This is a genomic window from Nonomuraea sp. B1E8 (genome assembly GCF_039871515.1).
Lineage (GTDB): Bacteria > Actinomycetota > Actinomycetes > Streptosporangiales > Streptosporangiaceae > Nonomuraea.
The window spans coordinates 53,528-109,656 of record NZ_JBDPLS010000017.1 but is presented as its reverse complement, the minus strand read 5'-3'; the positions used below and the strand labels follow the sequence as shown (position 1 = coordinate 109,656).

General features: G+C 70.7%; 53 protein-coding genes and 2 pseudogenes (2 of these 55 running past the window's edge). 21 read left to right on the top strand and 34 right to left on the bottom strand.

All coding sequences use genetic code 11. The annotated features are described in order from the left end of the window. The 3 genes from ABGA98_RS39595 to ABGA98_RS39585 form a co-directional block, all read right to left on the bottom strand. Positions 1–862: the 5' portion of an AI-2E family transporter gene (locus ABGA98_RS39595; protein WP_347623602.1), read on the bottom strand. Its footprint begins 302 nt before the window's first position; 862 of the gene's 1,164 nt are visible here — the first part of the coding sequence; the start codon lies at positions 860–862; the stop codon falls past the left edge of the window. A 196-nt stretch (positions 863–1,058) separates the two neighbouring features. Continuing rightward, positions 1,059–1,544 carry a general stress protein gene (locus ABGA98_RS39590; protein WP_347623601.1) on the bottom strand — a complete coding sequence of 162 codons (486 nt, stop codon included), beginning with the start codon at positions 1,542–1,544 and terminating at the stop codon, positions 1,059–1,061. Positions 1,545–1,595: 51 nt separating this feature from the next. After that, positions 1,596–2,030, bottom strand: a complete 435-nt coding sequence (locus ABGA98_RS39585; RefSeq protein WP_347623600.1) for an Hsp20/alpha crystallin family protein — start codon at positions 2,028–2,030, stop codon at positions 1,596–1,598. 174 nt (positions 2,031–2,204) lie between these two features. Here ABGA98_RS39585 and ABGA98_RS39580 point away from each other — a divergent pair, with 174 nt between their 5' ends. After that, on the top strand, positions 2,205–4,094 hold the full coding sequence (locus ABGA98_RS39580) for an ABC transporter ATP-binding protein (RefSeq protein ID WP_347623599.1): 1,890 nt from the start codon (positions 2,205–2,207) through the stop codon (positions 4,092–4,094). Continuing rightward, the gene (locus ABGA98_RS39575; RefSeq protein WP_347623598.1) at positions 4,094–5,917 is read left to right on the top strand and encodes an ABC transporter ATP-binding protein; all 1,824 of its coding nucleotides are present in this window, start codon (positions 4,094–4,096) and stop codon (positions 5,915–5,917) included. The genes ABGA98_RS39580 and ABGA98_RS39575 overlap by 1 nt, the downstream gene beginning before the upstream one ends. An 84-nt stretch (positions 5,918–6,001) precedes the next feature. Here the strand turns inward: ABGA98_RS39575 and ABGA98_RS39570 are convergent, their stop codons facing one another. The 6 genes from ABGA98_RS39570 to ABGA98_RS39545 form a co-directional block, all read right to left on the bottom strand. Beyond that, positions 6,002–7,225, bottom strand: a complete 1,224-nt coding sequence (locus tag ABGA98_RS39570; protein WP_347623597.1) for a PP2C family protein-serine/threonine phosphatase — start codon at positions 7,223–7,225, stop codon at positions 6,002–6,004. Positions 7,226–7,366: 141 nt separating this feature from the next. Then, on the bottom strand, positions 7,367–7,573 hold the full coding sequence (locus ABGA98_RS39565) for a cold-shock protein (RefSeq protein ID WP_055509312.1): 207 nt from the start codon (positions 7,571–7,573) through the stop codon (positions 7,367–7,369). Positions 7,574–7,768: 195 nt separating this feature from the next. Beyond that, positions 7,769–8,158 carry a hypothetical protein gene (locus tag ABGA98_RS39560; RefSeq protein WP_347623596.1) on the bottom strand — a complete coding sequence of 130 codons (390 nt, stop codon included), beginning with the start codon at positions 8,156–8,158 and terminating at the stop codon, positions 7,769–7,771. Between the two features lie 134 nt (positions 8,159–8,292). Further along, on the bottom strand, positions 8,293–8,799 hold the full coding sequence (locus ABGA98_RS39555) for a hypothetical protein (protein WP_347623595.1): 507 nt from the start codon (positions 8,797–8,799) through the stop codon (positions 8,293–8,295). Positions 8,800–8,816: 17 nt separating this feature from the next. Further along, a complete protein-coding gene (locus tag ABGA98_RS39550) occupies positions 8,817–9,974 on the bottom strand; it encodes a DUF418 domain-containing protein (protein ID WP_347623657.1) in 1,158 nt (385 codons plus the stop codon). A gap of 121 nt (positions 9,975–10,095) precedes the next feature. Further along, complete coding sequence (locus ABGA98_RS39545) at positions 10,096–11,109, bottom strand: hypothetical protein (RefSeq protein WP_347623594.1); 1,014 nt, start codon at positions 11,107–11,109, stop codon at positions 10,096–10,098. A 160-nt stretch (positions 11,110–11,269) separates the two neighbouring features. Between ABGA98_RS39545 and ABGA98_RS39540 the strand changes: the two genes are divergently transcribed. The 3 genes from ABGA98_RS39540 to ABGA98_RS39530 all read left to right on the top strand — a co-directional run bounded on the left by ABGA98_RS39540 (position 11,270) and on the right by ABGA98_RS39530 (position 13,867). Beyond that, positions 11,270–11,923: a 4a-hydroxytetrahydrobiopterin dehydratase gene (locus ABGA98_RS39540; protein WP_347623593.1), complete on the top strand. Its 654-nt coding sequence runs from the start codon at positions 11,270–11,272 to the stop codon at positions 11,921–11,923. 48 nt (positions 11,924–11,971) lie between these two features. Beyond that, complete coding sequence (locus ABGA98_RS39535) at positions 11,972–12,403, top strand: hypothetical protein (protein WP_347623592.1); 432 nt, start codon at positions 11,972–11,974, stop codon at positions 12,401–12,403. Between the two features lie 213 nt (positions 12,404–12,616). Then, the gene (locus ABGA98_RS39530; RefSeq protein ID WP_347623656.1) at positions 12,617–13,867 is read left to right on the top strand and encodes a serine hydrolase domain-containing protein; all 1,251 of its coding nucleotides are present in this window, start codon (positions 12,617–12,619) and stop codon (positions 13,865–13,867) included. On the opposite strand, the gene ABGA98_RS39525 is transcribed toward ABGA98_RS39530, so the two are convergent. Beyond that, positions 13,848–14,999, bottom strand: a complete 1,152-nt coding sequence (locus tag ABGA98_RS39525) for a DUF418 domain-containing protein (protein ID WP_347623591.1) — start codon at positions 14,997–14,999, stop codon at positions 13,848–13,850. The genes ABGA98_RS39530 and ABGA98_RS39525 overlap by 20 nt on opposite strands. A 173-nt stretch (positions 15,000–15,172) precedes the next feature. On the opposite strand from ABGA98_RS39525, the gene ABGA98_RS39520 reads away from it, so the two are divergent. Beyond that, positions 15,173–15,607 carry a CBS domain-containing protein gene (locus ABGA98_RS39520; protein ID WP_347623590.1) on the top strand — a complete coding sequence of 145 codons (435 nt, stop codon included), beginning with the start codon at positions 15,173–15,175 and terminating at the stop codon, positions 15,605–15,607. Between the two features lie 81 nt (positions 15,608–15,688). On the opposite strand, the gene ABGA98_RS39515 is transcribed toward ABGA98_RS39520, so the two are convergent. The 4 genes from ABGA98_RS39515 to ABGA98_RS39500 all read right to left on the bottom strand — a co-directional run bounded on the left by ABGA98_RS39515 (position 15,689) and on the right by ABGA98_RS39500 (position 20,060). Next, the gene (locus tag ABGA98_RS39515; RefSeq protein WP_347623589.1) at positions 15,689–16,183 is read right to left on the bottom strand and encodes a DoxX family protein; all 495 of its coding nucleotides are present in this window, start codon (positions 16,181–16,183) and stop codon (positions 15,689–15,691) included. Between the two features lie 327 nt (positions 16,184–16,510). After that, positions 16,511–17,842, bottom strand: a complete 1,332-nt coding sequence (locus ABGA98_RS39510) for a protein kinase (RefSeq protein WP_347623588.1) — start codon at positions 17,840–17,842, stop codon at positions 16,511–16,513. A 100-nt stretch (positions 17,843–17,942) separates the two neighbouring features. Then, positions 17,943–18,806 (bottom strand): alpha/beta hydrolase, encoded by an 864-nt coding sequence (locus ABGA98_RS39505; RefSeq protein WP_347623587.1) that lies wholly within the window; start codon positions 18,804–18,806, stop codon positions 17,943–17,945. A gap of 87 nt (positions 18,807–18,893) precedes the next feature. Then, a complete protein-coding gene (locus tag ABGA98_RS39500; protein WP_347623586.1) occupies positions 18,894–20,060 on the bottom strand; it encodes an acyl-CoA dehydrogenase family protein in 1,167 nt (388 codons plus the stop codon). 140 nt (positions 20,061–20,200) lie between these two features. Here ABGA98_RS39500 and ABGA98_RS39495 point away from each other — a divergent pair, with 140 nt between their 5' ends. Continuing rightward, entirely contained in the window at positions 20,201–20,758 is a 558-nt protein-coding gene (locus ABGA98_RS39495) for a YceI family protein (RefSeq protein ID WP_347623585.1), read from the top strand. Between the two features lie 12 nt (positions 20,759–20,770). Here the strand turns inward: ABGA98_RS39495 and ABGA98_RS39490 are convergent, their stop codons facing one another. Further along, positions 20,771–21,313, bottom strand: a complete 543-nt coding sequence (locus ABGA98_RS39490) for an MOSC domain-containing protein (RefSeq protein WP_347623584.1) — start codon at positions 21,311–21,313, stop codon at positions 20,771–20,773. Positions 21,314–21,493: 180 nt separating this feature from the next. Here ABGA98_RS39490 and ABGA98_RS39485 point away from each other — a divergent pair, with 180 nt between their 5' ends. The 4 genes from ABGA98_RS39485 (at position 21,494) to ABGA98_RS39470 (ending at position 26,033) form a co-directional block, all read left to right on the top strand. After that, complete coding sequence (locus tag ABGA98_RS39485; RefSeq protein ID WP_347623583.1) at positions 21,494–23,065, top strand: alpha/beta fold hydrolase; 1,572 nt, start codon at positions 21,494–21,496, stop codon at positions 23,063–23,065. Between the two features lie 118 nt (positions 23,066–23,183). Next, positions 23,184–23,606, top strand: coding sequence for a hypothetical protein (locus ABGA98_RS39480; protein WP_347623582.1), 423 nt, complete (start codon positions 23,184–23,186; stop codon positions 23,604–23,606). Next, entirely contained in the window at positions 23,593–24,084 is a 492-nt protein-coding gene (locus tag ABGA98_RS39475; RefSeq protein ID WP_347623581.1) for a GNAT family N-acetyltransferase, read from the top strand. The genes ABGA98_RS39480 and ABGA98_RS39475 overlap by 14 nt, the downstream gene beginning before the upstream one ends. A gap of 314 nt (positions 24,085–24,398) precedes the next feature. Next, entirely contained in the window at positions 24,399–26,033 is a 1,635-nt protein-coding gene (locus ABGA98_RS39470; protein WP_347623580.1) for a BCCT family transporter, read from the top strand. A 73-nt stretch (positions 26,034–26,106) separates the two neighbouring features. On the opposite strand, the gene ABGA98_RS39465 is transcribed toward ABGA98_RS39470, so the two are convergent. The 4 genes from ABGA98_RS39465 to ABGA98_RS39450 form a co-directional block, all read right to left on the bottom strand. Beyond that, entirely contained in the window at positions 26,107–28,611 is a 2,505-nt protein-coding gene (locus ABGA98_RS39465; RefSeq protein ID WP_347623579.1) for a polysaccharide lyase family 8 super-sandwich domain-containing protein, read from the bottom strand. Between the two features lie 95 nt (positions 28,612–28,706). Continuing rightward, a complete protein-coding gene (locus ABGA98_RS39460; RefSeq protein WP_347623578.1) occupies positions 28,707–29,360 on the bottom strand; it encodes a hypothetical protein in 654 nt (217 codons plus the stop codon). Then, complete coding sequence (locus tag ABGA98_RS39455; protein ID WP_347623577.1) at positions 29,357–30,895, bottom strand: hypothetical protein; 1,539 nt, start codon at positions 30,893–30,895, stop codon at positions 29,357–29,359. The genes ABGA98_RS39460 and ABGA98_RS39455 overlap by 4 nt, the downstream gene beginning before the upstream one ends. Next, entirely contained in the window at positions 30,892–31,209 is a 318-nt protein-coding gene (locus ABGA98_RS39450) for a hypothetical protein (RefSeq protein ID WP_347623576.1), read from the bottom strand. The genes ABGA98_RS39455 and ABGA98_RS39450 overlap by 4 nt, the downstream gene beginning before the upstream one ends. A gap of 240 nt (positions 31,210–31,449) precedes the next feature. Here ABGA98_RS39450 and ABGA98_RS39445 point away from each other — a divergent pair. Continuing rightward, positions 31,450–31,566: pseudogene (locus ABGA98_RS39445) on the top strand (LacI family DNA-binding transcriptional regulator); the annotation flags it as partial. Positions 31,567–31,746: 180 nt separating this feature from the next. Here the strand turns inward: ABGA98_RS39445 and tnpA are convergent. Further along, positions 31,747–32,101, bottom strand: a pseudogene (gene tnpA / locus ABGA98_RS39440) (IS200/IS605 family transposase). Positions 32,102–32,141: 40 nt separating this feature from the next. Here tnpA and ABGA98_RS39435 point away from each other — a divergent pair. Both ABGA98_RS39435 and ABGA98_RS39430 read left to right on the top strand, forming a co-directional pair. Continuing rightward, positions 32,142–33,338 (top strand): transposase, encoded by a 1,197-nt coding sequence (locus ABGA98_RS39435; protein ID WP_347623575.1) that lies wholly within the window; start codon positions 32,142–32,144, stop codon positions 33,336–33,338. Between the two features lie 514 nt (positions 33,339–33,852). Continuing rightward, positions 33,853–35,649: a sugar-binding domain-containing protein gene (locus tag ABGA98_RS39430; protein WP_347623574.1), complete on the top strand. Its 1,797-nt coding sequence runs from the start codon at positions 33,853–33,855 to the stop codon at positions 35,647–35,649. Between the two features lie 77 nt (positions 35,650–35,726). Here the strand turns inward: ABGA98_RS39430 and ABGA98_RS39425 are convergent, their stop codons facing one another. The 4 genes from ABGA98_RS39425 to ABGA98_RS39410 are packed head-to-tail and all read right to left on the bottom strand — an operon-like array spanning position 35,727 to position 38,961. Then, complete coding sequence (locus tag ABGA98_RS39425) at positions 35,727–36,413, bottom strand: helix-turn-helix domain-containing protein (RefSeq protein WP_347623573.1); 687 nt, start codon at positions 36,411–36,413, stop codon at positions 35,727–35,729. Beyond that, positions 36,410–37,675 carry a cytochrome P450 gene (locus ABGA98_RS39420; protein WP_347623572.1) on the bottom strand — a complete coding sequence of 422 codons (1,266 nt, stop codon included), beginning with the start codon at positions 37,673–37,675 and terminating at the stop codon, positions 36,410–36,412. Before ABGA98_RS39420 ends, ABGA98_RS39425 begins: the two co-directional genes overlap by 4 nt. Before the next feature lie 22 nt (positions 37,676–37,697). Beyond that, positions 37,698–38,462, bottom strand: coding sequence for an alpha/beta hydrolase (locus ABGA98_RS39415; protein ID WP_347623571.1), 765 nt, complete (start codon positions 38,460–38,462; stop codon positions 37,698–37,700). Between the two features lie 10 nt (positions 38,463–38,472). Then, entirely contained in the window at positions 38,473–38,961 is a 489-nt protein-coding gene (locus tag ABGA98_RS39410) for an ATP-binding protein (protein ID WP_347623570.1), read from the bottom strand. Positions 38,962–39,633: 672 nt separating this feature from the next. Here ABGA98_RS39410 and ABGA98_RS39405 point away from each other — a divergent pair. Then, a complete protein-coding gene (locus ABGA98_RS39405; protein WP_347623569.1) occupies positions 39,634–40,053 on the top strand; it encodes a DoxX family protein in 420 nt (139 codons plus the stop codon). Between the two features lie 130 nt (positions 40,054–40,183). Here the strand turns inward: ABGA98_RS39405 and sigJ are convergent, their stop codons facing one another. From sigJ to ABGA98_RS39380, 5 genes are all read right to left on the bottom strand, one after another. Beyond that, the gene (sigJ, locus tag ABGA98_RS39400) at positions 40,184–41,119 is read right to left on the bottom strand and encodes an RNA polymerase sigma factor SigJ (RefSeq protein ID WP_347623568.1); all 936 of its coding nucleotides are present in this window, start codon (positions 41,117–41,119) and stop codon (positions 40,184–40,186) included. 200 nt (positions 41,120–41,319) lie between these two features. After that, positions 41,320–41,931 (bottom strand): lytic polysaccharide monooxygenase auxiliary activity family 9 protein, encoded by a 612-nt coding sequence (locus ABGA98_RS39395; protein ID WP_347623567.1) that lies wholly within the window; start codon positions 41,929–41,931, stop codon positions 41,320–41,322. Between the two features lie 324 nt (positions 41,932–42,255). Further along, positions 42,256–43,761 carry a tripartite tricarboxylate transporter permease gene (locus ABGA98_RS39390; RefSeq protein WP_347623566.1) on the bottom strand — a complete coding sequence of 502 codons (1,506 nt, stop codon included), beginning with the start codon at positions 43,759–43,761 and terminating at the stop codon, positions 42,256–42,258. A 20-nt stretch (positions 43,762–43,781) separates the two neighbouring features. Next, a complete protein-coding gene (locus tag ABGA98_RS39385) occupies positions 43,782–44,243 on the bottom strand; it encodes a tripartite tricarboxylate transporter TctB family protein (protein WP_347623565.1) in 462 nt (153 codons plus the stop codon). 1 nt (position 44,244) lies between these two features. Further along, positions 44,245–45,267, bottom strand: a complete 1,023-nt coding sequence (locus ABGA98_RS39380; RefSeq protein ID WP_347623564.1) for a tripartite tricarboxylate transporter substrate-binding protein — start codon at positions 45,265–45,267, stop codon at positions 44,245–44,247. Positions 45,268–45,435: 168 nt separating this feature from the next. On the opposite strand from ABGA98_RS39380, the gene ABGA98_RS39375 reads away from it, so the two are divergent. Together ABGA98_RS39375 and ABGA98_RS39370 are read left to right on the top strand one after the other, a co-directional pair. Beyond that, positions 45,436–46,119 (top strand): response regulator transcription factor, encoded by a 684-nt coding sequence (locus tag ABGA98_RS39375; protein WP_347623563.1) that lies wholly within the window; start codon positions 45,436–45,438, stop codon positions 46,117–46,119. Positions 46,120–46,125: 6 nt separating this feature from the next. After that, positions 46,126–47,649, top strand: a complete 1,524-nt coding sequence (locus ABGA98_RS39370) for an ATP-binding protein (protein ID WP_347623562.1) — start codon at positions 46,126–46,128, stop codon at positions 47,647–47,649. Between the two features lie 56 nt (positions 47,650–47,705). Here the strand turns inward: ABGA98_RS39370 and ABGA98_RS39365 are convergent, their stop codons facing one another. The 5 genes from ABGA98_RS39365 to ABGA98_RS39345 form a co-directional block, all read right to left on the bottom strand. Then, positions 47,706–48,680, bottom strand: coding sequence for a TAXI family TRAP transporter solute-binding subunit (locus tag ABGA98_RS39365; protein WP_347623561.1), 975 nt, complete (start codon positions 48,678–48,680; stop codon positions 47,706–47,708). A 153-nt stretch (positions 48,681–48,833) separates the two neighbouring features. Beyond that, positions 48,834–49,652, bottom strand: coding sequence for a sugar nucleotide-binding protein (locus ABGA98_RS39360; protein WP_347623560.1), 819 nt, complete (start codon positions 49,650–49,652; stop codon positions 48,834–48,836). A gap of 63 nt (positions 49,653–49,715) precedes the next feature. Beyond that, entirely contained in the window at positions 49,716–50,669 is a 954-nt protein-coding gene (locus ABGA98_RS39355; protein ID WP_347623559.1) for a DUF3500 domain-containing protein, read from the bottom strand. A 112-nt stretch (positions 50,670–50,781) separates the two neighbouring features. Then, positions 50,782–51,603: an alpha/beta fold hydrolase gene (locus ABGA98_RS39350; protein WP_347623558.1), complete on the bottom strand. Its 822-nt coding sequence runs from the start codon at positions 51,601–51,603 to the stop codon at positions 50,782–50,784. Between the two features lie 23 nt (positions 51,604–51,626). Further along, complete coding sequence (locus tag ABGA98_RS39345) at positions 51,627–52,127, bottom strand: Lrp/AsnC family transcriptional regulator (RefSeq protein ID WP_347623557.1); 501 nt, start codon at positions 52,125–52,127, stop codon at positions 51,627–51,629. A gap of 106 nt (positions 52,128–52,233) precedes the next feature. On the opposite strand from ABGA98_RS39345, the gene ABGA98_RS39340 reads away from it, so the two are divergent. The 4 genes from ABGA98_RS39340 to ABGA98_RS39325 all read left to right on the top strand — a co-directional run. After that, positions 52,234–53,445, top strand: coding sequence for an MFS transporter (locus ABGA98_RS39340; protein ID WP_347623556.1), 1,212 nt, complete (start codon positions 52,234–52,236; stop codon positions 53,443–53,445). 95 nt (positions 53,446–53,540) lie between these two features. Continuing rightward, positions 53,541–54,350, top strand: a complete 810-nt coding sequence (locus ABGA98_RS39335; protein WP_347623555.1) for a trypsin-like peptidase domain-containing protein — start codon at positions 53,541–53,543, stop codon at positions 54,348–54,350. Positions 54,351–54,375: 25 nt separating this feature from the next. Then, the gene (locus ABGA98_RS39330) at positions 54,376–55,365 is read left to right on the top strand and encodes a MoxR family ATPase (RefSeq protein WP_347623554.1); all 990 of its coding nucleotides are present in this window, start codon (positions 54,376–54,378) and stop codon (positions 55,363–55,365) included. Between the two features lie 3 nt (positions 55,366–55,368). After that, positions 55,369–56,129, top strand: the 5' portion of a protein-coding gene (locus ABGA98_RS39325; protein ID WP_347623553.1) for a DUF58 domain-containing protein. The gene runs 124 nt beyond the window's last position; only the first 761 of its 885 coding nucleotides appear in the window; the start codon lies at positions 55,369–55,371; its stop codon lies off the right edge, out of view.

Here is a 56,129-nt window from a genome sequence, read left to right as displayed (position 1 = left end):
CGAAGATCAGTGCGTAGACGGGGCCCCGGGCGCCGAGCGTGACCAGCGTCGCGACCGCCCCGGCGAAGAAGATGCCGACGATGGGGACGAAGCTCGCCAGGAAGATCAGCAGGGCGAGCGCCGGCCAGAGCGGGACCTGCATGACCGCCAGCACGATGCCGATGACGATGCCGTGCACCGCCGCCACGGCCACCGTGCCGTGCACGTAATGCGAGAGCGTGGCCCAGGCCGTCCGCCCCGCCCTGTCGACCCGCGGCGCCGCCGTACCGAACCCCTTGAGGAACCAGGCCCAGATCCGGTCGCCGTCCTTCAGCAGGAAGAACGTCACGAACAGCAGCAGCACGATGGAGGCCAGCACCTCCAGCACCACCATGGTGCCCTGGAGCACCGTGGTGGTGATCTGCTGCTGCTGCGCCCTGATCAGGGCCGCGACGTCCTCGACCCACTGGCTGAGCTGGTTGGGCTCCAGGCGCAGCGGGCCGCTGTAGAGCCAGCCCTCCACGGTCTTCGCCGTCTCCTGGACCTGCCTGACCAGGCCGGGGAACTCCTCGTTGCCGCGTACGCCGATGATCCAGCCCGTTCCTGCCAGCACCGCGAGCGCCACGAGCATCGTCACCCACGTGGCGTAGATCGGCCGCATGCCCGCCTCGCCCAGGCGCTTGGTCAGCGGGAAGAGCAGCGCGGTGAGCAGCAGGGCCACCGCCACGGGCAGCGCGATGAGGCGCATCGCCGCCACCACGCCGATCAGGTAGTTGGCCACCACGCCGATGAGGATCAGGCACGCGCTCCACGCGGCCATCCTGGCCAGCAGCGGCGGCACCAGCCCCCACAGGGGCTCCCGACCGGGCTTGAGGTTCTTCACACCATCATCTCTGCCCCGAATGGGCGGGACTCCACGGCGAACGGTGATCTGAACCGGGCGGTCAGCAGCCCTCGCGGGTCGGCGTGACGTCGCGCCGGACGTCGGCTGGCCGGACGTCGAGGGCACGACCTGCGCGACCTTCAAGCACAACCTGTGTTGATATGTGCTCAAAACTCACTGTCTGCCGAGATTCCGGCTACGTGCGCCAGTTGTGTTTGATCAGCAGGTTGCGGGCGTCGTCGGCGACCGCCGCATCGGCCACGACGTCGTAGCGGTCGGCGATGACGGCCTGCTGGGAGACGAACCCGGGGCCCTTGCTGACCAGGTAGGAGACCAGTCCGAAGACGCCGCCGAAGAGCGCGCCGTACGCGATGCCGCCGAGCACGAGCGCCCCCGTCGAGCCCGCCGAGTTGGTGAAGAGGGGCATGAGCAGGCCGATCATCAGGCCGAACCAGAGGCCGGTGGCAGCGCCCGCGGCCGCGGCGCGTCCGGCGGTGGCGCGGCCCATGACGGTTTCGACCAGGCGTAGATCGTGGCCGACGATCGCGGATCGTTCCACGGGGAAGCCGTTCGCGGCCAGGAAGCCGACGGCCTTCTTGGCCTGCTCGGCGGTGGTGTAGGTGCCGATCACCGGGCGGTCTTCCGCTGCCGGCAGGATGACCGTCGGTGCCGTCTTGAACATCGTGGTCCCCTTCCTTCGTGATGGGCGTGGCGAGGCCGCCACGCCCATGGGTCACTTCGAGAGCGCCCTGGCGGCGTCGCCTGTGGCGATCTCGACCTTGCGCGGCTGGGCCGTCTCCAGCACCGGCACGCGCACGGTGAGCACCCCGTCGTCGTAGGCGGCCTGGACGCCGTCGGCGTCGAGGTGTTCGGGCAGGTAGACCTGCCGGGTGAAGGTGCCGGTCGAACGCTCGTGGACGAACAGGCCCTGGTCCTCGGTGTAGGTCTCCTCGCGTCGTGCGCTCACCGACAGGACGCCGCGGTCGACCGTGACCTCGATCGAGTCGGGGTCGACGCCGGGAAGGTCGAAGCGGAGCAGCATCTCGTCCTGGCGGCGGACGGCGTCCATCGGCATCGACGCCAACGCGCCACCGAACGCGGGCTGCGTCAGCCGGTCCAGCTGCCGCTCCAGCTCGCGGAAGGCCGAGTCGATCGACGTGAGTCGCATCGTCTGCCACCTCCGTACGTGTGGCTCGATTCTTCTATGTGTGGCTTCATAAAACATATAACTACAGTTGCAGGTTTATGTCAAGCGGCACGAAAAGCGATGGGATTCTGTCAGCCCCGGATGGTAGGAACAGTGCGGCGCCGCCACCGCGGCCCAAGGGGGAAGGACCTGCAGGTGACCACCAACAGCTCGGAGTTCTCCGTCTCCGGTCCGCGCTACGACCGGCGCGGTCCCGTGCGCTGGCTCTGGTCCCATCTGCGCCGGCATCCACAACACCTGGCCGGGTTCCTCGGAGGCTCGCTCGTCATGGTGGTGCTCAACGCCGCCGTGCCCCAGTTCACGGGCGACGCCTTCGACGCCGTCCTGGGCGAGCGGGGCGAGCCGGCCTCCGCCCTGTGGTCGATCACGCTGGCGATGCTGGCGCTGGTGACGGCCCGCGGCCTGTCCGACCTGGTCGCCAGGATGGGGAGCGAGGTGCTGGCCAAACGGCTGGAACGCGACGCCCGCGACGAGCTCTACGTCGCCCTGCTCGGCAAGAGCCAGACCTTCCACAACCGGCAGCGGGTCGGCGACCTCATGGCCAGGGCGGCCAACGACATCCGGCAGTTGTCCATCATGATCAGTCCCGGCGTCGATCTGATCGTCGACTCCTGGCTGACCGGCCTCGTGCCGTTCTTCTTCATCGCCACCATCGACCCCCGGTTGCTGCTCGTGCCGGGCGTCTACGCGGGCGTCTTCGTGTTCGCGCTCCGCCACTACATGCGCAGGCTCAACCCGGTGTCGACCCGCATGCGCGACCAGTTCGGCGAGCTCAACGCCGGGCTCAACCAGGCCGTGCGCGGCATCGAGGTGATCAAGGTGACCGCGCAGGAGGGCCAGGAGCGGGGGCGCTTCCGCGCCAACGCGCGCCTCTACCGCGACTCCTTCGTACGCAACGGCCTCGTCCAGGCACGCTACCTGCCCACCCTTCTCTACGCCTTCGCCGTGGCCGGCGCCCTGTGGCACGGCCTCCAGCTCCAGGGCGCGGGGGCGATCACGGTCGGCGACCTCGTGGCCTACATGGGCCTGGTCGTCATGCTGGGCTTCCCGACGCAGATCTCGATCTTCACCTTCTCGCTGGTGCAGATCGGCATCGCCTCCTCCCGCCGGATCCTGAGCATCATCAGCGCCGAGGCCGAGCTGGAGCAGCGGGCCGACGGCCGCGCCGCGCCCATCGCGGGAGAAATCGTCTTCGAGGACGTCACGTTCGGCTACGACGAGGGCGACCCGGTGCTGCGCGGCGTGACGTTCAGCGTGCGGCCCGGCGAGACGGTGGCGATCGTCGGCGAGACCGGATCGGGCAAGAGCACGCTCACCAAGCTCGTGCCACGCATCTACGACGTCACCTCGGGCCGCATCCTGGTCGACGGCGTCGACATCCGCGACTGGGACCTCGACTCGCTGCGCTCCCAGATCTCCACCATCGAGCAGGACATCGTGCTCTTCTCCCGCTCCGTGGCCGAGAACATCGCCTTCAGCCTGGGCCAGCGGGCCGACCGCGAGGCCGTGGTGCGGGCGGCGGAAGACGCCCAGGCCGCCGAGTTCATCGCCGAGCTCGACGACGGCTACGACACCGTCATCGGCGAGCGCGGCGTCACGCTGTCCGGCGGCCAGCGCCAGCGCCTGGCCATCGCGCGGGCCCTGCTGACCGACCCGGCGATCCTCGTGCTCGACGACTCGACGAGCGCCATCGACTCCGCCACGGAAGACAAGATCCAGCAGGCGATCGGCCGCGTCCTCGACGGGCGCACGACGCTGCTGATCACCCACCGGCTCTCCCAGATCCGCTGGGCCGACAAGGTCCTGCTGCTCAGGCGGGGCGAGCTGGTCGACTGCGGCACCCACGACGAGCTCATCCGGCGCAGCCGCCTCTACCGCCGGATCTTCGCCCACTACGACGAGGTCGACGTGGCCCCGCAGGGCGACACACCGGAAGGGGCAGGAGACCCGGCGACCGGGCCGGACGGCCTGGATCCCGCGCCTGACGCCCCGGTCCTGGAGAGCGAGCAGGGGAGGGCCCGCTGATGGGCTTCATCATGGACGGCCTCGACGCCGAAGACTACGACCGCACCTACAACGACCGCGACCTGCTCCGCCGGATCCTGTCCTACTTCAGGCCCAGGATGGGCGCGATGTTCGTGGTGGCCGCGATGATCGTGCTGGGCTCGGTCAGCCAGGCGGCCATCCCGCTGCTGGCCAGCCTGGCCGTCGACGCGCTCGCCGACGGCACGATCGCCGAGGTGGGCTGGCAGCTGGTCGCCGGCACCCTGCTGGCCGGGGTGCTCGGGTGGGGGTTCAACTTCGTCCGGCAGTGGCAGAGCGCGCGGGTCACCGGCGACGTCGTCCTGCGGCTGCGCGAAGACGCGTTCGACGCCGTGCTGGAGCGCGACCTGTCGTTCTACGACGAGACGCCGTCCGGCCGGATCGTCAGCCGGGTGACGTCCGACACCGACGACTTCGCCACGGTCTCCACCCTGACGATGGACCTGATCAGCCAGGTGCTGATGGTCGGCTTCGTGACGGTCCTGCTGTTCCTGCGCAGCGTCGAGCTCGCCCTGCTGACGATGCTGGTCGTGCCGATCGTGGTGGGCCTCGCGCTGGTCTTCCGCCGCCTCGCGCGGGCCAGCACGCGTCACGCGCAACGCTCGCTGAGCCGGGTCAACGCCAACCTGCAGGAGACCATGGGCGGCATCGCGGTGGCGAAGAACTTCCGCCAGGAGCAGCAGGTCTACGACGAGTTCCGGCCCATCAACCGGCAGAGCTACCGCGTGACGCTGCGGCAGGGGTTCGTCTTCTCCGCCATCTTCCCCGTGCTCTTCCTGGTGGCCGGGCTCGCCACGGTCGTCCTCGTCCAGCTGGGCGGCACGGCGGTGCTCGGCGGCGGCCTGAGCGCCGGCGACTGGTATCTCTTCCTGCAGGGGGTCGCGCTCTTCTGGTTCCCGCTGACGTCCATCGCCGCGTTCTGGTCCCAGTTCCAGCAGGGGCTGTCCGCGTCCGAGCGGGTCTTCGCCCTGATCGACGCCGAGCCGAGAGTGGTGCAGACCGGCGCGCAGGATCCCGGCAGGATCGCCGGCCGCATCGAGTTCCGCGACCTCACGTTCGGCTACGACCCCGGCAACCCCGTGCTCCGCGACTTCAACCTGCTCATCGAGGCGGGCGAGACCGTCGCGCTGGTCGGTCACACCGGCGCGGGCAAGTCGACGCTGAGCAAGCTGATCACCCGCTTCTACGAGTTCCAGGAGGGCAGCCTGCTGATCGACGGCCACGACATCCGCGGCCTCGACCTGCCCGCCTACCGCCGGCAGATCGGCGCGGTCCCGCAGGCGCCGTTCCTGTTCAGCGGCACGGTAGCCGACAACATCCGCTATCCGCGGCCGGAGGCGAGCGATGCCGACGTGCTCGCGGCCGCGGCGGCGGTCGGCGGCGGCGACTGGGTCGACGCGCTCCCGCACGGCCTGCAGACCGACGTGGGCGAGCACGGCCGCGCCCTGTCCATGGGCCAGCGCCAGCTCGTCGCGCTGGCTCGCCTGCTCATCCAGGATCCCGCGATCGTGGTGCTCGACGAGGCCACGGCCAGCGTCGACCCGATGACCGAGGCCCAGATCCAGGAGGGCCTCGACGTCGTGCTGGCCGGCCGCACCTCGATCGTCATCGCCCACCGGCTCTCCACGATCGAACACGTCGACCGCATCATCGTGCTCGACCACGGCCAGATCGTCGAGGAGGGCGACCACTCCACGCTGCTGGCCCGCGGCGGCCGCTACTGCCAGGTCTACAACACCTACTTCCGCCACCAGTCGCCCAACTACCGAGCCGGCTCCGGCTTCGTCCCCGTCGGCTCACCGTGACCGTCCGTCCGGTGCCGCCCAACTCCGGACGGCGCCGCACCGGTCGGCCGCAAGGGCCGGAGGGCGTCCGGGGTGGTGCGGGTTTCAGAGCACGAGCCGCTCCGGGGTCCGGCTCTGCCACTCCACCACGAGTACGGTGGCGTCGTCCTGGAGCCTGCCGCGCTGGTGCTTCAGGATGGCCTGGATCAGCCGCCGCAACGTCTCGGGAACGGCCAGCCCGTCGGCCTCGTGGCGGATGAGGAAGTCGATGAACCGCTCCAGCCCGAACAACTCCCGGTCCGGGCTCTGCGCCTCGAGGACTCCGTCGGTGTAGAAGACCAGACGATCGCCGGGCTCCAGCTGATAGTCGAGCAGCCCGGTGCGCGGGTCCAGCCGGAAGCCCATCGGCGGGTCGGGTTCGGCGGCCAGCGTGGCCACCCACCGGCCGCCGCGGAGCACCAGTGGCGGGTGGTGGCCCCGGTTCACCCAGCTCAGCTCGCCGGTGCGCAGGTCGAGGTCGGCCAGGATCCCGGTGGCGAACCGCCCGGTGAACTGCTCCGCGATCGCCTCGTCGATCACCTCGCCGGCGGTGGCGAGGTCGGCCCCCTGGATCCGGGCGTTACGGCAGGCCCCCATGGCGATGGTGGCGGTCAGTCCGGCCGAGGTGTCGTGGCCCATGGCGTCGAAGATCGACACGTGCAGGATGTCGCCGTCGATGGCGTAGTCGTAGGCGTCGCCGCCCACCTCGTACGCCGGCTCCAGCGCGGCGCTGACCGCCACGCGCTCGTTGGCGAAGGTGCCCGGTGGCAGCAGGTTGAACAGCACCTCGGCAGACAGCGTCATCGGCTGGACGCGGACCAGCCGCGCGAAGGAGTCGCTGTGGGTGCGCTTGGTCGCCAGGATCAGCGAGAGGAGCGAGGCCAGGCGGATGACCCGCTGCTCGGCGAGCTCTCCGCAGTCGGGCAGGGTCGCCTGGAGCACGCCGAGGCGCTCGGTGCCGTTGAGTATCGGCACCCACACCCGCGGTTTCTCCTCGGGCTCGGGCGTGGTGTCCGGCCCTCGCCGGCTGCGTACGATCTCCACGTTCCGGAAGGCCCGTCCGGCGAGCGTGGTGTCGATCAGGACCGGGTCGAGCACTTCGCCGTTGTCGCCGCTCTGGCCTGGCAGGGGCACGAGACGCTGCTGCTGCAGATCGGTCACGTAGATCAGGGTCTGGGTGAGTCCGGCCTGTCGCGCATGCTCGGCCACCACACGGGGGACCTGCTCCAGCGCGATGAGGTGGGCCGCCTCCAGCAGACCACCCAGCATCAGCTCGCCGTCACTTCGCATGCGCAGGACTCTCCTCGCGACCCTCCTGTTACGTCTGCGTCTTACCCAGGGTTGCTCACCTCATGGGTGGTTTCTCCCAGAACGGAGCCGGGGCCCGCACCAGTCTGGTGCGGGCCCCGGCTCGGCGAGCTGGATGCCGTGTCAGGCGGGAACGATGTTCTCCGCCTGCGGGCCCTTCTGGCCCTGGACGACGTCGAAGGCCACCTTCTGGCCCTCGGTCAGCTCACGGTAGCCACCGTTGGAGACGATGTTGGAATAGTGGGCGAAGACGTCGGCGCCGCCGCCGTCCTGCGCGATGAAGCCGAAGCCCTTTTCGGAGTTGAACCACTTCACGGTTCCGGTCGCCATGTCTATCTCCTTTAGATAGGAGGCGGAGACGAGATCCGCACTTTACGGACCCCGCGTCGCTGGAATGAGCCCATCCGGAGATGACCGGAAACAAAAAACGCACCTGAAGATCAAGATCGCCAGGTGCGCACAAGTCTTATGGGTAACACATCTGCAACTGTTCCCACGCTATCACACATCGCCTGCCCATGTGCGTCATGAGTGCACGGCACGGATCTCCGTCACGACGAACTCGTCCACGATGTGCTGGTTCTGCACCAGGAACCCGACCACGCCCGCCACCGCCTCCGCGCCCAGCGCCGCTCTGGCCTGCCCGCTCAGCAGGTAGACCAGCGGCGTCGACGGCTGGTCGATCGCGAACTGGCGGTCATGGCGGTGCACGTCGTGCAGCGCCCTGATCGGGATGGGCCGCACCGAGGTGAACCACACCGCGACATCCCACAGCGGCAGCGCCGGGTCGGCCTCGCCCGCGGCGTGGTAGCAGGGGACGCAGCCGTTCCCGGCATGTTGCCCGTGCGGGCACGTCCACCGGGCGATGTCGGCCAGGCTCTGGTCGTGACCGCTCAGGATCGCCGCCTCGGTCACCCGGCGACGCGGGGATCGTTCGTCATGCGGGCGGGAGTGGTCGCTGCTGATGATCGGTTCCCTCCGCTCCCAGGTTGGCTTTCGAGCCTATCCGCAGGCGACGGTACCGCGCCGCGTCGGCGTCGGCCGGGAGGTCAGCTGCTCCACACCTCGGCGTCGGCCAGGAAGGCGGTCGCGGAGTCGGCCGCCACCGCCGCGCCGCCGATCGTCATGCTGCCGGTGTCGCACGGCATGAAGACGTTCGTGAGCAGGTGCGGCACGCCCCCCAGGTCGAACGCCGGCACGCGGACGGCCCGCCGCTCGCGCGGCGGGCCGGGGATCTCGACCGTCACGTCGTCCGCCGTGGCCCGGAGCCCCTTGTCCAGGTCGAGGTCGAGGTGGACGGGCGCCCGCGTGAACGCGGGCTCGGGCCACGGCAGGCCGCGCACCTCGGGGAAATGCCGGGTGAAGCCGGCGGCGAGCCACTCACCCAGCTCCCGGTCCTCCGCGACGACCCTGGTCGTGCCGCCGTGCCACATCACGAGGGCGTTGCCTGCGCCGCGTTCGGACCAGTCGACCCGCCACAGGGAGGCGAAGGCGACCCGCTCGCCGGCGACGAACAGGGTGAGACCGGGATTGGCGCCAATCAGTCGGACAGGCACCCGGTCACCCTAACCCGTCACCGGTAGGCCAGGCGGCGCAGCAGGATCTCCGCCGGGCCGCGGTGCCCGGCCCGGCGCATGAGGTCGGCGATGAGGATCGACAGCAGCCAGGTCGCCGTGGCCACTCCCGTGGCGCCGGCGAGGCCGAGGTCGTCCTGCAGGCCGAGCCCGTACGGGAAGAAGAGCGCGACGAACACGACGGACTGGAAGAGGTACAGGCTCATGGAGCGCTGACCGAGCGCCTGGAGGGCGGTGGCCAGGGCGTTCGGCCGCCTGATGACCGGGATCGCGGCCAGCCCCATGATCGCGGCCAGGCCGATGCCGCCGAAATAGCCGCTGAGCGGCTGGATGAGCGACGCGACCAGCGTCGTCGTGCCCGACGGCTCGGCCCACCAGCCGGCCTGCATGAGCCCCACGGGAACGGAGCCGAGCAGCGACACCGCCGTGGTGACCACCGAGACGCGGATCAGCAGCGAACGGTGCCGGACGGGCTCCTCCAGCAGTCGCCGCCGCGCGGCCCAGATCCCGACGAGCACCCCGGGGATCACCATGATGACGCCGATGACCAAGCCGAACGGCCAGGCCACGAACCGGCCCGCCAGCATCTCGACCGGGCCGAGCGCTCCGGGGGCGATGCTGCCGGCCTCGTACGTCGAGATTCCCTCCGACAGCGGATACCACATGGCGAGCCCGACCATCGCCGCCGACGGCACCAGGACGATGCCCGACACCCACAGGAGCGTCGCGTCCCTGGCCCGCAGCAGGCCGACGCAGAGCAGGGCGGCGATGCCGTACGGAGCGAGGATGTCGAGCGGGACGAGCACCAGGACGTGCACGAACCCGATCGCGAACAACCACCAGCCCCGGCGGCGCAGCAGCTTGCGCACGCTCACCCAGTCGTTGCCGCGCTCCAGCTGCCGGTTCAGCAACTGGACCAGCGAGTAGCCGAACAGGAACGCGAACATCGGCCGCGCGTGGTTGTTGATCAGTAACTGGTGCAGGAAGGCGAGGACGTCGTTGAGCAGCGACGGGCCGCGGTCGACGGTCTGCACGTAGAGCGGCGCGTGCGCGTACGCGATGGCCAGCAACATGATGCCGCGGGCGAGGTCCGGGGCGGGCGCCCGCGCGGCAGGGGCGACCGGCCCCTTCGGTGAGGTCGAGGACTGGAGTGACATGTTCACGGCTGGAACCCCCTTGGATACTGGCTTCGACGCTAATGAGCCAGGTCGGGGGCCGGAATGAGGGTGAGGGCACGGCCGGGGTGTACTTAGGTGCACTGTTCGGCCCGGCGGCGGGTCAGGACCCGCTGATGCCGAGGCTGATGAACCATTCCACGGGCACGCGCACCAGGCCGGGCGACCGTGGCACGACGGCGAGGTAGATCCCGGCCGTCCTGTGGCCGGCCTTGCGGGCGTAGTCGCGGCCGTGGCTCAGCGCGGCGGGCACGCGGTCGGTGAACCGCATCGTGGCGGTGGTGCCGGGGCGGGCGGCCATGGTGTCCTGCTGCTCGATGCCGTACCAGACGAGTGCGCCGCCGTTGGCGGTCCTGAGCGCGTAGACCTCGGGGGCCGGCTTGGAGCGGACCGTCATGGTCCACTCGTTGCCCAGTGCCCTGCGCTCGTCGAGCCTGGCGTCGGCGTTCTGCCGGGAGAGGGAGTTCGCGGTGAAGAGGCGCCGGGCGGGGCGGTCCTGGCCGAACGTGGACTGCAGGCGGGCGTGGGCCCGGGCGATCTCGCGAGGCGAGGCGATGAGGCCGTCGCCGTCGTCCGGTGCGACCGCGGTGGCCAGGCCGTTGTCGTCGCGGGCGACGGCGGGAGGCCGGGACTTGGCCGAGGTGATGGACATGAGGGTCATGCGCCAGCCGTCCTGCGTCTTCCTGAAGACCGCCTGCGACCAGGCGGTGCCGCCCTTGCGGCGGAACTCGGCCATGAACCACGGCGCGCCCGCGACCTTCCCCGGGATGGCGAAGCGCGGTTTGACGATGGCCGGCCTCGGTGCGGTCACGCTCTCGCCGATCATCTTGCGCGCCCGGCTCTGGGCCTTGCTCATGGTCGCGGCGAGCCCGGTCTCGGCCGCCGTCCAGTCCGTGCCGCCCTGCCGTTCGGCCTCAGCCTCCGCGAGGTCCCACTGGTCGAGGACGGTTCTGGCCTCCGCCACGGACACGACGCCGCGCGGCTGCTGCGGCTCCTGTGAGCGCGCCGCCGAGGTCGGGCGGCCGAACGAGGAGGCGGCCTGCCCGGCGGGGGCGGTGCAGGCGGTGGCGGGCAGGGCGAGCACGAGGAGCACGAGGGGCAACGAGCGGATGGTCATGCTGGTCTCCGGAAGGTCGGGTGCCCCGGAGTACGGGATCGCCGCCCGCGCGGATCGATGCCATAACGAACGGGTTGCCCACGCGAGGCCGCGCCGCCGAGGGCGGGTCCCGAGGCGTGCCGGTCTTCCTCATCCGCGGGCGGTACGCCAGCATTGACCCATGACCAAGCTCACTGGACAGCAGATCGCCGGCGAGGCGCTGGACGGGTGGGTTCTCCTGCTCGGCGGCCTGCACACCCGCATCAGGACGGGGAACTTCGCGACCGGGCTCTCCGTCGTCGACGCCATCGGCGCGGCGGCCGAGGAGATGGACCACCATCCCGATCTCGACCTGCGCTACACCCACGTCGACGTCCGGCTCACCAGCCATGACGAGCGAGGGGTCACCGAGCGCGACGTCCGGCTGGCTCGTACGATCTCCCGGATCGCCGCCGACACCGGCGTGGAGCTGGAGAGCGGGAGCGTCTCCCGTATGGAGCTCGCCCTCGACACCCCGTCCCACAAGGAGGTCCTGCCGTTCTGGGCCGCCGTGCTGGCCATGAAGGACCAGGCGGAGGCCGGGGTCGACGACGAGGTGCGCGACCCGTACGACGCGCTGCCCCCGGTCTGGTTCCAGAAGTCCGGCAGGGAGGAGCCCCGCCAGCGCTGGCACCTCGACGTGTGGGTGGATCCCGAGCAGGTGCAGCCGCGCATCGACGCCGCGCTCGCCGCCGGCGGCACGCTCGTGGACGACGAGGGGGCGCCGAGCTTCTGGGTGCTGGCCGACCCCGAGGGCAACAGGGTCTGCCTGTGCACCTGGCAGGAGCGCGGCTGACCGCGTTCCGCCGGATAGGGGAGAGGGCCGTGGGGTAGCAGTGACCTCATGACAGAACGTGTGCCCGACCCCGCCCACCGCCGCCCGGCTGGCCTGGACGATGTCACCGTCGAGGCGCTGGGCGGCTTCAGCGAGGCCCTGGAGATGATCCACCGGGCCAGAGGTCATCTGTACGCGATGCACCAGCTCACCGGCAGCGCCGACTTCGCGCTGGACCGGGTGGTGGAGCAGCTGCGCCAGGGCGGGCACGACGCGTGGGCCGGCCGGATCGAGCGCGAGCTGATCGGCCGTAACGTCCTCGACGGCCGGTGGACGTTCCAGCTCGTCGAGGAGTACGACGACGGCTACTACCGCGAGTTCCAGGACCTCGAACGGGAGATCCGCGAGGACCTGGCCGGGGGCCGCCGCCACCTGTACGAGGCGGAGCTGAAGCAGCGCCGCCGCACCCCTGGCCGGCCGGGCCACGAAACGGCGCCCTGATCCTCCGAGCGAGCCACCCCCGGTTGTCCACTCCAGCGTGATGATCCCGGCCGGTCCTCCGCCGTAGCGTCCTTGGCGTGGCCGCGGCGTGGGGCCGCGAGGCGCGCGGATGGCCCACCGCCGCGGCCATCTGCACCCCCGCCCCTGACACCTGGCTCTGTGGTAGTAAAGAGGCCTATTGCGAGGAATGTGACAGCAGGGGGACATGTGACCATGCTCAGCCGGCGGCGGCTCCTCCAGGCGGGCGCGGGTGCCGTGCCGGCGATCGCACTCGGGGCGGCTCCCGCGGGGGCCGAGTCGGCCGAGCCGCCGACCACCGGGGTCGTGCCGGCGTCGATGGCCGGGTTCGACAAGGCGCTGAAGGCGTACATCAAGGAGCGGGACATCTCCTGTGCGCAGCTCGCGGTCGCCAGGAAGGGCAAGATCCTGCTCGCCCGCGGTTACGGCTCCTACACCAGGCCGGACGGCTCGACGGCGAAGGTGCAGCCGACGTCCCTCTTCCGGATCGCGAGCCTCAGCAAGAGCCTGACCGCGGCCGCGATCGTCCGGCTGGCGCAGGACGGCAAGCTGAGCCTGGGCGACAAGGTCGCCGACCTGCTGGACCTGCCGACCGAGGCCGACCCCCGGCTGGCGAAGGTCACCCTCTGGCGGCTGCTCCAGCACACCGGCGGCTGGGACAGGGGCGTGACGACCGACCCGCTGTGGAACGACACCACGATCGCGGCGTCGCTGGACGTGCCGCTGCCGATCGACCACGCCGACATCACGAAGTACACCACCGCGAAGAAGCTCGACTTCGCCCCCGGCTCGAAGTACGCCTACAGCAACTACGGCTACATGCTGGCCGGCCGGGTCATCGCGCGGGTCTCGGGCCTGCCCTACGAGACGTACGTGCGGCAGAAGCTGCTCGCCCCCGTCGAGATCGAGCGGATGCGGCTCGGCCGCAGCCTCCGCTCCGAGGCGTTCTCCACAGAGGTGCCGTACGAGTCGAAGTACACCAGGAAGAGCGTCGTGGACCCGTCGGGCAAGACCGTGCCCTACCCCTACGGCGGTTTCAGCATGCCCAACCAGGACGCCAACGGCGGCTGGCTGGCCTCGGCCGTCGACCTGGTCAAGTGGGGTTTCGTCTTCGACGGCGCGGGGCCCGTGCTCAACTCGAAGTCGATCTCGCGCGTCTTCGCCAGGCCCGAGCTGGGCGAGAACCCGGGCGGCGACTGGTACGGCCTCGGCTGGCGCGTGCGCGAGAACAACGCCGGAGGGCTGAACACCTGGCACAACGGCAGCATGCCCGGCACGTTCAGCTTCTTCGCGCGCGTGCAGCACGGCGTCAGCTACTGCGCGATCTTCAACCGCAGGGAGGAGGAGGGCAGCCCGGACTTCGACGGGATCGACCCCATCCTCGGCAAGGCGATCGGCACCGTGAAGACCTGGCCCACCACGGATCTCACCCCGAAGTACTTCTGACGCGGCTCGGGCTGTCCGCGGGCTGCCCGGCATTCCTGAACGGCGCCTGGTACGCCCACTGCCAGGCCGTTTCGAGCGGCCCGCGCCGGAACCGGCGCAACCACAATGAGGACAGCACCATGATGAGCAGGCAGATCGCCGCCCACGCGACCGGCACCCACCAGGGCCGGTACGCGTCGAGCCGACTCGCCAGCCCGAGGCCCCAGCCGTAGCAGAGCACGCAGGCCAGCAGGTTCTGGAACACGTAGCCGGACAGCGCCGTCCGCCCGACGTTCGTGAGCCCTCGCCGTACCACGCCTGGGGCGCCGCGCAGGCCGAGCACGATGGTGGTGATCAGTCCGAGCAGGCCGAGCGAGACCAGGGGCGCCAGCAGGTAGCGGTCGGCCACGAACCAGGCGGGGCCGGCGAAGGAGGTGGCCAGGTTCAGCGGCACGCCCGCGCCGAGCCCGACCACGATCAGCCTCCTGCGCAGCCGGGCGCCGCGTTCCTCGAACAGCCCGGCACGGAGGAGGCGGGCGCCGAGGAGGAAGAGGACGACGCCCATGGGCACGATGAAGATCAGCTCGATGCGGAAGATCGCGGCGTACTGCAGGCGTGTGCCGACCTGGTCGAGCCAGCTTCCCTCGGTGTAGAGGGGGCTCGTGCCGCCGCCCGTGGCCGGGGCCTGCAGGGCTACCGTGGCCAGGACGGCCAGGGCGGCGTGCAGCGTCCCCATGCCGATCATCCAGCCGGTGATCGCGCGTTCGCTCCTGCCCACCAGGTACGCGACGATCACGGCGGTGACGGCGTAGCCCATCAGCACGTCGAACTCGAAGATCAGGATGTAGTGCAGGGTGCCCTCGGCCAGCAGGAGCGCCGAGCGCCACAGATACCGCCCCGGCCAGGCCAGGCCCTTGCGCACGGCGCTGCGGTACTGCAGTTCGAGGCCGATGCCGAAGAGCAGGGTCAGCAGCCCGAGGAACTTGCCGTTGGACAGGAAGCGCACGAAGGTCTCCACCGCGCTGCCGCCGCCGCTCAGCTGCAGCATGTCCAGGGGGCCGCCCGGAGCGGTGAAGATCCAGATGTTGGTGCCGAGCGTGCCCATGATCGCCACACCGCGCAGCACGTCCAGTGCGTCTATGCGTCCTTTCACACCTTCCAGCCTGCTGCCGCCACAGCCCGCCGCCATCGTCCCGCCTGACGAGAAGGGCCGTACATCGATGGATGTACGGCGTTACGTCTTCGGTCGGTGGCTCGCGGGCTGAGCCGCCGTCTGATGGGTAGGGGGCGCGTGATGTTCCGTCAATCCTGCTGAAGGAGGCGACAATGGACACATCAGGGGTCGCGAAGACGGTCCAGGACGTGATGCATCAGGGAGCGGAGTGCGTCGGCGAGCACGACAGCCTGCGCACCGCCGCGCGCATGATGCGCGACCTGTCGGTCGGGGCGCTGCCGATCTGCGGTGACGACGACCGGCTCAAGGGGATCATCACCGACCGCGACATCGTGGTCAAATGCTGCGCCGAGGGCAAGGACCTCGACTCCACCATGGCGGGCGAGCTGGCCCAGGGCCTGGTGTGGGTGGAGGCCGACCACAGCGTCGAGGAGGCGTTGCAGAAGATGGAGCAGCATCAGATCAAGCGGCTGCCCGTCATCCGCGATCGCCGGATCATCGGCATGATCACCGAGGCTGACCTGGCCAAGGAGCTGCCCGACAGCAAGCTGGCCGAGTTCGTGCACCGCATCTACGCGCCTTCCTGACCGGGAAGCACGATCGGGCACGGTGAAGCCCCGCGGAGCGTCCTGCTCCACGGGGCTTCGCCGTCGGGCCGGAAGTCCGGGTCAGGCGGCCAGCTTGACGTCCGAAGCCGTCCGCTCGCGGGCCGGGACGAGCCGCGCGCCCAGCGCCCTGGCCGCGATCACCATGGCGGCGGTGACCAGCACGATGTCCTTCAGGATGTACTGGGCCTCCAGGGTGGGCGGGCCACCGGGGAACATGTCGGTGAAGAACAGCACCAGCGGCGACATGAACCCCACCAGCGCCCCGGCCATCACGAGCAGACCGGCCTTCAGGAACCTCCCGGTGATCAGGGTCAGCCCGATGAAGCACTCGGTGGCGGCGACGACGGCGAGCGCGACGCCGCCCGACACCACGCCGAACGTCAGCTGTTCCAGCGTGCCCACCGCGAGCTCTTCCGCGGGGCTGACGCCCGGGAAGAACTTCAGGAACCCGAACCCCAGGAAGACCAGGCCGACGCTGATCCGCAGGGCGTCGATGCTGTGGCGGGCGAGCCACTCGGTCGTCGTGGCGAGCATCTTCGTGTATGTGGCGCTCATCTGCTTGCTTCTCTCTTCCGTCGTCTCCTGCTGACACGACCAAGCGTCGCCGGATCCGCCGTCCGAGGAATCCGCCGGCGAGCGGCGACCTGGCTACGCCGTCCCGCGTACGCCGGCGCCGGTCCGTCTTCGCCCCACGGGGTAGCCGGCGGCGGCGCCGTACCGGCACTGACGGTCGCGGCTCTGGCCGCTTCGATGGCGGTCACCGGTCCGTCCCTGGCTCCGGTGGCGGCGCAGGCGGCCACCACCTGCTGGGCCGTGCCCAGGGCCGCGGCACCCTCGTGCCCTCCAGGGGCTGACTGACCGGGTAGGCGGCGGGACATCCGCTCAGCGGCCGCGTCCCCAGCCGTTGCCGGGCTTCGCGTACGTGGCTCCCTTGGCCCTGCCGCCGTTCTTGGCCACCCCCGGCGGGAGGCGCCCCGAGCGCCACGCGCCGGTGGAGCGCGGCTGCGCGGCCCGGGGCGGGGTGCCGCGTGGCTGGGCGGTCCGGGACGGGGCGCCGGGTGGTCGTGCGGTTCGGGAGGGGTCGTCTTCGGAGGGCCTGCCGGTTGACGCACGGTAGGCGTGCAGCGCGTTGCTGGGCTGCGGCACCGGGTGGGTGACGGGTTCGGCGCGTGGCGTCTCGTGGCGAGGGCCGGCGACGTCGCCATCGGGCCAGGAGGTCGTGGCGAGCACCGCGAGTATCAGCGCGGTCACGGCGGCCGCCTGCCGCCACCGCCCGGGCGCGGCCGCCCGCGGGCGGGAGCGCAGGGCCGGGACGGGGAAGAGGGCGCCGTCGGCGGGGACGAGCGATGCGCGCTCGGCCCGGCTCGGAGCGGCCTCGTCGTGGGCCGGCTGCTCCGCCACCCGGAGCAGTTCCCGGTGGGCTTCGGCGGCCCCGATGCGGCGCTGGGGGTCCTTGTCCAGCAGGCCGGTGATGACCGCGGTGAGCGGCCCGGCCTGCCGCAGCGGGGCGGGGCTGCTGGTGAGCACCGCGCTCAGCGTGGCCAGCGCGCCGCTGTTGCCGAAGGGGGAGCGGCCCTCGACGGCCTCGTACAAGGTGGCGCCCAGCGACCACAGATCGGCCTGCGGGGTGGAGGGCCCGCCGCGCGCCCGCTCGGGGGCGATGTAGGCGGGCGTGCCGAGCACGATGCCCTCTCGCGTGAGGTGTGCCTGGTCGTCCAGCGTGGTGGCCAGCCCGAAGTCGGTCAGCACGGCGTGGCCGTCGTCGGACATCAACACGTTCGCGGGCTTGACGTCGCGGTGCACGATGCCCTTCGCGTGCGCGGCGCGCAGCGCGTCCAGCAGTTCCAGCCCGACGCGCGCCACGGTGGCGGCGGGCAGCGGTCCCCGTTCCCTGACCAGGTCGTCCAGGCTGCGGGATGGCACGTACTGCAGGACGATCCACGGCCGCTCGTCGGCCTCCACCACGTCGTACACGACGGCGATGTTCGGATGGCTCAGCCGGGCGGACAGGCGGGCCTCGCGCATGGTGCGCCCGAGCAGCACCTCCCGCTCGGGTCCTGGCTGGTGGGGCAGGCTGAGTTCCTTGACCGCGACCTGGCGGTCAAGGAGCTCGTCGTGGCCGCGCCAGACCGTGCCCATGCCACCCCGGCCCACCTCGGCCAGCAGCCGGTATCGCCCGGCCAGCAACCATCCTTCATAGGGCGAAACCGACATGTCGGCAGAACTACCCGATCAAGATCCGCGCGCCACGGTTTCGTCACACACCGTTGCGCATCCGTTACGATCTCGCGGACGAAGTGATGTGTGGCGGCCATCACAAGGGGCGTGTGGATTCGAGGACCTGGCGCAGCGTCGCGGCGAAGGCCTCCGGATCGCCTTTCATGCCGAACTCGCCGTCGAGGAACCCGGCGTGGTGGCTGGGGAAGACGACCGGGTCCGTGCCGAGGCGTGCGGCGACGGCCACGCCCGCACGGTGGGCCATCTCGCCCTCGGACTCCGCTCCGACGCCGACGACCACACGGGTCGAGGCGGCGCGCAGCGCCTCGAAGTCATGCTCGTAGTGCGTACAGGTCATGAGGTTCTGCGCGAACATCACGTCGTCCCGGGAACCGTCGTCCTCCGACGGCAGCCCGAGCTCCGCGGGGCTCTGCACGGGCCGGTCGGCGAAGTCTGCGGGGATCTCGCCGCGCAGGCCCGTGACCGCGATGAACTTCGCCATCGCCGCTCCGAACCCGTGCCGGTCGTAGGTGCGGCGGATGTCGGCCACGGCGGCCAGCGCCTGTTCCCTGTCCGGCAGGACCTGGGCGGCCGGGGGTTCGTGCGCGACGAGCGTGCGCACCTGTTCCGGGTGCCCGGCCACCAGCGCCAGCCCGTTGACGGCGCCGCCGCTGCTGGCGAAGATGTCCACCGGTCCGCCGCCGAGCGCGTCGATCAGCCGGTGCAGGTCGTCGGCGTGCTGGTCGGGCGTCGACTCGCCGCCGCCGGTGCGGGTGCTGCGGCCGCTCCCGCGCGGGTCGTAGGTGACCACCGTACGGTCGCGGAAACGGGCGGCCAGGCCGGTGAAGCCGCTGGCGTCCATCGGTGATCCGATCATCAGCAACATCGGCGCGCTGTTCGGCTCGCCCTCTCGTACGTCGTAGTGCAGGGTGCCGCCGGGCACCTCAAGGGTGTGGGCCATGGGTATGTCCTTTCTCCGACTTCGGTGATGAAGACCCGCGGCGGCGGCAGAACTCATCGGCCCCCGCGGGAACCGGTTCTGGGGAAACTACGCCCTCAGGCCGAACACCTCCCACGACTCGCCGGGAGCCAGCCCGGCCAGCTCGCGGCCGCACTCCTTGAGCACCTGGGGCCCCGAGGTGATGTGCGCGGTGCCGGCGTGGGCGTCCCTGAACAGCCGCTGCACCAGCCCGTCGCGCAGCGCCGAGGTGCCGCCCGACGCGTAGACGAACCGGGACACCTCGGCGATCGTCGAGGTGACGTGGTTGAGCGCCAGTCGCACCATCGTCTCCTGGCGTACGTCGAGCGTGCGGCCCGCGTCCAGGGTGAGTTCCGCGTCGTCCCACGTCTCGTGCACCAGGGCCCTGGCCGCGCGGAACGCCGCCTCCGTCCGGGCGAAGCCGGTGTGGAAGGCGTCACTGTCCGCGAGCTGGCCGGGCCGTCCCGCCCGCGCCCCCGCGTGCCGGACCAGCTCGTCGAGGAGCCGGCGGCCGACGCCGAGCGCCCAGCCGGAATGGCAGATCAGTGCCTGGTCGACCAGGCCGAGCCGGTAGAGCGCGCCGCCGCGCAGCGGCTCGTTCTGGGTGAAGACGTGCGACTGCGACTCCGGTACGAAGGCTCCGTCGATGGCGTAGTCGATGCTGCCCGTGGCACGCAGGCCCAGGACGTCCCAGTTGCCGAGCATCTTGACGTCGTCCATCGGCGTGATGAAGATCCGCACCTCGTCGGAGCCCTCGACGGCGCCCAGGCTGTGGGCGTACTGCGCGTGCAGCATGCCCGAGGCGAAACCCCACCGCCCGCTGAGCCGGAACCCACCGTCCTCGCGTACGGCGGTGCCCGGCCTGGTGCCCTGGCCCGCGACGAGCGGCATCCGCGGGCCGGCGAAGATGCGTTCGACGGCGTCGTCACCCAGGTAGGCCCCGGCCGTGCCGTTCTCGAGGGTGGTGGCCATGACCACCCAGCCCGTCGAGGGGTCGGCGTACGACAGCTCCTCGAAGACGGCGATCAGTTCCCGGGGGGACGATTCGGCGCCGCCGAGGGGCACGGGCACCCATACGCCGAAAAGTCCTGACTCGTGCAGGGCGTCCACGACGGAGGTGGTGAGCCTGCCGTGCGCCTCCGCCGCGTCCGCCTCGCGCTCGATCAGGGGGCGCAGGTCGCGGGCTCGCTCCAGCAGCTCGGTGCCGGCGGTGTGCAGTCGCCGCGTATCGCTCATCTCCAGGTGCTCCTGTCCGTGATCGATGGCACTCCTTCTCTGTCAGATCACGTCAGTCGCTCCTTGTCCAGCCGCCGGGGCGTGCGGGCCCCGGCACGCCGGGCCGCGGCGGGCGTACGACGCCGGGCTAACCTGGCACTATGGACGTTTCCGCTGGTGGCTACGGGCTGGGGCCCGAGTCCGGGCAGTTGCTGGTGCACACGACCCGCACCGGGCTGGGCGCCAAGGCCGGACATGACCTCACGATCGAGGTGACTCGCTGGCACGGCGAGGCCGCCGTCGATCCCGCCGATCCGGCCGGTTCCTCGGTGACCGTCGAGGTCGACGCGGATTCGCTCGTCGTCAGGCAAGGGACGGGCGGCGTCAAGCCGCTCACGGAGTCGGATCGCCGGGAGATCGGGAAGATCGTGGGCGAGAAGGTCCTGCACACCCGGCGCCACCCGACGATCACGTTCCGGTCGACCCGGGTCGAGGGGACCGCGGAGGAATTCCGCGTCGAGGGCGAGCTCACCCTCGTGGGTGTCACGCGGCCGGCCGAGGTGCGCGGCTCGCTGGCCGAGGGCCGGGTGCGCGGCTCGGCGGTCATCGTGCAGTCCCAGTGGGGCATCCGGCCCTATTCGGCGTTGTTCGGCGCGCTCAAGCTCAGCGACGAGGTCGAGGTGCGCTTCGACGTCGGTCTCGTGCCGAAGGAGGTCTGAGGCGGGCCGGGCTCAGACGCGGTCGAGCGGGCGATGGGGCTCGGCCGGGAGCTCCACCTTGATCGTGTCGCTGGGGCGCACGACGCCGCCCGTCCTGACGACGCTCATGACGCCGGTCTTGCGTACCAGGTTGCCCGCCTCGTCGCGGCCGACGACCTGCTTGAGCAGGCCGTCCTGGAAGTTGTCGATCTGCACGCAGGGGTTGCGCAGCCCGGTGACCTCCACGACGGCCTGCTCGCCGACGTGCAGCAGCGTGCCGGCCGGCAGGCCGAGCAGGTCGATGCCGCTGGTGGTGACGTTCTCGCCGAGCTCGCCCGGCCTGACCGTGTAGCCGGCCTGGTCCAGCTCCGCGAACAGCTCCTCGTGGATGAGGTGCACCTGGCGAAGGTTGGGCTGGGTGGGGTCCTGGGCCACCCGGGAGCGGTGCTTGACCGTCACGCCCGCGTGCACGTCGCCTTCCACCCCCAGGCCGGCGAGCAGGGTGATGCTCTCCCGGTTCGGCTTGGTGAAGGAGTATTCGCCGTTGCTGCTGACCGCCGTGACCGTCCCGTTCATCCGGTTCTGTCCCCCTGTGTGGCGTGGATAGCTGGGAAATCCAGTGTGCCAGATGCCGAAAAGGACGCACTTTGCGCCAAATTTCTCAGCTTTGCCACACGCGCCCCTGCGAGCCGGGATGATCAGGCCTGGCCGTGTGCCGCGCGAGCGGCCGGCTGATCGAGTGACGATTGGAGCAACGTGCGAAGACGATCTTCTCTGCTCGCCGCCGCGTTCACGGTGCTGGCGGCGCTGTTACCTCTTTCGACGGCCGGGGCGGCGGCCGCCGCGGACGGGGCCACGGGGGCCGCCGTCAAGGGCGGCATCACCTGGGCGCCCTGCGAGGAGGAGCCGGAAGCCGAGTGCGGCAAGCTCGCCGTGCCGATCGACTGGTCCAAGCCGAACGGCCCCAAGGTCGAGATCTCCCTCGCCCGCCGCAAGGCCCTCGACCCTGAGGCCCGCGTCGGATCCCTCGTGATCAACCCCGGTGGCCCCGGCGGATCCGGCGTGGAGGCCGTCTACGCCGCCCCCGGCTCCTACACCGAAGACCTGCGCAAGCACTTCGACATCGTCGGTTTCGACCCCCGGGGCGTGGGCCGCAGCCATCCGGTGACCTGCTCGGCGTCGGTGTACAACAAGTTCCCCTACGCCGTCATGAAGAGCCAGGCCGACTTCGACAAGTGGAAGGCGTTCGCCAAGGAGCTGCGCGAGGACTGCCGGCAGCGCACCGGCCCCCTCTACGACCACGTCGACTCGGTCAGCGTGGCCCGTGACGTCGAAGCCATCCGCGCCGCCCTCGGCGAGGGCAAGCTCAACTTCTACGGCATCTCGTACGGCACCCTGATCGGCCAGATGTACGCCGAGCTGTTCCCGGACAACATCCGGACCATGGCGCTCGACAGCAACATGGACCACAGCCTCGGCGTCGCGGCGTTCCTGACCACCGAGGCCGCCGCCGTGGAGGACGCGTTCGACCAGTTCGTCGGCTGGTGCGAGCAGGAGACCGCGTGCGCCCTGCACGGCAAGGACGTCCGTGAGGTGTGGGAGCGGCTGCTGAAGAAGGCGCGTGACGGCAAGCTCTACTACCCGGGCGTCAAGGACCGTCCGATGACCGAGATCCAGGTCCTGTGGCAGGGCGTGCTCGGCACGGAGGGCCCCGCCTGGCAGCTGCTCAGCCAGATGCTCAACGCCCTGGACGGCGGCCCGCTGCCGGACGAGGTGCCGCCGCTGCCCGGGCGGCAGCCGGTGTCGGGGGAGACCGTCGAGCTGAACACGACGATCCTGTGCGAGGACTACAAGCTGCCGGTGCGCAACTACCGGGAGTACGCCGCGCTGATGCGGCTCTCCTCCCGCGTCGCGCCCGACATGCGCCTCAACCCGATGCCGGTCGAGGACCTGCCCGTGTGCCTGGGCCACCCCACCAACAACCCGCAGCACCGGCTGCGGTACACGGGTGACGCCCCGATCCTGCTGGGCAACTCGATCCACGACCCCTCCACCCCGTGGATCTGGTCCGCCAACGTGGCCCGCCAGTTCGGCTCCAAGGCCACGCTCCTCACCTACGAGGGCTGGGGCCACCGCATCTACGGCAAGGACAGGTGCAGCACCGTGCCCTTCGACGAGTACCTGATCTCGTTGAAGATGCCGAAGAAGGGCGCCCGCTGCGAGGTCGGCGGCACCGACCCGACGCTCAGGATGTTGAAGAAGGAGGTGTGGCCGACGGACGGGCTCAAGTGGGGCAGCCCGGTCGCGTCCGCGGCAGCTCGGCGCTGAAGCGCCGGCCCGCGCCGAGCTGAACGGCGCGGGCCCTCCTGAGGGCGGCATCTCCGGATGCCGCCCTTTCTGTGTTCTGCCGCCACACCGACACCGGGCGGCGGCGTATCGTCGCGGTGTGGCGCGTTTCCTCTGCTTCGCCTGCCGTAACCCGATCACCCTGTCCGTGCGGAAGATCCCGCTTCCCCCGTACAAGGAGCAGCCGGTCGACGCGACCGTGTGGTACGAAAGGATCAAGCAGCCGCGGATGCCGCGCGGGACGTACGCGGCCAACCACCACCCCCACGAGCTCTCGGATGAGCCTCCCGGCCTGGTCATCCATCCCGATGACGCCGTCGGCATGCGGCTGCATCCGGACATCTCCCGGCTCACCGGCTGCTGCGGGATCAGCGCGATCGTCGGCCCCAACCTCGTCTGCGCGGCCTGCGGGGCCGAAGTCGCCGTCCACCAGGCCGACTGTCATACGGAGAACCAGGTGACGCTGCTGGCGGAGGCCGTCATCCTGTCGTACGCCCAGGACGACGACGATGGCTGCGGGTGAGGGGCGGCGCGTGGAGACCATCGAGACGCCGCGCCTCGTGCTGCGGCCGCTGCGCGTCGAGCACGCCGACGAGATGGCCGCCGTGCTGTCCGACCCCGCCCTGCACGCCTTCACCGGCGGCGTCCCGCTCACCGCGCAGGAGTTGCGCGCCCGCTACGAGCGGCTGGTGGCCGGGCCGCCGGGCTGGCGCAACTGGGTGGTGTGGTCGCGGGAGGACGAGCGCCTCACCGGCTACGTGCAGGCCACGGTCGAGGGCAGGACCGCCGAGATCGCCTGGGTGATCGGCACGCCGTGGCAGGGGCGCGGCCTGGCCTCGGAGGCGGCGAAGGCGTTGGTCGACCGGCTGGTGGGGCAGGGGACGGGCACGATCGTCGCGCACATCCATCCCGGCCACGCGGCCTCGGCCGCCGTCGCCGCGGCTGCGGGTCTGCGGTCGACCGGGCGGTGGCACGACGGCGAGATCCGCTGGGAACGCTGAGCGCGGGACGTCCCTAACGAAGGAGTCACGGGCGTAGATCACCGTGATATCAGAGGACGCTTGATCATGGACAAAGGTTTACGCGTTTGACCGATTGTAATAGTTTTTTTGGACGTTCGAAGATCATTCGGTAACGTCGTGTAAGCAGTCCGTACGCATCCGAGACGGACGCGTACTCGAACACGGACGCGTACACGAGAAAAGGCCGAGAGGAACTCGTGGAACAGCAACCACAGGACACCGGAAAAATCATGGATACATCGGGAGGAGTCAAAGCCGCCCTTCCACCCCGGACCGACTGGGTGGTGTTCGGGGTGGCCGCTGCGCTGACCCTTGCCTTCGTCATCTGGGGAGCGGTCGCCACCGACACGCTGGAGGGCGTGTCGACCTCCATGCTCGCCTGGACGATGCACAACCTGGGCTGGGCATTCGTGCTCGCGGCCTCGGGCTTCGTGGTGTTCGTGCTCTGGCTGGCGTTCAGCAAGTACGGCAAGATCACCCTGGGCCAGGAGGGCGAGGAGCCCGAGTTCAAGACCGTGTCCTGGGTCGCGATGATGTTCAGCGCCGGCATGGGCATCGGGTTGATGTTCTATGGGGTGGCCGAGCCGCTCACGCACTTCGCCGAGCCCCCTCCCGGCACGGTCGAGGCCACCGCGGCCCCGGCCACGCGCATGGAGACCTCGCTGGCCACCACGCTCTTCCACTGGACGCTGCATCCCTGGTCGATCTACGCCGTGGTCGGCCTGGCCATCGCCTACGGGTGCTATCGCCGCGGCCGGCGGCAGACGATCAGCGCGGTGTTCACCCCGCTGATCGGCGAGCGGCACGCCAACGGAGCCGTGGGCAAGGTCATCGACATCCTGGCCATCTTCGCCACCCTGTTCGGCTCGGCCGCCTCCCTCGGCCTCGGCGCGCTGCAGATCGGCAGCGGGGTCAAGGAGGTCGGCTGGATGGCGGAGGTCGGCGAAGGCCTGCTCATCGTAATCATCGCGGTGCTGACGGCGGCGTTCGTGTTGTCGGCGGTCTCCGGCGTGGAGAAGGGCATCCAGTGGCTGTCCAACACCAACATGGTGCTGGCGCTGGTGCTGGTCCTGTTCCTCTTCCTGGTCGGCCCGACCGTGCTGATCCTCAACCTCATCCCCACCTCACTCGGCTCGTTCGTCGGCGACCTGGCCCAGATGGCGGCCCGCACCGAGGCCAGCGGCGGTGAAGGGGTCGCCGCCTGGCTGTCGGGCTGGTCGGTGTTCTACTGGGCGTGGTGGATCTCCTGGACGCCCTTCGTCGGCCTGTTCATCGCCCGCATCAGCCGGGGCCGCACCATCCGGCAGTTCGTCGGCGGCGTGATCCTGGTGCCCAGCGTGGTCAGCCTGGTCTGGTTCGCGGTCTTCGGCGGCACGGCGATGAGCCTGGAGGCCGGAGGCGCGCGGCTGACCAGCGAGGCCACCGCGGAGGGTCAGCTGTTCGCGCTGCTCAACGAATATCCCCTCGCGGGCGTCACGACCCTGCTCGTGATGATCCTGGTCGGCATCTTCTTCGTCTCCGGGGCGGACGCCGCCTCGATCGTCATGAGCACGCTTTCGCAGCGCGGCACCATGGAGCCCAGCCGGGTCGTCGTGATCGTCTGGGGCGTGCTGACCGGCGCGGTCGCGGCCATCATGCTGCTGCTCGGCGGCGGTGGCGACGCGGCGCTCACCGGGCTGAAGAACCTGACCATCCTGGCCGCGGTGCCGTTCATGGTGGTGATGGCGGGCATGTGCGTGGCGCTCACGCGTGACCTGCGGCACGACCCGCTGATCCTGCGCGGGCAGCGCGGCGAGGAGGCCGTGGAGTCGGCCGTCATCACCGGCCACGAGCTCTACGACGGCGAGTTCGAACTCGCGGTCGTCGGCGCCAATGGCGACAACGCCGAGGATGACAAGGCCGGCGGCGACACGCCGGTCAAGAAGTAGGCCCACCGAAGAACGACGCCTCCCGGTGGCGACCGGGGGCGTCGTTTTTCATGGTGGTGCGCTGACCACCCCGTCAGCGCAGGGTGGCGGTGAAGGTGCGTCCGTGGGCGTGGCGGGTCGCCGCCCGGACCTGCGTGCCGCCCGGCACGCGGCGCACCGTCACACCCTCGTCGGCGGTGTCCAGGCGGAGAGACCGGCCACGCAGGACGACCGTGACGTGGTCGCGTTTCATCGTGGGGTCGGACAGGGCGACGACCGTGCGCTCGCCGCCGCGGACGACGACCGAGGCGGGGCCGTCGATGAGCAGGCGTTCCGCGTGGCGCGGGCCGCCGCCGAAGACGTTGGCGGCGACGATCCCGAGCTCCTCGTGCTTGACCGCCTGCACGTGCCGGTCGTTGGCCAGCACGGTCAGCGGGCCGTCCGCGTAGCCGCGCAGCCGGGCCTCCGTCGCGTTCGGGACCAGGGCGTAGGCGACGGCCGAGACCCCGCCGGCGGCCGGATGGGCGATGGAGGCGGTGAAGACGTTCTTGGTCACGCTCGTGTCGGGATTGTTCGCCCGCACGACCCTGCGGCTGCGGGTCACCGTCTCCAGGCCGGCGGCGACGGGCTGCCGGGTGAGGAAGGCGTATCCGACCGCGGTGCGGCGAGTGTCGTTGGCGTATCGCAACCAGCGCGGCGGCGAGGTGTCGCCCGCCCGCCAGGACCCGCCACGCCAGCCCTCGCCGGTCAGCACGACCGTGTCCCCGGGCGCGGCGATGCGGCTGTCCACGGTGGTCACCGCGGCGCGCCGGTCCTGGCCCGAGACGTCCGCGGCCAGCACCACGATCTCGTCGTCGAACATGAACCACGACTTGGTCGCGCGGGCGTTGCGGTAGACGACGAAGTCGTCGGGCAGGACGCCCTGTTGCTTGGCGGTGTAGGCGGCGTCGTCCGACTGCACCATGCCGGCCACGCCGTACGCGCCGAGCGTGGCGCCGCCGGAGAAGGCGTTGCCGGCCAGGGGGAAGTAGACGTAGGTGTTCTGCGACTCCGAGGAGGAGGTGAAGTTGAGCGGATGGTCCGGGTTCTCGTACCAGAACCGGCCGTACAGGTCGGGGACCGTGCGCCGCTCCTCCTCCGGCGCGGTGATCCCGGCCAGCCGGTACGGCGAGACGGCCGTGTAGTAGTCGACGCCGAAGACCTCGCGCTGGTCCTCGCCCGACAGGTAGAGGTAGTAGGCGCCGTCGCCCTGGAACCAGGGCATGAGGTTCTCGCCGTTCATGTACTCGTACTTGCTGATCCGGTCGGAGCTGCGCGCCAGCGCGAAGGCGTAACCGGGGCGGCGGTGCACGGTCCTGTCCATCGAGTTGAACGCCACCGAACGCTCGGGCGGGTTCAGGTCGGCGGCCGGGATGGCGGAGTCGGCGCGGATGGCCGCGTAGCGGGCGATGCTGACCGGGGAGACGAACGTGCCCGTGTCGGCCTCCGGCAGGAACTTGACGTATTTCTTCAGGGCCAGCGAGCCGTCGCCCTCGACGTGGTCGGCCAGGTCGGCGATGGCCTCCACGATCACCTGGACGTCGGAGTAGCCGGTGTTCGTCCGCGAGACCGCCCGCCCCTTGACGATCTCCATCATCCACCCCTCGAAGATCAGCGGGGCGAAGCCGTCGGAGACCCAGCGGTGGACCACGCCGGCCAGGTCGGAGCCGCCGCCGCTCGTCGCGCCTTCGAGCGTCCTGAGGGTCTGCACCACGCGGGTCAGCAGGGCACGCCCGTAGGAGCCGGTGTAGGCGACGGAGTGGTGCTGGATGAAGGAGCCGTCGTGGTAGTAGCCGTCGGTGACCCCGTGCTGCAGGTCGTAGGGGTCGATCGTGGCGAAGACGGTGGCCTGGTCGGAGATGGCCTTGGAGATGCGGGCGTCGTCGCCGGTGAGCGCGCCCTGCAGGATGCGGTTGCCGGTGATGTCGGCCAGGTTGGCCCCGGTGTGGAAGCGCGAGTCGAGGTCGACGTCGCCGTCCTTGCCGTTGCGCAGGTAGGCGTCCATCGAGGCGATGTACGTGGCCGTCAGGTCGGGGCGTGTTTCCCGCACCCGCTCGTCCAGCAGGACCAGCGTCCTGCTCACGTGGGTGGGGATGCCGATCTCCCAGCTGTGCCAGTTGCCGTAGTAGCCCTTCGACTGGTCGCCGAAGTAGCGCTCGTGCAGCCACTGGAGCCCGTCGACGACCCGGCGCTGGACGGCGGCGTCACCGTCGAGCTCGCCGCCGGGGCTGCGGGTCGCGAGCGCGATCTCGTACAGGTACTGGTAGGCCGTGCGCAGGTTGGCGTCGTTGGTGCCGAGCGCCAGGCCGGCGAACAGCTCGCCGTCGCCCGCCTCGTCCATCGCGGCCAGCCGCCGCCTGGCGGTGTCCAGCATCGCCGCCAGCTTGCCGGCGACCTCGGGGCGGGCGTTGACCTCCGCGGTCCCCGCGAAGGTCGCCACGGTGTTGGCGAGCAGCCGCGCGTGGTCGGTCGCCGACGCGGCGGCGGCGCGCAAGGGTGCGGCTGCCATCGCGAGCAGGCCGGCGGCCGGGAGGAGGGAGAGGATCTGACGACGGGACATGTGCGGCACTGCGGACTCCATGCCGTTGGGGGGTATGCCGGGCTCACCCTACATGATCTAGTTTTCCCAGCCCAGACCGCACGCGTGACGGGACGTCACCGTACGTTGCCCGATGGCTTGCGGCCGCTTTCGCCCATGACCACCGGTGGGCCGTCGGTGCGCTTCTTCGACGGGAGGTCGCCGGATTCCACGCAGTTTCGCCCCGCGGGCAGGGCCGGCGGCCGGTCGGGGAACAGGTCGGTGACCGGCTCGTGTGAGCTCGGTGCGCGCATCTCGATGGTCATCTCGACGTCGCCCGGCAACTGCCCGAGCCCCTGGGCGAGGGCGAAGTAGGACACGCCGTCCACGACCTTGTAGGCGTGCGCGGCGAATGACCACGCGTCCCAGGCGCCCTCCGCCGGTGGGTCGGGGTCACTGGACTTGCGTGGCGGCAGGCACACCGTGGCGTAGACAGTCCAGCCGCCGTCGCGTAGTTTCCGCATGCCCTTCGCGGCCCACTGCCGCGCCTCGCCGGCCGGATCCGCGGCCGGGCCGTCGGCCAGGACCACGGCCACCGTGCCCCGGGTGGCGGGCAGGTCGTCCGACTTCCGGAACGCGACCCTGCGGGCCGGCTCCTTGACGGCCTCACCGACGAACGGCTGCGACAACATGACGTCGAGCCGCGCCTGGTCGGCGCGCGTCGTGGCGCCGGAGGCGGCACACCCGCTCAGCAGCACGTAGATCGGCACCAGCAGGAGTCGCCGGCTCATCGGGGGGTCACCACACCCTGAACGTGGTCGTAGCCCAGGGCCGAGACGTCGCCGTTGCGGAAGTCGTCCTCGCTGACGCGGGTCATCTCCCCGCTCGGGTTGTAGAAGACCAGGTTGTCGCCCTCGTGCCCGACGAGCAGCACGTAGTGGGCCGGGTAGGAGTCGCCGATGAGGACCGGCACGGTGTGGCCGGCGTCCACCGCGCCGACGGCGTCGTTGAGCGCCGGGTTGACAGATCCGGCGTCGGTGTCGTCGACGATCCGCCAGTCGTAGCGCGTGCCGAAGGAGTCGGCGTGCTCGTTCATCTCGCCGCTCAGTCCCCAAGGGGAGGTGCCCAGGCTCTGCGGCCACACGGTGTTGGTGGAGTCGTGGATGCGGTTCTGCTCGTCGGTGAACCTCTGCCGGAGCTCGGCGGCCGACAGAGGGTTGCCCTTGTCGTCGGTGGTCAGGCTGAGCGCGTACAGCGGGTCGTTCATGGCGCGGGCCACCATGATCGAGGTGGAGCCGCAGGTCGTCTGGTCCTGCTGCTCCAGCTCGACGCCGTTGACGCGCACCGTTCCGCTGCTCGCCGGGTCGACCAGGCTGAGGTGCTCGCGCAACCAGCTCTCGCTCTTGCCGCGGATGGTCGAGGCGAAGGTGGAGATGTCATCGACCGAGTGGCCGGCTGCGAGGGCCTTCATCAGGTAGGCGCGTTCCGCCTCGGAGTCGGCGTCGTCGAGGAGGCGCTGCATGCGGGCGCGGTCGTCGTCCGACAGCGCCTCCATCTTCTCGGCGGCCCTGGCCAGCTGCGCCGTGCTCAGGATGCCGTTCTCCTCCTGCGCGGTGCCGTCGATGCCCGCGGCCGCCAGCAGCACCGCGTCGAAGGCGTCGATGTGCGGCGACCGGACCGCGCCCGCGCGTGCCTTGCCGTGCACGTCGCGGAGCCCGCGCTGCAGCGTGTCCACTGCGGTCTGCAGGTCTTCGAAGACGCTGATGGCGCCGGTGATGGCCCCGACGGCCCGGCGGATGTCATCGGCGATGCCGCCGTCGCCGTCGAACGGCCACACGGTGTTCCACATGTTGCGCACGATGTCCTGGGCGCTGTTGAGCTCGCCCACCGCGTCGAGCAGGTCCCGCCGGTGCTCGCCGAGCCTGCGTTTCAGCCGGCGGAGCTCCTCGGCGTATTCCGTCAGCAACGTGTCCGCCTTACGCATGGCGGGCGCTGCCTGCTGCAGCAGGTCGTCGGTCGCCTTGAGCGCGGCGAGCGCCTCGGTGGCGGCCTCGCCCTTCCAAACCGACGGCACCGAGACCCGCGTATGGTCGAGGTCGGTGGCGGCCGTGTCGATGGCGCCCGCCATTCTGCGGAAGGCCCTGCCGAGGTCGTCGATGCCGTCGGGATCGCCGGGCACGTCCCTGAGGACCGAGCTCAGCGTGTTGATGGTGCTGATGACCTCGCCGATCATGGTGACCGGGTTGGCGATCGTCGCGAGGACGCCGACGCCCTGCTTGAGCCGGTTGATCGCGGTCGAGACCTGCAGATAGTCGTCCGAGGTCATGGACGGTCACCGGAGGTGGGCGTCTGCCTGGACCGGAGGTAGTCCTCGACCGACTCGAACCCCTCGGCTGCCGCGCGCGTCGCCAGGCACCACTTCTCGAGCACCTCGCGATAGACGGTGAACTCCTTCTCCCAGACCTCGCGCACGCCGGCGACGGCGTCGGCCGGGTCGCCAAGCTCGAATTCGGGCTCGGGGGAGTCGACCTTCTCCTTCCAGTCACGGCGGGCGATCCGGAGGTCGTTCGCGGTGTCGCAGACGACTCCTGCTCTCCTCTTGATCCCGCTGTAGGCGTACAGGGCACCTGAAGAGTTCATGGTTCCTCCGGAGGTCAGCACCTGTGCGGATGGGAAGAGAACGCACGGATGAGGCATACGTGACCAGGGCTGACAAAGTTTACAGCTAATCTTTAATGTGCACTATGGCCAGGCGTCTCCATGTGAGACGCCTGGCCGGTGCGGCGCTCTCGTACGGCGAAAAAACCCGATGAGATCGCAAGGCCGCGAACAGTACGATGACACCCTCTCTGATGCCGATCCCGGGTAGGGCGTTGCCTGATGGCTGTGAGCATGCACGACGTGGCTCGCGCCGCCGGTGTGTCACAGCGCACGGTCTCCAACGTCGTCAACAACTACGAACACGTCCGCCCAGAGACCCGCCAGCGCGTCCTCGACGCCATGGCCCATGCTCGGCTACGTCCGCTTCGACGACGTCGAGGAGGCCCGCTACCGGGTTCGTCCGCAGTGCTCCGGCCTTCAGGCCGGGGGCGAAGCGGATTCGCCCCCGTAACGGGGCAGGGAAAGCCGGATCGCCGTCAAGGCGATCCGGCTTTCCCTGCACTCAGATACCGGCACTCAGACCAGGCGGTTCTGTTGCTCGATGTACTGCCGCAGGACACTGATCGGCGCGCCGCCGACGCTCCCGGCGAAGTAGGAGCCCGACCACAGCTGCGCAGTCGCCGGGAGGACGCCCCTTTCAGTGGGTTGACCAGGCGGGACAGTGCGACCTTCGGCGGGAGATTCACCAGCAGATGGACGTGGCTGCTCTCGCCGTTGAATTCGGCCAACTCGCACTCGAAGTCCGCGCACGCCTCCCGCATGATCTGCTCCATGCGCTCTACGTGGGCGCCAGTGAACACCTGATGCCGGAACTTGGAACGAAGACCAAATGAGCTTGCAGGACGAAAACACAGTTTCTGCCGTTTCTGATGTCTCCATGTTAGGCCATAAACCAATGGTAGGATCATGGTGTGCAGCTTCGGTACAACGTGCGCCTCTACCCGACCGCCGGTCAGCGCCAGGCGCTGGCCCGCGCGTTCGGGTGCGCGCGGACGGTGTACAACGACGCCCTGCGTGCGCGACAGGACGCCCATGCGGCCGGACTGCCGTACGTCTCCGACGGGAACCTGTCGAAGCGGGTCATCACGGCGGCGAAGCAGACACCGGAACGCTTCTGGCTGGGCGAGGTCTCCGCCGTGCTCCTCCAGCAGGCCCTGGCCGACCTGAACACCGCCTACCGCAACTTCTTCGCTTCGATCACCGGCAAACGCAAAGGGCCGAAGGTCGCCGCTCCCCGATTCCGGTCCAAGAGGGACAACCGGCAGGCGATCCGCTTCACCCGCAACGCCCGGTTCTCCATCACGGCGGGCGGACGGCTGCGCCTGCCGAAGGTCGGCGACGTGCCGGTGCGCTGGTCGCGTTCCTTGCCCGCCGAGCCCTCCAGCGTGACGGTGGTCAAGGACGCCGCCGGGCGGTACTTCGCGTCGTTCGTGGTCGAGGCCGGCGACGAGCCGCTGCCGGAGGCCGCCTCCGAGGTCGGTATCGACCTGGGCCTGACGCACTTTGCGGTGCTGTCGGACGGCCGGAAGATCGACAACCCGCGTTTCCTGCGCCGCGCCGAACGCCGGTTGAACAAGGCCCAGCAGGCCCTGTCCCGCAAGGCGAAAGGTTCGGCGAACAGGAAGAAGGCCGTCGCCCGGGTCGCCCGCGCACACGCGAGGGTGGCCGACGCGCGCCGGGACTTCGCGCACAAGCTGTCCACCGCGTTGATCCGCGAGAACCAAGCGGTGTACGTGGAGGACCTTGCCGTGAAGGGCCTGGCCCGCACGAAGCTCGCCAAGTCGGTGCACGACGCCGGATGGGGCCGGTTCACGGCGATGCTGGCCTACAAAGCCGCCCGCGCCGGGCGGACCCTCGTGAGGATCGACCGCTGGTTCCCCAGTTCGAAGTTGTGCTCGGCGTGTGGCGCGCCGGCCAAGTCCATGCCGCTGAACGTCCGGTCGTGGGAGTGCCCGTGCGGCGCGGTCCACGACCGGGATGTCAACGCGGCGATCAACATCCTGGCCGCCGGACGGGCGGACAGGCTAAACGCCTGTGGAGCGCGGGTAAGACCGGGGCCTGCCCCGGCACAGCGCGACGAAGCAGGAAGCCTCAGAGGTGCCGCATGATGCGGCACGGGCTGAACCGCGGCCTTCAGGCCGGGGAGCGCGTCAATCGACGCCGTCGCTGACCTCCGTCTCCCCCGACGTCGAACCGATGGCCGCCCACGCCGTCGCGATGCTCCACGAGCAGATCACCGGAAAGCCCGGCGGGCGCGCGTCGCACATCATGGTCGACTTCCACCTGAAGTGCGCGAGTCCAGTCAGTGAAGGGTCGGCGCGCCCCGGCGTCCCGTCTCGAACGCCTCGGTGATCCGGTACGCGACCCGCAGCGAGCCGTGATGAGGGCCGGTCACTGACCGCCGAGCCCGGTGGTGGCGGTCACGAAGAACGGCAACACGTAGACGAGCCCGCCCTGGCTCCTGAGGGGTCTTCGACAGGTGCTTCCTCGCAGAGGGTCCGGCCGGCCCTCACAACGGGGGATGGCCGGATGTTGACTCCGGTTGGCGGGAGTGTGGCACACTCTGCTACGTAGCAAAAAGTTTTGTTTTGTCAGTTTTTGTGTTTTCCGGAAGGTTGACAGATGCCGAGTTCCGCCGTGCCCCGACCGGAATACCCCCGCCCGCAGATGGTCCGGCAGGACTGGCTCACCCTCAACGGACCGTGGCAGTTCGAGATCGACGGCGGAGACTCCGGCCTTGAGCGTGGCCTGCGCGAACGTGAGCTCTCCGGGACGATCACCGTCCCCTTCGCGCCGGAGTCGGAGCTGTCCGGCCTCGGGCACACCGACTTCATGGAGGCGGTGTGGTACCGCCGCACCGTGACGATCCCGGCCGCGTGGGCGGGCCGGCGGACGCTGCTGCACTTCGGCGCCGTCGACCACGACGCCACCGTGTGGGTGAACGGCGTCGAGGTGGCCCGCCACCGCGGCGGGTTCTCCCCGTTCACGGCCGACCTGTCGGACGTGGCGCGCCCCGGCGAGGACGCCACGATCGTGGTACGCGCCCGCGACCCCCGCGAGGGACCCCAGGCGCGGGGCAAGCAGTCGACCCGGTACGCGAACTACGAGTGCCTCTACACCCGCACGACGGGAATCTGGCAGACCGTGTGGCTGGAGCCCGTCCCCGACGTGCACCTGCGCCGCCCGCGCATCACCCCTGACGTCGCGACCTCCTCCTTCACCGTCGTCACCCCGCTGTCCGGCAACCGCCCCGGCGGCTCGGTCCGCGTGACCGTCGCCGACAAGGACGGCGCCGTCGCCACCGCGACCGTCCGCGCCGACGTGGACCTCGCCCCCTCCCTGCGCCTGGAGATCCCGCAGGACCGGGTGCGCCTGTGGGAGCCCGGCGACGGCCACCTCTACGACGTGAAGGTCGAGCTGCTCGGCGAAGGCGGCGCCGTCACGGACACCGTCGACAGCTACGCAGGGCTGCGCTCCATCGCGATCGACGGCAAGCGCGTCCTCATCAACGGCCGTCCCGTGTTCCAGCGGCTCGTCCTCGACCAGGGCTACTACCCCGACGGCCTCATGACCGCGCCCAGCGACGCCGCGCTGCTGCGGGACATCGAGCTGGCGCTGGCCGCGGGCTTCAACGGGGCGCGCCTGCACCAGAAGGTGTTCGAGGAACGATTCCTCTACCACGCCGACCGGCTGGGCTACCTGGTGTGGGGGGAGTTCGGCGACTGGGGCGCCCACGACGGGCGCGAGCAGCGGCCGACCGCGTCCTTCATCACGCAGTGGCTGGAGGTCCTGGAACGGGACGTCTCACACCCGTCGATCATCGGCTGGTGCCCGCTCAACGAGACCCGGCAGGCGATCCACGACCACGTCTCCCAGCTCGACGACGTCACCCACGGCATGTTCCTGGTCACGAAGCTCGCCGACCCCACCCGCCCGGTCATCGACGCGTCCGGCTACAGCCACCGGGCGCCGGAGACCGACATCTACGACTCGCACAACTACGAGCAGGAGCCCGCCGCCTTCGCCGACCTGATGTCCGGCCTGAAGAGGGACGAGCCGTTCGTCAACGACGCCGACGGCCGGCCCATCTCCGTGGCGTACCGGGGGCAGCCGTACTTCGTCAGCGAGTATGGCGGGATCTGGTGGAATCCCGAGCTGGCCGGGACCGATCAGCGGGCGGACCGGCAGACGTCCTGGGGATACGGGCAGCGGGTGCGGACCGAGGACGAGTTCCACGCGCGGTTCGCCGGGCTGACCGAGGTGCTGCTGGATGATCCGGACATGTTCGGATACTGCTACACGCAGCTGACCGACGTGTTCCAGGAGGAGAACGGCATCTACCGGTTCGACCGGACGAACAAGCTGGACGTGGAGCGGGTGCGCGAGGTCCAGACCCGGACCGCCGCCTCCGAACGCTGACCTCAACACCGGCTCAACACGTCCTCAACGCGCGCGTACGGACACTGCCGTCATGCGCCGGCCCGCGCGCGCGGTCGCTAGAGGAACCGGGAGATCTCCCTCGCGGCGTTGAGCACGATCGGGGCGATCTCGTCGGCGTCCCGCTCTCCGATGGTCACCATGCCCACACTCGCGTGGGCCGGGCGTCCCGCGATGGAGATCGGGGCGGCGACACCCCAGGCACCCGGCTGCAGCTCGCCTTCGGTGACCGAGTAGCCGGTGGCGCGGGCCTGCGTGATCTCGGGGCGTTCACCGGGGCGGGGCGGGCGGCCCGCCAGGATCGCGATCCCCGAGGCGGCGCGGTTCGAGGGGTGCCTGGTGCCCGCGCGATAGGTGACGTGGATCTGCGAGGCGCGCGGCTCGGCCACGGTGAGCACGACCGCCTGGCTCTCGTCGATGTCGAGCACTGTGATGAACGCGGTGGCGTTGCAGGTGTCGGCCAGCACCTGCAACGCGGCGGAGGCCGCGCTGCGCAGCCGGTGCTGCACGGCGGCGTTGAGCTCGACGATGCCGAGGCCGAGGGTGAAGCGGTTGCCGACCCGGGCGGCCAGCCGGTGGTTGCCGAGCGCGACGAGGTGACGGGAGACCGCGTTGCGGTGGATCCCGGCCAGCTGCGCGAGCTCGGTGATCGTCAACCCGTCCGGATGGTCCTTCAGGATCTCCAGCAGCCGCAGGCCGGTGTCGATCGTCTTCGACACCGCCGTGCCGGGCTGGTCGGCGGTCATTCGGCGCCCAGCCTGGGTGCGGGGGTGTAGTGCAGCGGCAGGTGCTTGACGCCGCCGATGAAGTTCGACACCAGCCGCTCGGGAGGCCCGGCGAGCCGCACGTCCGGCAGCCGCCAGAGCAGCTCCCGGTAGAACGTGCGCAGCTGCAGCCGGGCGAACCGGGCGCCGAGGCACACGTGCGGCCCGTCCCCGAAAGAGACGTGGTCGTTGGGCCGGCGCGCTATGTCGAAACGCATCGGGTCGGGGAAGCGCCGTTCGTCGAAGTTGGCCGCTCCGTGGAAGACGACGACCTTGTCCCCTGCGGCGATGGGCTGCCCGGCCAGCACCACGTCGCGTACGGCGGTGCGGCGGAAGCTGAGCACCGGCGGATGCCAGCGCAACATCTCCTCGACGGCCGTGTCGAGCAGCTCCGGGTCGTCGAGCAGCCGGCGATGCCGGCCCGGATGGCCGAGCAGCGCGGCCAGCCCGCCGGGCAGGGCCGACCGCACGGTGTCGTTGCCCGCGATGACCAGGAGGAAGAAGAACATCGACAGCTCGGGATCGGTGAGACGCTGCCCGTCCACCTCGGCCGTGGCCAGCGCGGTCATGAGATCGTCCGCCGGCTCCCGGCGCTTGCGGGCGGCGAGCGCGTGGGCGTACTCGAACATGTCCTTGAGCATCGCCGGGGAACGGGGGTTGACCGGTTTGCCGTCCGGGCCGCGCTCGACGGTCGCGTGGTCGGGATCCTGGTAGCCGATCACGCGGTTGGTCCACTCCAGGATCAGGCCGCGGTCGGCGAGCGGGATGCCGAGGAGATCCGCGAGGTTGTGGATCGGGTAGTCATCGGTCACGTCCACCGGCAGGTCGCACTCGCCCCGCTCGGAGATCTCGTCGATGAGCACCCGGGCCCGCGTCGCGATGCCGGCGGCGAAACGTTCGACGCGCCTGGGGGTGAACACGCCGGAGACGATCCGCCGGAGCCGGCCGTGATCCGGCGGATCGAGGTTGAGCATCATCCGCCGGATGAACGACAGGTCGGCCGGGTCGGGGTCGCGGATCTGGGTGGCGCCGAGCCAGGAACTGAACTCGCTGGGCGACCGCAGGACGCGCACGACGTCCGCGTGGCGGGTCACCGCCCAGAACCCGGGCCCGGCCGGCCAGTCGCCGACCTCGTGCTCCTCCTGCCAGTGCACGGGGTGGTGGTCACGTAGCAGGCGGTACGTCTCGTGCGGGATGCCCTGTGCGTAGATACGCGGGTCGAACACGTTGACCGTCGTACTCACGGGCAACCCTCCAAGGGATCGGTCAGGCGGCCAGGAAACGTTCGATGGCCGACACGAGGGCCAGCGGCGTCTCGTCCATCGCGTAGTGGCCGGCGTCGGCGAAGGTCAGCAATTCGGCGTCGGTGTACCACTGCAGCCAGGTGCCCCGCATGACGTCGGCGGAGAGCGCGGGGTCGTGCTCGCCGGCGATGACGAGCACCGGCGTGGCGGAACCGGTCACCTCGGTGTGGAAGTCGGTCTTGGCCCAGGCGTCCAGGTACGCACGGTAGGCCGTCACCGTGGAGTTGCCCAGCGAGCCGGCCACCATCTGGTCGAGCCACACGCCGGGAAGCCGGTTGCCGGTGGTGAGGTCGATGATGGCGCGCCGGTTGCCGGGTTCCTCGGCGGACCCGGCGAACAGCGCCCAGCTCTGGTCGTCGAACGGCACGCCGGAGGCAGGCACCGGGGAGATGCCGACGAGCTTGCTCACCCGCCCGGGCGCGTCCAGCATCACGCGCTGCATCGCCGTCCCGCCCATCGAGTGACCGACCAGGGAGAACGTCTCCCAGCCCAGCTTGTCGGCGAGCGCGATCACGTCGCCGGAGATCTCGGCGAGGGAGTACTCGCCGGTGAGGTCGCGCGCCTCACCGTACCCCCGGTAGTCGGGGAAGGCGTAGCTGAACGCGTCGCCGTCCAGGTAGGGCTTGATGTTGCTGAAGGAGGTGCGGTCGCCGAACCAGCCGTGCAACACGATCACGTGGTGCTGCCCGGAGCCGGTGACGTCGTGGGGGAGGGCGACGGGGGCCATGGTGTTCTCCTTAGCGTTCGTGGCAACCGGATGGGTCGGCGGGCGGCATCTCGCTCGCGGGCTGGGCGCCGCCGTGGCACTGCAGGCTGAACCAGACGTACTTGCCGTTCTCGTGCTGGACCGCGCCCCACTGGTCGGCCTGCGCCTCCACCAGGAACAGGCCGCGCCCGCTCTCGGCGAAGAAGTCGGGAGCCCGGCGCGTGGGGAGGGTCGGGTCGTGGTCGCAGACCGCCAGCCAGATCGTGGTGGCTCCGGCCCGTACGTTGATCCTGATCCCCGAGGATCCGCACGGTGGCGGGGCGGCGTGCTGGACCGCGTTCGTGACCAGCTCGCTGGTCAGCTCGGCGATCGTCGCCTCGTTCGCGGGGGAGAGCGGCAACTTCCAGGAGGTGAGCATCCCCGCCACCCAGCGGCGGGCGATGGATGAGGCGATCGGCGAGCAGGGCAGATCGCACCAGCGGGAGAGCAGCCGGGTCGTGGAATCGGTGAGGACGTTCACGGCGCGCTCGCTCTCGCCGGCAGCAGATGGCAGGTCAGTGCGCCGCCGGTGCGGGCTCCCGATCCCACGCCGCCCTTCATGGGGCGCTTGGGGGTGCGTCCGGCCTCGGGTTTCAGGGGATCAATCGCGAACACGGCGTGGGCTTCTCCCGGATGCCCAAATAATGGGCGCGATGGTCAAAAAACGGGCGTGCAGCGAGGAAAGCATCGGCCGGAACAGGGTCGATGTCAATGCGATTGACAGAAAAAGTCGATCATTCGTCACGACGATTGCGAAGGCGCTGCCGTGATGTCCCGTTTGCGGCGAAATGCCGCATGTCCCTCGCCGGGGCCGGGCGCACGTCGGGCGCGGAACCGGCCATCGGTCCCGCGCCCGCCTCTGTGCCCCGGCGGCGGCTCACCGCCGCTGGGTGATCTCCTCTGCGGGTTCCTGTACGGGCTCCCGTTCGGGCTCCTCGGCCGTGCGACGGCCGGGCCGGACCCGTGCGCGGATGAAAGTTTCATGGGCCGGAATATTAACGAAGGAAGTGTCCGGCCATTTGGCGCGCATATCGGGCGTTCGCCGGCGGACTCTCCGGCTGGCACGTAGTTGACATTTGTACTTGTTTTTGGAGAACCTATTTGGGAGCGCTCCCATGATTGGTTCCGAACCTCCTCTTGAAAGGACACATCGGTGGATTCACTGCTCAAGAATCAGGGGCTCTTCCTGGCTCTGTACCGGATCGTGATAGGGCTGCTGTTCGCCTGCCACGGCGCGGCGACACTCTTCGGCGTGCTGGGCGGTCCGCAGGGCGCGGTGCCCGGCATCGGCCAGTGGCCCGGCTGGTGGGCGGCGGCCATCCAGCTGGTCGGCGGCGTGCTCGTCATGCTCGGCCTGGGCGCGCGTGCCGCCGCCGTCATCTGCTCAGGCAGCATGGCCTACGCCTACTTCTTCGTCCACCAGCCGCAGGCGCTCTTCCCCATCCAGAACGGCGGGGAGAAGGCCGCGCTCTTCTGCTGGGGTTTCCTGCTCGTCGCCGTCCTCGGCCCCGGACGCTGGGCGCTGTCCACGCTGCTGGCCCCCTCGCGCCCGCTCGCACACGAAAGGAAATGACAACCCGCGACAGATCCGTACGGGCCCATTGTCATTCCCGGCACGGGCGCTATTCCTGGCCGCCGGAATTCCTCGCGCACGCGAAAACCCGTCCGGGTGATTCAGATATTCACCACGACTCGGCCTCCGGTCAGATTTCTGTCCAAGGCCGGAGCTTTTCCGGATTGAGCACGGCCCAGATGCACTTGATCCGGTCGCCTGCGACGTCGAACGCCATCACCGCGACGGTGGCGCCGTCCTGCTGGGCCACCAGCCCGGGCCGGCCGTTGACCGTGCGCTCCAGGATGGCCACGTCGGGCGCCAGGCGGGCGATCTCGACGAAGCGCCGCGCGAGGCGCTCGCGGCCCTCGATCGGGCGGAGCACGGCGTTGACGACTCCGCCGCCGTCGGCGGTGCCCGTGACGTCGGGGTCGAGGAGGTTGACCAGGGCGTCGATGTCCTTGGCCTCCCACGCCCGCTTGAAGTCCCTGACGATGCCGGCCTGCCGGGCCGCGGGCGCCGCGGGCGGTTGCGCGGCGCGGATGCGGCGGCGGGCCGAGGTGGCCAGCTGGCGGCAGGCCGCCTCAGAACGCCCGACGATCCCGGCGACCTCGGCGAAGGAGTAGCGGAAGACGTCGTGCAGGATGAACGCCACCCGCTGGGCGGGAGTCATGGACTCGAGCACGACGAGGAAGGCCATGTTGACCGACTCGTCGAGGGTGACCCGATCGGCCGGGTCGGTCCCGGTGGCGCCCGGCCGGCCGGCGCTCCACTCCGACTGCTCGGGCAGCGGCTCCGGGATCCATTCGCCCACATAGCGCTCGCGCCGGGCCCGCGCCGAGCCGAGCAGGTCGAGGCAGATGCGGCTGGCGACCGTCGTCAGCCAGGCGCCGGGGGAGTCGATGGCGTCCTGCTGCTGCCGGGACATGGCGTACCAGCGGGCGTACGTCTCCTGCACGACGTCCTCCGCGTCGGCCAGGGAGCCGAGGAGCCGGTAGGCGAGATTGATCAGGTGACGCCGCTCGCTCATGATCGCGCTCAGGCCCGGATCGGGCCGGGCGTGTGCCGGCTCGGATGGGGTGGTCATGGTGCCGCGGCTCCCTCGGTTCGCATCTGTCCTTACCCGTTCGACGAGACACGGCACCGAACTGTGAGGACGACGCGCCACCTGCGTTCCGCGGCCCGCGGCATGGCCCGCCGAGCGACCGTGCCCCCGCCGAAGTCACCCGGCGGGGACACGTACGGTGGCGGCGTCGGGCCCGTCAGTGTGCCGGGGCCGTCGGGTTCTCAGGAGAAGGTGACGTCGCTGCAGATGTAGTACACCTGGTCCATGTGCGAGGCCTGCCAGATGGTGAAGACGACGTGGCGTCCGCTGCGGCCGGGCGCGCTGGCGTTGAAGGTGATGTTCTGGCTCGGGGCGTAGCGGCCGGTCTCGCGTACGAGTTCCAGGTTGCCCCAGGTGAGCGGCTGGGTGGCGGGGTTGAAGCCCTGGCGGGTGACGTAGACGCGGAAGTAGTCGGCGCCATGGCTGGCCTGGTCGTACAGGTGGAGCTGGAAGTCGGTGCCGATGGGGGTGGTCTTCCACTCGCCCACGGCGTCGAGCGAGTTGTAGCGGCCGCCCTCGGTCCGGCCCCCGCTGCAGAGCTGGCCGTCGGGGACGGCTGCCTGGTGGTGGCCGCCGACGTTGTTGCGGTAGAGGCCGTTCCAGTTCCACATGGCGTTCGGGTTGTCCTGCCAGGCCTGCCAGCACATGGGGTCTTCCTGCTGCATGGCCGGGTTGAGATGGTCGTCGCCCCAGCGCAGCCAGCAGCCGTAGTTCCGGGAGGCGGGGTTGATGATCGACCCGTGGGCCGAGGCGGACTGGGCCCACGGCAGGAGGCAGAGCAGGGCCGTGGCCATGATAGTGAGGACGCGAAGCGCCCGGCGGGCGGGTACGGCGGACTGGTGTGGTTGCATTGTGCGTTCTCCGTCTGTCCGGCGTTGGTGGTCCGGGATGATGGGAGCGCTCCCAACCGTCGCTGTTACCTGTCGACGTGGAGGCAACGGTTGACTGCTACCTTCACGGGCAGCCTTGCCGACTGTCAACACGGGTGTGCTCGTACGGGGCGCTCGCGTGTCCCCGTACGAGCCGTGAGCAGCGTGGATGCCTCGGCCGGCCATCTGGCGTGGATGAAATTTCATGAAAGACAGTGCGGGCGAACCCGCCGCCGGAGGTCGGCGAGCCTAGTCGTCCTCGGTGAACACCATTTCGCGGCGCCTGCGGATCGCCGGGAGGACGGCGACGACGAGCGCCGCCAGAGCCACGGCCAGCAGCACCGCGGAGATCGGCCGGGTCAGGAAGACCGTCGCGTCGCCGCGGGAGATGATCATCGCCCGCCGCAGGTTCTCCTCGAGCAGGGGCCCGAGGACGAAGCCGAGCAGCAGCGGCGCCGGCTCGCAGCCGCACTTGATCAGGATGTAGCCCAGGAGCCCGAAGAGCACGATCGCGTAGACGTCGAACGCGTTGAACCCCAGCGAGTACGTCCCGATCGAGGCGAACAGGATGATCATCGGGAACAGCACCTGGTACGGGATGCGCAACATGCGCACCCACATGCCGATCAGCGGCAGGTTCAGCAGCACGAGCAGCACGTTGCCGATCCACATCGACGCGATCAGGCCCCAGAACAGCGCGGGCTCGTCGGTGATGACGTTCGGGCCGGGTGTGATGCCGTGCACGATGAACGCGCCGACCATCAGCGCCATCACCGGATGGGCGGGCAGCCCGAGGGTGAGCAGCGGGATGAACGACGTCTGCGCGGCCGCGTTGTTGGCCGACTCTGGGCCGGCGACGCCCTCGATCGCGCCGTGCCCGAACTCCTGCCGCCGCTTCGAGATGCGCTTCTCGACGGCGTACGAGGTGAACGAGGCCAGCACGTGGCCACCGCCGGGCAGGACGCCGAGCGCGGCCCCGAGACCGGTGCCCCGCAGGATCGGGCCGACGATGCGGCGCCGGTCCTCGCGGGTGGGCCAGAGGTTCTTCACCTTGCTGACGATCGCCGTGCGGGTCTGCTCGTTCTCCAGGTTGCGCAGGATCTCGGCCACGCCGAACATGCCGACGGCGACCGACACGAAGTCGATGCCTCCGTACAGCTCGCGCTGGCCGAAGACGAACCGGGGCGTGCCGGTGTAGATGTCCTGGCCGACCGTGCCGAGCAGGACGCCGAGGAAGATCATCGCCAGTGCCTTGATCGCGTTGCCGCGCGCCAGCGCGATCGACACGATCAGGCCGAGCAACACCAGCGAGAAGTACTCGGCCGGGCCGAACTGCAGCGCGACGCGGGCCAGCGGCGGGGCCGCGACGGCGAGCGCGACGGTGGCGATCGTGCCCGCGATGAACGATCCGATCGCGGCGGTGGCCAGCGCCGGGCCGGCCCTGCCCTGCCGGGCCATCTCGTGCCCGTCCAGCGCGGTGACCGCCGCCGACGACTCGCCGGGCAGGTTGATGAGGATGGCGGTCGTCGAGCCGCCGTACTGCGCGCCGTAGTAGATGCCGGCCAGCATGATCAGCGCCGTCACCGGCTCGAAGTTGAACGTGATCGGCAGCAGCATCGCCACCGTCGCCGTCGGCCCGATGCCGGGCAGCACGCCGACCGCCGTTCCGAGCAGCACACCCACGAAGCAGTAGAGGACGTTCTGGATCAGGAGGGCCGTCGAGAAGCCCAGGGCGAGGTTGTCGAGAAGTTCCATGCCTCAATCCGGATGTCGCGTCAGAACCCCAGCCACGGGCCCCAGAGCGGGAGCCGCAGCTGAAGGCCGACGACGAAGATGAGCGTGCCGGCCACGGTCAGCCCCGCGGACACGGCCACGGCCGTGAGCAGCCGTACGCGCGAACTGGCCAGCGTGGTGAGCAGGGCGGTCACCGCCGACGCCGGCACGAACCCGAGCCCGCGTACGGTGAATCCGAAGAACACGAGCGCGAGCGTGATGACGGCGACCGCACGCCAGGGGATCCGCCCGAACACGATCGCCTCGCCGGCGACGAGGCCCTTGATGACGATGGCCAGGCCCAGCGCGGCCACGAGCATGCCGACCAGCAGCGGGAAGGCGCCGGGGCCCATCCGCAGGGGGGTGCCCAGCTCGTAGCCGAGCGACCCCACCACGAACGCGCCACCGAGCAGGATGAAGATTCCCCCGGCGAGGACGTCGGGGAAGGACCGGCGGCGCTCCACCTCAGGAGGCCTTGACGCCGGCGTCGGCGATGACCTTGCCCCAGGTGCCGAGCTGCTCTTCGAGCTTGGTCCTGTGCGCCTGCGGGGTCGCGCTCTCGGCCGGGACGGGCGCGGTGCCGAGCTTGGCCATCTGGTCGATGACCTTCTGGTCGGCCAGCGCGGCCTTCAGCGCCTCGGACAACTTCTGCACGACGTCCTGCGGCGTGCCCTTCGGGACGTAGAGCCCGTGCCACACGCTGACCTCCAGGCCGGGCAGCCCGGCCTCGGCCGTGGTGGGCAGGTCGGGCAGGCTCTTGACCCGCTCCGGCGTGGTGACGGCGTACGCCTTGACCTCGCCCGCGGTGATCTGGCCGCTGGTGTTGGTCGTCTGGTCGCACATGAAGTCGACCTGGCCGCCGACGAGGTCGGTCAGCGCCGGGCCGGTGCCCTCGTACGGGACCTCCTGGAGCTTGACCCCGGCGGCGGTCTGGAACAGCAGGCCGCACAGGTGGGACGCGGCGCCGATGCCGGCGTTGGCCAGCGTGACCTTGTCGGCGTTCGCCTTCACGTGGGCCACGAGGTCCTTGAGCGTGGCGGGCGCGAAGTCCTTGCGGGCGACCACCGTCATCGGCACCTCGGTGACGAGCCCGACCGTCTCGAAGCTCTCCAGCGGCTGGTAGCCCAGGTCCTTGTAGAGGGCGGGCGCCGTCGACATGCCGATGTGGTGCATGAGCACGGTGTAGCCGTCGGGTTCCGCCCGCGCGACCTCGCCGGCGCCGACCGTGCCGCCCGCGCCCTCGACGTTCTGCACGACGATCTTGCCGCCGAGCTTGGCGGCCATCGGCTCGGCGATCATGCGGGTGACGGTGTCCGTCGGGCCGCCCGCGCTGAACGGCACGACGATCGTGATGTTGTCGTCCGGGTAGCCGCCGCCGGCGTCGGCGGTGCCCCCACCTCCGTTGCCGGAACACGCGGCGATGAGCGAAACGACGCCGATCGTGGCGATCATCCGCGCGGTGGCCCGGTATCTGCTGGACGTTCTCATGTCGAGGCCTCCTCGTCAGCGCATTCGCATCCGTGGTGAGTGCGCGGCCTCAGTCTGGGCTGGCAGGGACGCGGATAGTGTCAGAGGAATCCCAAGGAATGCACAGGATGTTAGAGAAATCCCAAGAACGGGCTAACGCGGGCGTTTTACCGGGTCGTACAATCCACTATGCGGATCACCATCATCGAGGATGACGACCGCGTGGCGCGGGGTCTGGTGACCGTCCTGGCTCAGGCCGGGTTCGAGGTCCACCGCATCGCCACCGCCGCCGAAGCCGTGCGCGCCGACCCCACCGACGTGGTCCTCGTCGACCTGGGCCTGCCCGACGGCGACGGGCTCGACGTGATCCGCAAGCTGCGCGACCGCCCGGAAACCGCCGTCATCGCCGTGACGGCACGCTCGGAGGAGCACGAGCGCGTACGCGGCCTGCGCGCCGGCGCCGACGACTACATCGTCAAGCCGTTCGGCATCCCCGAGCTCCTCGCCAGGATTGACGCCGTCCTGCGCCGCACCCGGGTGGCCCGCGCCCTCAGCCATCCCGACGAGCCCCTCGTCCTCGGCCCGCTGCGGATCGGCGTCGGCACCCGCGAGGTCACCGTCGACGGCGCCCCCGCGACGCTGACCCGCAAGGAGTTCGAGCTGCTCCTGCTGCTGGCCAGGCGGGCCCCCAACGTGGTGAGCCGCGACGTCATCCTCGACCAGATCTGGGGCGCCACCTGGGAGTCCTCCAGCCGCACCCTCGACACCCACATCGCGGCGCTCCGGCACAAGCTCGGGCCGGCCGTGGCCATCCGCACGATCCACGGGGTCGGCTACCGGCTCCTGGCCGACCGGCCGGAGCCGACCGGCTGACGCGCCATGCACCGTCGCCTGCTCGTCGTCCTGGTGCCCCTCGCGGTGCTGCTCGTCGCGGCGCTCGGGGTGCCCCTCAGCGTCACCGTGGCCGAGCGGGAGATCCAGGAGACGTACGTCGACCGGCTCAACGACGTCGGACGGTTCTCGTCGCTGGCCGAGACCGCGCTCTCGACCGGGCGTACCGAGGCGCTCCAGCAGGAACTGGCTCGCTACCACGAGCTGTACGGCATCCCCGTCGCGGTGATCGACACCTCGGGCACGGTGCTGCTCGGACCCTCGGACGCCTACCAGGAGGCGGCCCGCAAGGAGCCGGCGCTGCCCCGCATCGTGACCGCGGCGCTGGCCGGGGCGAGACCCGAACCCTCAGGGGAATGGGCGCCGTGGGACGACTCCGCACTCGTGGTCGCCGAACCCGTGGGCCGGGACAGCGAGGTCGTCGGCGCCGTCGTGACGATCTCCGACCTGTCGAAGACGCGCTCCCGCATCCTCGCGCGCTGGGCCAGGCTCGCCGCGCTCGGACTGCTGCCGCTGATCGCGCTCGTGGCCGTCGCCTGGCCGGTGTCGGCGTGGGTGCTGCGGCCGGTGCGCGAACTGGACGCGGCCAGCTCGCGCATCTCCCAGGGCGACCTCACGATCCGCGCGGACGCCGAGGCCGGCCCCGCCGAGCTGCGGCGGCTGGCGGAGTCGTTCAACACCATGATGGACGCCGTCGAGAACGCCGTGCAGCGGCAGCGGGCCTTCGTGTCCGACGCCTCGCACCAGCTGCGCAACCCGCTGACCAGCCTCCGGCTCGCCGTCGAGAGCCTGGAACCGCACCTGGGCCCGGCTGACGGGGCCGGCGACGGGCGTCAGGTGTACGCCGTCGCCGTCGACGAGCTGAAAGCCATGCAGCGCATGCTGAACTCGCTGCAGGCCAGCGCGCGGATGGAGAGCATACGGACGGCGTCGCCGGTGGACCTCGACGCGGTGCTGGCGACCCGGGTGGACCGGTGGCGGGCGCTGACGGAGAACGCGGGGCAGACGCTGACGGTCGACGTGCCGCCGGGGCTGCGGCTGCTGGAGCCGTCCGGAGGGCTGGGCAGCATCCTGGACGAGCTGATCAGCAACGCGTTGCGGCTGTCGGACGCGCGGGCGGTGGAGGTGACCGCCCGGGCCGATCCCGGTGCGGCCGGCGGCCCGGGTGGCGGGCCCGGCGGCGGCTCCGGGGCCGGTGGGGTGGTCACGATCGCCGTCCGTGACGACGGACAGGGGATCGACGCGTCCGAGCGGGTCCAGGCGCTACGGCGGTTCTGGCGCTCGCCGCGGCACCAGAACGTGCCGGGGACCGGCCTCGGACTGGCGATCTGCGCCGACCTGGTGGGGGCCGCCGGTGGCGAGTTGCGGCTGGAGGACGGGTTGCCGTGCCCGGCCGGGTCGGGGCACGGATTCGCCGCGGTGGTCGTGTTGCCCGCCGTGCCTCGGGTGGCGTCGTCGCCGGACGCGCCGGCTCCTGCCCCCGCCTGGGACTCGCCTGCGACCTCCGCGTGAGCCTCGCCTGGGACCCCTGAATCCCCCCGCCGGAGACCTCTCGCCGGTGCTCGGGATCAGCGCTTGCGGTCGCGGAACCAGGCGGCCGCGCCCGGATGGAGCGGGATCGACGCGGTGGAGATCCCGGTCCGTACGTTGATCTGCCACGCCTCGGGTACGGCTTCCGGACCGGCCCCTGCGGCGTCGGGCCCGCCGGAGGTGATCGTGCCGGTGTGCGTGAAGATCGTGTCGGTGATGGCGTGGACCAGGTCGTCGGGCAGGTCGTTGCGCGCGAGAAGCACGTTCGGGACGGCGATCGTGCGGGTGGCGGGGACACCGGCGTAGGCGGTCGCGGGGATCATGGCCGGAGTGTAGGGACCAGGGAACGCCGTGAAGAGCGCGGGCGCCTGCTCGTCCAGGTGGATCAGCCGGATCGCGTGTTGCCGGGCCAGCTCCGTGATGGCGGGTGTCGGGACGCCGGTCAGGGAGAACATCGCGTCGATCTCGCCGTCGCGCAGCGCCGCCGCCGATGCGGCCTGGCTGAGGTAGTGGCCGTCGGCGTCCACCGGCCCGGACTCCAGGACCCGCAGGGAGGTGAACTCGGTGCCCGAGTCGTGGGCGCCGAGGGAGACCCGCTTGCCTTCGAGGTCGCGGAACTCCTCGATCGGCGAACCGGCCATGACCACGAGGTGCAGGTGGCTCTCGTAGAGCCGGCAGATCGCCGAGAGCCCCTCGGGAGCGCTGCCGTCGGCCATGATCAGCGCGTCCAGGCTCGTGAGCCCGAGCTGCACCTCGCCCGCCCGCAACATCCGGATGTTGTCGGTGGACGCCCCGCTCGGCACGGTGCGCACTGTGGCGCCCGGCACCTGCTCGGAGATGTGGCCGGCCAGCGCGCCGCCGATGCGCCGGTAGACCGCCCCCGCCGGCCCGGTGGCCAGTCGCAGGTCGACCTCGTCGGCCTCGGGCTGCCGGCCGCACCCGGCGAGCAGCCCTCCAGCGGCGAGGAGCACCGCCCGCCGGCTGGGCCGCGGCTCCGGTTTCAGCAGCACCATGCCCGCGATTATCCCCTCACCAGGGTGGGGAGATGAGAACCTGCCGGCACCTTGGCCACCTCGTCGGCGAGCAGTCTGTCGTTCAGCGATTCGAAGTGGTCCTCTGCGCACAGGCCGAAGACCTGGCCCGGGTGCGCGGTCACCGGTGCCACGTCACCTCAGGAACTCCCGCGCGCCCCGCAGCCGGGTCCGGAGCCGCCGCTGGGTCATGCCGCACTCCAGGCGCACGTCTACCGGGCCGGGCACGCCGGCGTCCGCTCTCCGGGCGGAGGGCAGCCGGTCGGCGTCGAGGCCGTCGCGCCGGGCGATGAGCCGCCCCAGCTCGTACCGGCTCACCGCGTCGGCCCCGGCGACGTGGTGGATGCCGTGGTGACCGGAGACGGCGAGTTCGAGGAGCGCCGCGGCGAGATCGGCGACGTGCACGGGGCATCGTACGTCGTCGGTGAACAGCGCTCCTCTCGCCCTGCCGGTGGCCAGGGCGTGCACCAGCGCCTCGTGCGGAGAACCGCCGTCACCGATGATCAGGGAGGTCCTGGCCGTCACCGCGCCCGGCGCGATCGTGTGCACGGCGGTCTCGGCGGCGGCCTTGGCGGCGCCGTAGGGGGTGATCGGGTCGGGGACGCACGTCTCGTCGTAACGGATGGCGGCGCCGGAGAAGACCGCGTCGCTGGACACCTGGACCAGGCGCGCACCTGCCGTGGCGGCGGCCAGGGCCACGTGCGCGGCTCCCGTCGCCGTGGTTGCCCAGTCCGTCTGCCGGTAGGCGGCGTTGATCACGACCTCTGGCCGGTGTGCCGAGATGAGCGCCCCGACGTCCTCTCTCCGGCGCACGTCGAGCGGTGACCACGCGACACCTTCCGTCTCTCCTGGCCGGGAGAGGTAGGTCGCGGCGACCTCGTGTCCGGCCGTCGAGCACTGCCGGGTGAGTTCGCCGCCGAGCAGGCCGCTGCCGCCGACGATGAGGAACCTCATAGCGGGCCACCGTAGACGATCCTCCTGTACCAAGATCGTTGCCGGCACCGGTGCGTGGGGCGGTCAGTGGTGTTCGGCGTAGTGGCGTGCGAGCAGGTCCTCGCCCCAGTCGTTGCGCAGGTCGCGCCACACGGAGTGGATGTGGTTGGCGTCGTCCTGGGTGTTGTCGTACTCCAGCAGGAACGTGGGCCCGGCGACGCAGTAGTAGTGGCCCTGCCCGCGCTGGTCGGATCCCATCCAGGCGAACGTCACCTGGTCGAGGCCGGCGTCGAGCACGTCGCGCCAGCAGGTCTCGCCGTGCCATCCTGGGGCGCGGTCGAAATAGCGGCGGATCAGGCGTTCGAGCAGATCCTTGGACGACGTGGACATGTCGGCGCGGGACAGCCCGCGAGGGATGCGGCCGGGATCGGCCACGGGGTCGTTGCGGGTGAGGACGTCGTCGGGGGCCACCTGGCTGGTGACCGCGATCGAGCGCTGATGTGGCGCGAGGTCGGCGAGCAGCGCCCGGCCCAGCTCCTCCTCTTCGGCGAGCAGCCGCAGACCCCGCTTCGGCCCGGACAGGACCATGGCCGGTTCGGCGCCGAGGAAGCTCGGCGTGACGGCGATCGCGTCGCCGGCGACCGTGATGTGCACTGCGAGGTGGTGGCCGTTGACCCGCCACGTCCACGGATCCGCTCCTCCCGGGTCGCCGAAGACCCGGAACCAGTAGCGGTCGCCGTCGATCTCGTCGACGCCGGTCGCCAGCCGGCGCCGGATGCGTTCGAGCTCGATGACGCCTCTCGCCGTGCGCGCGCCGGCCACGCCGCAGCCGGCGTCGAGCAGGGCGAGCGCCAGCTCCTGCTGCCCGGAGGTCATCTCGGCCAGCGGCAGCCCCGGACGGGGCCCCGGCAGGTAGGACCACTCGGTGCGCTTGGGCGAGCCGAACGCCGCCGTCGCCGCGGCCCGTCGCTCGGTGTCGAGCGAACCGATGAAGCGCAGCACCGCCTGGCGCATCGTTCGAACGTCATGGGCACTCATGGAAGCTTCCTTAACGGGAGGAGGGAGCCGTGAAGGTCAGATCTGACGCCACGAACCGCAACATCCTGCAATCTAAACGACAGCAAGCTGGTACGGATCGTCGATCGTCCGTTCACTCCGCCCGCGCGGCGTGGATCGCGCTGAACGCCAGGAGAGGGGCGGCGGTCCGCTCCGGATCCTCCAGAATGGGCGTGTGGCCAAGACCGGGCAGCATCTCGACTGCCGCTCCGGGGACGATGTGATAGCCGGCGGCGGATGAGGATCGCCACCTGCGGTCGTCCTCGCCGAAGATCACCAGCAGCGGCTTGCCGAGCGCCCTCAGCCGATCCGGCAGCGCCCGCTCCTCCAGGTAGGCGCGGGTGGCCTGCATCGTGGTGGTGAACGTGTGGTAGGTCATGCTGCGCACCTCGTCCAGGAACTCATCCGGGATCCGGTAGCCCGCGCGGCTGAAAGCGGGGCCCGCCAGCCGGCGGATCTGCTCGTTGGCCGGCGGCCACTCGGAGGGCCCGATCGCGGCGGTCTCCGGTGCGATGAAGGCGTCCAGGCTCGGGCCGGTGTTGATGAGCGCGAGCGCGGTCACCAGGCCGGGTCGCTGCTCGGAGAGGGCGGTGGCGACCGCGCCCCCGCTGGAATGGCCGGCGACCAGGGCGCGCTTGACGCCGAGCCGGTCCAGTGCCATGCCGACCCGGCGGCCCTGCTCCGGGAGCGCGTAGCTGCGGTCGGCGGGTTTGGCTGACCGGCCGTGCCCGAGCAGGTCGATCCGGATGACGCGATGAGCTCCGGTCAGCATCGGAACCAGCGCGTCCCACGAGCGGGTCGAGGAGGCGGACCCATGGATGAGCAGGAGCGCGGGTGCGTCGCGGGGGCCGTCCTGGCACACGTGGATGTCGCCGTCGTTCAGGGACAACGTCGTAGTCTCCGTGGCCTCGGTCATGCTCCTCGCCCCCGCGCCGCGCGTCACGCGCGAGCGCCCGGGTGAGGGCGCGTCCAGCCCTCCGAGGCGGTCACGCTGCGGCCCCGCGGGGGTGCGGGTTCGACGGCGCGGCCCTCGTACGGTGTCGAGAGCACGACGTGGGAGTTCATCTCGCCGTGCTCGCCGAGCCGTTCGAGCAGCCCTTCCAGGTGCGGCATCGAGGCGACCCGCACCTTGAGCATCGTGCACCAGCTGCCGCTCAGCTTGTGCACCTCGGTGACCTCGGGCAGGTCCTCGGCGGCCGTGGTCTTGAGCAGGCAGCGGCCGTGCGCGCAGCGCATCTGGACGAAGGCCGTCAGCGGCTGCCCGGCGCGGGACGGGTCGATGCGCGCCTGGTAGCCCGTGATCACTCCTGACTCCTCGAGCCGTCGTACGCGTTCCGCCACGGCGGGTGCGGAGAGGTTGACGCGCTGGGCGAGCTTGTTGAAGGAGAGCCGGCCGTCGCGCTGGAGTTCGCCGATGATGCGCCAGTCCGTCCGATCCATCTGTAAAGCCTCGCACGCCTGATTCCTTATGAACCAGTGGTCGATGGCATCGAACTCCGGTTTCTGCCCATTCAACGGCGGATTGGGCGTTCCTATCGTGAAGGCCATGATTGTTGAGGTTCGGGCGGGCGGCGTGACCCGCAGGCGGCGGCCGATGGCGGCACTGTGCTCGGGGACCGCCCTGATGAACGCGGCGATGGCGGTCGCGAGCGCGGCGGGCACGCTGGTCGCGGGGGATCGGCTCGGAGCGGGCTGGGCCGGCGTGCCGGTCACGGCGGGCATCATCGGAACCGGCGCGGGAGCGCTCGTGCTGACCCGGCTGACGGGCCGCGCGGGCCGGCGCGCGGCCCTGGTGACCGGCTACGTCGCGGCGGCGGCGGGAGCCTGCCTGGCGGTCGCCGGGGTCGCAGCGGGTGACATGATCGGCCTGACCGCCGGGATGGTGCTGCTCGGGCTGGGCAACGCCGGGGCGCAGTTGTCACGGTACGCCGCCGCGGAGCTGCATCCGGCGGCGCGGCGGGGGTTCGCCATCGGGGTCGTGGTGTGGTCGGCCGCCATCGGAGCGGTCGGTGGCCCGCTGCTGCTCGACGCGTCCGGTGACACGGCCGCCGGGATGGGGTTCACGTCGCTGGCGGGGCCCTTCCTGCTGGCGTCGCTCGCCTGCGCCGCGGCCGCGCTCGCCTCCGTCGCGGCGCCCTCCCTGCCGGGCCGCCGCGACGGCGCACGGCACTCGCGGGCGCCGGAGGCCATCGCGCCGCGGGTGTCCCTGCGGGCGCTCGCCCGTACGCCGGCCGCGCGGTCCGCGCTGGTCGTCATGGTGTCGGCGCAGGTCGTGATGGTCGCGGTGATGACGGCCGCGCCGCTGGAGATGCACCTGCACGGCGACGGGCTCGGGGCGGTCGGGGTCACGCTGTCCGCGCACACGCTGGGCATGTTCGCGCTGTCGCCGGTGACGGGCCGCTTGTTCGACCGTTTCGGAGCCCGGCCGGTGATGCTCGGCGGCCTGCTCCTGCTGGCCTTCTCGACAGGGATGGCAGCCTTCGCTCCGGTACGTACCGTGGGGCTGTTCCTGCTGGGCTACGCCTGGAACTTGTGTTTCGTCGGCGGCAGCGGCCGGCTCGCCCGGGACCTGCCCGATGCCGAACGGCTGCACGTCGAGGGCGCTGTCGACGCCGCCGTCTGGACCGTCGCGGCGGCTGCCGGCCTCCTGTCCACCATGATCATGTCGGCGGGCGGGTACGGTGCTCTCACCGTGACGGCCTGCGCCGTCGCCGTCCTGGCCACGTTCGCCCAGGTCCGGCCGCGAGGGAGGCGCTGAAGCCGGCCGCGTGCGGGCGGGGCGGGGGCCGGTTCTCATGGAGTTCTCAGGCGGGCTTTGTAGCACTTTCGCCTGAAATTTATGACTATGGGGCGATGGAGCGCGTGCCGCAGGAGGCCGGTGCGGCCGAGGCTCAGCAAGCTCGACGAGCCGTGGCCGGAAAGGCCCGGCGGATGGTCATCGGGGGCGGCGTCCTCGTCGTCGTGGCGTTGCTGGCGTACTGGGCGGGGAGCGGCAGGGGGAACGGCGACGAAGCCGCGCCCAGGCCGAGCCCGACGCCGACGCCCAGCGCGACGCTCGCGGTGCCGGACGTCTTCAAGAGGGTCGGGCCCTCCGTGGTGGTCATCCAGGCAGGGAAGTCGCTCGGCACCGGGGTGATCGCGGCCGACGACGGGACGATCCTGACCGCGCACCACGTCGTCAAGGGCACGAAGAACGTGAACCTGACGTTCGCCGACGGAACCAAGGCGAAGGCCGTGGTGGCGTCGTCGAACCCCGAACGCGACGTCGCCACCCTCAAGCCCGCGAAGCTGCCGGAGATCGTCGTCCCGGCGACGCTCGGCGGCGGCGTGGCCGTGGGCGCGCCCGTCGTGGCGATCGGCAACCCGCTGGGCCTGACGTACAGCGTCTCCACCGGCGTCGTGTCGGGCCTGAACCGCAGCGCCGCCCGGAACGCGGAGGAGGGCGACCTGAGCGGGCTCATCCAGTTCGACGCCTCCGTCAACCCGGGCAGCTCCGGCGGCCCGCTCCTCGACGCGCGTGGCCTGGTCGTCGGGATCGTCGTCTCGATCGCCGACCCGGGAGGCGACCAGGCGTTCGCCGGCATCGCGTTCGCGGTGCCGATCGGCGTGGCCCTGGGCGGCACCGAAGGCGACGGCCCGCCGGGCGACGGGCCCGAGATCTGATCGAAGCCTCACGAGAAGGAAACCCATGACCTCGACCAAGCCCCCCTCGTCGGCCCATCCGCTCGAACACGTGCTGTTCGAGGTCAAACGGACGATCGTCGGGCAGGACGTCCTGCTGGAGCGCATGGCCGTCGCGCTGGTCGCCGACGGTCACCTGCTCGTCGAGGGCGTGCCGGGCCTGGCCAAGACGCTCGCCGTGCGGTCGCTGGCCGCCGCGATCGCCGGGAGTTTCCAGCGCGTCCAGTTCACCCCCGACCTGGTGCCCGCCGACCTCGTGGGCACGCGGGTCTACCACCAGCACTCAGGGGAGTTCAAGACCGAGTTCGGCCCGGTGTTCGCGAACCTGCTGCTGGCCGACGAGATCAACCGCGCCCCCGCCAAGGTGCAGAGCGCCCTGCTGGAGGTGATGCAGGAACACCAGGTGACGATCGGCCGCGAGACCTTCCGGGTGCCCGAGCCGTTCCTCGTCATGGCGACGGAGAACCCGATCGAGTCGGAGGGCACGTACCCGCTGCCCGAAGCGCAGGTCGACCGTTTCATGATGAAGGTGGTCGTCGACTATCCGACGCAGGCAGAAGAGCAGGCCATCGTCGACCGGGCGCTGCGCCCGCCGGAGCCGCCGCAGGCGATGGTGACGGCCGACGACCTGGTCGCGATGCGGGCCCGCGCCCAGGAGGTGTACGTCGATCCGTCGATCGTCGACTACGCGGTCCGGCTGGTCTCCGTGACCCGTTCCCCCGCGACCGCCGGGCTCGGCGAGCTGGAACGGTACGTCACCTACGGGGCCAGCCCGCGGGCGTCCATCGCCCTCGTCACGGGCGCCCGGGCGCTGGCGTTCCTGCGCGGCCGCGACTACGTCCTGCCGCACGACCTGGCCGAGCTCGCGCTCGACGTGCTGCGCCACCGCCTCGTCCTGTCGTACGAGGCCCTCGCGGACGACGTCGACGCCGACACGATCATCACCAGGGTGCTCGGCGCGGTCCGGGCCCCCGACGTCGTCCTGCAGAACCGCTGAGCCATGGCCACCGCCCCCGACAGGCTCCTGCTCCGCCTGGAGTGGAAGGTCGTCCGCAGGCTCGACGGCCGGCTCCAGGGCGCCCACCGCACCACGTACCGCGGCTCCGGGATCGACTTCACCGGGTTGCGCGCCTACGCCGACGGCGACGACGCCCGGCACATCGACTGGAACGTGACCGCGCGGCTGGACGAGCCACACGTACGCGTGTTCACCGAGGACCGCGAGCTGACGGTGTGGCTCGTGCTCGACCGGTCGGCGTCGATGGCGGCGGGCCGGCCGGGACGCGGCAAGCACGACGTGCTCGCCGAGCTCGCGCTCGTCCTGACCCGGCTGTTCGGCCGGGGCGGCAACCGCGTCGGCGCCCTGCTGTTCGACACCGGGATGCTGCGCGTCGTGCCGCCGGGCACCTCGCGGCGGCACGCGCTGCGGATCGGCGCCGAGCTGGAACGCACCTCAGGGACGCGGGCCGGCAGCACCACCGACCTGGCCGAGATGCTCGACGCGGCCGGACGGCTCGCCCGCCGCCGAGCCCTCGTCGTCGTGCTGTCGGACTTCATCGGCGACGGAGACTGGGAACGCTCGCTCCAGCGCCTGACCCGGCGGCACGAGGTGGTCGCCCTGCGGATCGTGGACACCGCCGACGACGTGCTGCCCGAAGCCGGGCTGATCGTGGTCGAGGACGCCGAGACGGGCGAGCAGCTCGTCGTCGACTCCGCCGACCCGCTGCTGCGCGTACGGTTCCGCGAGGCCGTCGACGACCG

Bases quoted from the DNA above. Each gene is read 5' to 3' on its own strand.
- ABGA98_RS39590 (WP_347623601.1), bottom strand. From the start codon at position 1,544: ATGTTCAAGACGGCACCGACGGTCATCCTGCCGGCAGCGGAAGACCGC.
- ABGA98_RS39585 (WP_347623600.1), bottom strand. From the start codon at position 2,030: ATGCGACTCACGTCGATCGACTCGGCCTTCCGCGAGCTGGAGCGGCAG.
- ABGA98_RS39575 (WP_347623598.1), top strand. From the start codon at position 4,094: ATGGGCTTCATCATGGACGGCCTCGACGCCGAAGACTACGACCGCACC.
- ABGA98_RS39570 (WP_347623597.1), bottom strand. From the start codon at position 7,225: ATGCGAAGTGACGGCGAGCTGATGCTGGGTGGTCTGCTGGAGGCGGCC.
- ABGA98_RS39565 (WP_055509312.1), bottom strand. From the start codon at position 7,573: ATGGCGACCGGAACCGTGAAGTGGTTCAACTCCGAAAAGGGCTTCGGC.
- ABGA98_RS39550 (WP_347623657.1), bottom strand. From the start codon at position 9,974: ATGTCACTCCAGTCCTCGACCTCACCGAAGGGGCCGGTCGCCCCTGCC.
- ABGA98_RS39545 (WP_347623594.1), bottom strand. From the start codon at position 11,109: ATGACCATCCGCTCGTTGCCCCTCGTGCTCCTCGTGCTCGCCCTGCCC.
- ABGA98_RS39540 (WP_347623593.1), top strand. From the start codon at position 11,270: ATGACCAAGCTCACTGGACAGCAGATCGCCGGCGAGGCGCTGGACGGG.
- ABGA98_RS39535 (WP_347623592.1), top strand. From the start codon at position 11,972: ATGACAGAACGTGTGCCCGACCCCGCCCACCGCCGCCCGGCTGGCCTG.
- ABGA98_RS39530 (WP_347623656.1), top strand. From the start codon at position 12,617: ATGCTCAGCCGGCGGCGGCTCCTCCAGGCGGGCGCGGGTGCCGTGCCG.
- ABGA98_RS39520 (WP_347623590.1), top strand. From the start codon at position 15,173: ATGGACACATCAGGGGTCGCGAAGACGGTCCAGGACGTGATGCATCAG.
- ABGA98_RS39515 (WP_347623589.1), bottom strand. From the start codon at position 16,183: ATGAGCGCCACATACACGAAGATGCTCGCCACGACGACCGAGTGGCTC.
- ABGA98_RS39510 (WP_347623588.1), bottom strand. From the start codon at position 17,842: ATGTCGGTTTCGCCCTATGAAGGATGGTTGCTGGCCGGGCGATACCGG.
- ABGA98_RS39505 (WP_347623587.1), bottom strand. From the start codon at position 18,806: ATGGCCCACACCCTTGAGGTGCCCGGCGGCACCCTGCACTACGACGTA.
- ABGA98_RS39500 (WP_347623586.1), bottom strand. From the start codon at position 20,060: ATGAGCGATACGCGGCGACTGCACACCGCCGGCACCGAGCTGCTGGAG.
- ABGA98_RS39495 (WP_347623585.1), top strand. From the start codon at position 20,201: ATGGACGTTTCCGCTGGTGGCTACGGGCTGGGGCCCGAGTCCGGGCAG.
- ABGA98_RS39490 (WP_347623584.1), bottom strand. From the start codon at position 21,313: ATGAACGGGACGGTCACGGCGGTCAGCAGCAACGGCGAATACTCCTTC.
- ABGA98_RS39475 (WP_347623581.1), top strand. From the start codon at position 23,593: ATGGCTGCGGGTGAGGGGCGGCGCGTGGAGACCATCGAGACGCCGCGC.
- ABGA98_RS39465 (WP_347623579.1), bottom strand. From the start codon at position 28,611: ATGTCCCGTCGTCAGATCCTCTCCCTCCTCCCGGCCGCCGGCCTGCTC.
- ABGA98_RS39460 (WP_347623578.1), bottom strand. From the start codon at position 29,360: ATGAGCCGGCGACTCCTGCTGGTGCCGATCTACGTGCTGCTGAGCGGG.
- ABGA98_RS39455 (WP_347623577.1), bottom strand. From the start codon at position 30,895: ATGACCTCGGACGACTATCTGCAGGTCTCGACCGCGATCAACCGGCTC.
- ABGA98_RS39450 (WP_347623576.1), bottom strand. From the start codon at position 31,209: ATGAACTCTTCAGGTGCCCTGTACGCCTACAGCGGGATCAAGAGGAGA.
- ABGA98_RS39430 (WP_347623574.1), top strand. From the start codon at position 33,853: ATGCCGAGTTCCGCCGTGCCCCGACCGGAATACCCCCGCCCGCAGATG.
- ABGA98_RS39425 (WP_347623573.1), bottom strand. From the start codon at position 36,413: ATGACCGCCGACCAGCCCGGCACGGCGGTGTCGAAGACGATCGACACC.
- ABGA98_RS39415 (WP_347623571.1), bottom strand. From the start codon at position 38,462: ATGGCCCCCGTCGCCCTCCCCCACGACGTCACCGGCTCCGGGCAGCAC.
- sigJ (WP_347623568.1), bottom strand. From the start codon at position 41,119: ATGACCACCCCATCCGAGCCGGCACACGCCCGGCCCGATCCGGGCCTG.
- ABGA98_RS39395 (WP_347623567.1), bottom strand. From the start codon at position 41,931: ATGGCCACGGCCCTGCTCTGCCTCCTGCCGTGGGCCCAGTCCGCCTCG.
- ABGA98_RS39390 (WP_347623566.1), bottom strand. From the start codon at position 43,761: ATGGAACTTCTCGACAACCTCGCCCTGGGCTTCTCGACGGCCCTCCTG.
- ABGA98_RS39380 (WP_347623564.1), bottom strand. From the start codon at position 45,267: ATGAGAACGTCCAGCAGATACCGGGCCACCGCGCGGATGATCGCCACG.
- ABGA98_RS39375 (WP_347623563.1), top strand. From the start codon at position 45,436: ATGCGGATCACCATCATCGAGGATGACGACCGCGTGGCGCGGGGTCTG.
- ABGA98_RS39370 (WP_347623562.1), top strand. From the start codon at position 46,126: ATGCACCGTCGCCTGCTCGTCGTCCTGGTGCCCCTCGCGGTGCTGCTC.
- ABGA98_RS39365 (WP_347623561.1), bottom strand. From the start codon at position 48,680: ATGGTGCTGCTGAAACCGGAGCCGCGGCCCAGCCGGCGGGCGGTGCTC.
- ABGA98_RS39360 (WP_347623560.1), bottom strand. From the start codon at position 49,652: ATGAGGTTCCTCATCGTCGGCGGCAGCGGCCTGCTCGGCGGCGAACTC.
- ABGA98_RS39355 (WP_347623559.1), bottom strand. From the start codon at position 50,669: ATGAGTGCCCATGACGTTCGAACGATGCGCCAGGCGGTGCTGCGCTTC.
- ABGA98_RS39350 (WP_347623558.1), bottom strand. From the start codon at position 51,603: ATGACCGAGGCCACGGAGACTACGACGTTGTCCCTGAACGACGGCGAC.
- ABGA98_RS39345 (WP_347623557.1), bottom strand. From the start codon at position 52,127: ATGGATCGGACGGACTGGCGCATCATCGGCGAACTCCAGCGCGACGGC.
- ABGA98_RS39340 (WP_347623556.1), top strand. From the start codon at position 52,234: ATGATTGTTGAGGTTCGGGCGGGCGGCGTGACCCGCAGGCGGCGGCCG.
- ABGA98_RS39335 (WP_347623555.1), top strand. From the start codon at position 53,541: ATGGAGCGCGTGCCGCAGGAGGCCGGTGCGGCCGAGGCTCAGCAAGCT.
- ABGA98_RS39330 (WP_347623554.1), top strand. From the start codon at position 54,376: ATGACCTCGACCAAGCCCCCCTCGTCGGCCCATCCGCTCGAACACGTG.